Consider the following 57,671-nt stretch of genomic DNA (forward strand, 5'->3'; position numbering starts at 1 on the left):
AAGCCGTAGGGTCGGTTCAGACTTTTGTAGTCTCGCTTACTTCACTTCTAAGGTCTCCCTTAACAAGCTAGCAGCTTACTAAGGGTTCAAGGCGTTACCCCTGCCCATAAAGGACTTGCACCCTCTAAATCAATTAGCGACCTTTCGGTAGCTAAAAAGACACCCATACTGGGCACACACCGTATATAATGTATGGCTAGCTTCTTGCCTACTTGCGAAAGTCCTCGCGGACTTTCTTGGTTAGTAATTAGTTACTTGAAACACGCAACAAACCATATACAAAAAGGTTGTAGGCAATTATCCAAGAAAATTCCGTTATACAATAAAAACATTTATCAATTAAAATTTAATCAACCAATGAAAAACTATTTATTGATTCTAATTATTGGATTTATTTGTTTAATCTCTTGTAAAAAAAATACAGAAATCGCAAAATCTGAACCTGTAATTAATGAAAAAACTTTAAAACTTGACACGCTGTATTCCGAATTATTTGATAACGGTTCATTTAATGGAAGTGTATTAATTGCCGAAAATGGACAAATAATCTTTGAGAAAAGCTATGGATTTGCTGACGAGCAAACTAATAGAAAATTAAATGACAGTACAGTATTTGAATTGGCATCAGTTTCAAAACAATTTACTGCGATGGGAATTGTTCAACTTGAAAAGGAAGGGAAAATATCTTATCAAGATGATATTTCCAAATATGTTCCCGAATTAATAGACTATAAAGGAATTACAATAAAAAATCTATTAAATCATACAGGCGGACTTCCAGATTATATGGGTATTGCAGATAAAAATTGGGATAAATCAAAAATTGCAACGAATGATGATATACTTAAAATGTTCAAACAAGTCCAACCAAAAAAACTTTTTGAACCAAACGAGAGATGGGATTACAGTAATACTGGTTATTTAATTTTAGCAACGATTATTGAAAGAGTTAGCGGACAAGAATTTGGAAATTATCTGAACGACAAAATATTCAAACCTTTAGATATGCACAAAACTTTCGTTTATAGAAGAAGATTTGCACCAAAAGAAATTCAGAACTATGCTAAAGGATATATTTATTCGGATAGTCTACAAAAAAAGATTTTACCTGACGAAGTTGGCAAAGATTTTTATGTAGTATATCTCGATGGTATAGTTGGAGATGGAATGGTAAACTCAAATCCACAAGATTTACTAAAATGGGATAGAGCGCTCTACAAAAATAAGTTAATCAACGACAAAGACCGTGAGCTGATATTTTCGTCAGTTATAACAAAAGACAGTTCTCAAACAGACTATGGATTTGGTTGGATGATTGATAGCACAAAAACATATGGAAGAGTCGCTTCTCATTCCGGAGGTTGGGCTGGTTACATTTCATACATTGAAAGAGATATTGACAATGATAAAACAATAATTATTTTACAAAACAATTCATTATCTAAAACAGAAATACCTATAAAAAACACTCGTAGAATTTTATACAACCAAGATATAGAAAAACCAATTAAATTGGACAGCAAGATTTTAAAAGTATATGCAGGAAAATATTTAACACATAATCAAAAAGAAAAAGAAATAGTTTTTGAAAATGACAAACTTTATGCAGTGATGAGTTCCGACTATAAAATGGAACTCGTGCCAGTTTCAAAAACGAAGTTTATCGTTGATGGTTGGTCACCTGAAGTATCATACACTTTTATATCAAATGAAAAAGGCGAAATAGAAAAATATAGAGTAATACAAGAAAGTCAAGGAGTTGATAAAGAGGCAAATCGAATAAAATAACTGCCTACAATCGAGTGGATGGCTCCGCCATCAGATGACGGAGTACACCCCTCACACCACCGTACATAGGCATCCTCCCGATAAAAATCGGGACAGGCTGTATACAACAGTTCGCAATCCATCTTTCCAGTCGCTCATATTCTGTTCCTACTTGGCCTGTCCTGAGCGTAGCCGTAGGGTCAGTACCAGAATTTGTAGTCTCGCTTAACAAGCTTGCGACTTACTAAGGGTTCAAGAGCTTTACCTCCGCGCATTGAGGACTTTCACCCTCTAAATCAATTAGCGACCTTTCGGTAGCTAAAAAGACGCCCATACTGGGCACACACAAAAGTTAAAAAGCATTGAAACGCTTTTTAACAAGACCGTTAACTTTAATCAAAAAAAAACATATGCGAAAATTTAAAAAGGCTCCTATTTCACTTCTTTTTTTTATTTTCTCAATCGCATTTTCAAATGCTCAAATCAATGATTGCAGTTGTAAAATGGATTTAGAATTTTTAAAAGAAAAGATTCAAAAAACACCTTCCTACAAAGTAAGCAAAGTGGCTTATGAGATGGAATATGCAAAAATAAAAAAAAGAGATTAGAAATCTAAACCCTGATTATGAGTGTTTTCTTGAATTGAATAAGTTGATGCTTTCCTTAAATGATAGACATTGTAATCTTTATGGCATTAACACAGGATTAGATGAAGAATTAAAAAATGATACTGCTAAGTTTAAAATATTTAAAAAATCAGAGCTCTTTACTGTTTATCCAAGACCAGTTATAAGTTTAGATAGTCTGAGAACAGCACTCAAAAAGCAACCTATTAGTTCTATTGAAGGCGTTTACTTCAGAAAAGGATATATGACTCTTGGAGTTTATAAAATGGTAGAAAGTGATTCCTACAGAGCTATTATTTTAGATTCAGAAAATGAAGTTTGGGAAGCTGGTGAAGTGATTTACACTTTAGTTCCTTATGGCCATAATTATTTATTAGCTGTTGGTGGAAATATGACTAGTAAAAGAATGATATCCTATGGCGAACGGATTGAAAATGGGGTTTTTCTGACTATGCGATTTCAAAAAGAGCCATCAATACCTAATTATTCCGTTTCAAAATATCCTCAAACCACCTATTTAAGAGAGGAAATATCACCAGAAACAACCTACTTAAAAGTGGGGAGTTTTAACTCTTGGAATCCCACACTTTCTGATGCCAATGAATTTTACAAATCTCTAGAAGGAACTTTGACCAAGAAGAATGTAATCTTAGACTTACGAGATAATGGTGGTGGTGGCGACAGAAATTCTAACGGACTATTTAAAGTTTTAAAGAAATATATTAAACAAAATAATGTCTACGTTTTAGTTAATCACAGAACCGCAAGTAATGCAGAACAATTTGCATATAAACTAAGTGATTTTGAAAATTGTACCATCCTGGGAAATAGAACGAGTGGAACAGCAGCATACGAAATAGTAGATTCTAATTACAATCTACCTTGTGAAGATTACGTAGTAGTTCTAACGTCTAAAAAGCACTCAAAATATCTAAAATTAGAATCTATTGGAATTGAACCTGATATAAAATTAGCTATCGAAAAAGACTGGATGATGCAGGTACAAAAGCATATCCGGAGAAATAACTAGGGCTAATAAATTGGCATATGGAGTATGAATATGTGAATACTTCGACAGACCTACCTGATAAGGCACGACAAAAGGCTCAGTGGAGTCCGCTATATAATTTGTTGACTGACTCGGGATTACTGGTAAGGAGAATTCTAGGAGTTGGTAAGAACCTTACAAAAGGAGAGGTTTTTTTTTAGAGTGCTTTACATGCCCTTTTATTCGGTTAGTTATCTAAAGGAGGTGTTTTTTAGGGTGATTTCTTTTTGTTGTGTTTTACTTCTACCTATCTAGGCAAAACAGAAACCTTCAACTTTATAACTAAGGGTGAACCAACAGGTTTTTGCATACCCGTTGGTCTTCCAATCCAAGGTGATTGATAAGCCATTGGAGGCCATTAATCAGCTATTGATTTGCTATTAAGTACTTGTAAAACAAAATTTTAAGAAGTGTTTGGAGGTTTTTCTTTAAATATTTATAATAGAGTGTATTCAAATATTGAGATTTAGATTAATTAGCTTCGAGATTTTACCGTTTATTAAAGCATGTTTTGAATGTTAAGACTTTTAAATCAATCACATTCAAAACCAATCTTTGTAAAGAAACAACCCCCTAAAATCCCTAATAAATAATGACCAAAAAATTATTATCTTTAGGCACCGCTATTTTTAAGGTTAATATTGGCAACAAGCAAAAACAAACATAGATGAAAAGAATAATATTCGGAATAATAATATTATTATCAATTTCGTGCAATGAAAAACCTGAGATGGAATTTTTTTTAAATGGAACAACGAACGGAATTGAAAATGGAACAACTCTATATTTAGAAGTTGAAAATAATACTATCGACTCAACTAAAATTAAGAATAATACATTTGTTTTTAAATCAAAATTATCGAGCTCGCCTTTACAAGTAATCATAAGAACTGAAGACTTTTCTCAATATAGATTTTTGTGGGCAGAAAATAAACCAATGACATTTGACGCAACTAAAACTGATTTTAGAAATGCAAAAATAACAGGTTCTGAACCAGAAAATTTGAGTTTCATTTTACATCAAAAAATAGATACCTTACCAAGAGAAGAGGCACAAAAATTAGAAATTGAATTTATAAAAGATAATCCAAATAGTATTGTAAGTGCTTCAATGCTCTCATTTTATTCAACAACTTGGGGAAAAGAAAAAACCAAAGGACTTTATGAACAACTTTCAAAAGAAAATAAAAATTCAAAATTCGGGGGTGAAATCACAAAATATATTGAGTTAAATAAAGAACCAAAAATCGGAGATCAATTTGCGGACTTTGAATCGAAAAACCAAAATGGAGAATTGAAAAAATTGTCCAATTTGAAAGGAAAAGCTGTACTTCTCGAATTTTGGGCTTCTTGGTGTGGTCCTTGTCGTCTAGAAAATCCGATCCTCGTGAAAACTTATGAAAAATTCAATCCAAAAGGATTTGAAATATTTGCAGTTTCGTTAGACGAAGACAAAGAAAGTTGGCTAAAAGCAATAAATAAAGATAGTTTAAACTGGGAACACGTCAGTGATTTAAAAGGTCAAAAAAATGAAGCTTCTCTCATTTATGGAATTAATGGAATACCTGACAACTTTTTAATTGCCGAGAATGGAGAAATAATTGGACGCAACTTAAGAGGAGAAAAATTGAATGAAAAACTAAAAGAAATACTGGAATAATATCAGTTGCCAATAACTAAGTATATGGCATGCTGATAGGGAGAAGCTATATACTATGTTGACTGATTTGGAATTGATGGTAAGGGAGAAGTCAACGATTAGGTATAGACCTTAAAAAAGGAAAAAAGGTTTTACATCAAATTAGGTACCTTTTTTTGATGGCCACTTGAAGCAAGTCTTTTTTGGGTTGGTTTCTTTTTATGTCAGTTTCACTTGATATTGCCCTTTTTTCTTCAGTTTGGGCACAAGAAAGTCAAGGCTTTTTTTAGAGCCGTTTTTTAAATGTTTGTATTCCATTAGTTTATCTTTTATAGTTTGTTTGTAATCCTTTGGTAGTCTGTGACTGTCAAAATTAAAAAGTGTGATCAAGGTTTCATTTATAACTTTAACAATAGCGATATAAAAATTTCTCATGAACGATAAAGTCTTATCTTTTAAATTAAATTTAAAATGTCGCAATAAATTGCTTCTTTTTATGCAAAAACATTATGTTACATTAAAATGAATCAACTAAAATTGATAGCCTTCATCACCTAAGCAACTGATTAACAACTGAACTACTTACTGAATGTTTATAGAATATTATTTACCTTTTCACTGTGTAAAACCATAGTAGTTTGAGTGCTGTGTATATAATCTAGAGTAGATAATCTATCGAGAATAAAGCTCCTTAATTCGTCAGTGTCTTTAACTGCGATGTGCAAAATAAAATCATTGTCACCTGCCATATGAAACAATTGAATAACACCAGGTAATTGAGATGCCTTTTCCAAAAAATCTGTAATGATTGAACGGTGTTGCTTATTTAGCTTAATGGCTAACATTACCTCAATATTAAGTCCCAGCTTTTTTTGATCAATTTGGGCATTTGCCCCCTTCAAATATCCTTTCTGAGTTAATTTTTTAATTCTATCGTGTGCACTAGACTGTGCAATTTCAATCTTTGCAGCAATCTCTTTGTTTGATAGCCGTGCATTATTCAGCAAAAGACTTAAAATCTGAATATCTTTCGAGTCAAGTTCATTCTTCATATCTAAAACGAATATTTTTTGGTTTATATAAAATAATGACAAATATAATTTGGTTCAAATGCAATTCAACATAATTTTGCACAAATATACTTTAAGCCACAGAATTTAATACATTATAATAATATGACAACTCCTTTAAATTTCAATAAGCAGTTTAAATCCTATTTTATTATTGCGTTTGGACTTTTCATAAATGCCCTAGCGTGGACCGGTTTTCTTATTCCATCAGAAATTGTTGGAGGAGGAGTAAGTGGAATTGGAACTATTATTTATTTTATGATGGGTTTTAAAGTTGGGTATTCTGTCTTTATCATAAATGGTTTATTAATTATCGCTGCTTTGAAGATTCTAGGCTTTGGCTTTGGAATAAAAACAATATTTGCCACATTTGTGTTATCCTTCTTTTTATGGCTATTGCAAATTATTATTACTGAACCTTTTGTGAGTGATAGATTTATGAGTGCTATAATTGGAGGTGTAATGGCAGGCGCTAGTGCGGGTATTATTCTATCTCAAGGAGGCAGTACTGGAGGTACGGATATCGTTGCTATGATGATTAATAAATACCGAAACTATAGTCCTGGTCAGCTTATTTTGACTTTGGATTTAATCATTATATCGTCTTCCTATTTTGTTATGGGTTCTATAGAGCAAGTTGTTTATGGTTTTGTAGCAATGAGTGTGAGTGCCTATTGTGTTGATCTGGTGATTGAGGGCAGAAAGCAATCTGTTCACGTTTTTATTTTTACAGAGATGTTTGATAAAATAAAAAACGAGCTTATTTCGAACCACGACCAAGGTATCACCGAACTTCAAGCGAAAGATGGTTTCTCACAAAAGGATATAAAGATCTTAATGCTTTTAGCAAAGAAAAAAGATTCTCAATCTATTCTTAAAACAGTGAAAATTATAGATCCAGAGGCCTTTATTTCGATGGGTTCAGTAATGGGGGTTTATGGTTTTGGATTTGAAAAAAAATAAAAGGGCTAATTTAGAAGTTATAAGGAAGGACAGGACTAAGAATTATGGCGGTTTTTTAGATCTGTAATTGAGAAAGAAAAAGCGGCAACTACTATTTATACTTGGAAGGATTTTAAAGAGCATTTTTTGGACTAGTCTCGCTTAAATTTATGTAGAATTAAAATAACGAAAGCATTGCAATGATCTGAGGTATAAAACAATATTTTAATATGTGTTTGGAGGTTAATCTTTAACTAGTTTTAAGAGAGTGCATTCTAATGCTGTTATTAAATACCTAAGTCAATAAAACTAGCAAGGTTAAACCGTAAATTTTTGAAGATAAAAGCTTCAGTCGTTTTCCTCATTTCAAAATTTATCCTAAAATTTATAGTCTATACGCACATCGGACGGAGAGTATGGTAAACTAAAAGCTTTTAAGCTGGGTATCGAATAAAAGTTAAGAAAACGGAAGTAAAATCAGAATAAGAAATAATCTTTAAACAGATACCCTTCTATTTTTAAAAACAAAAAAGCCTTAATCCATAGATTAAGGCTTTATACTAAAAGTAGCTAAATTTTTAGTTTTCAAAATCTTTAAGTGTGGTTGTAATGATATCTAAACAATCCATCAATTGTTCTTCAGTGATCACTAATGGTGGTGCAAAACGAATGATGTTACCATGTGTAGGTTTTGCTAATAAACCATTTTCTTTTAAAGCGACACATATGTTCCAGGCTGTAGAGCTGTCTTCAGAATCGTTGATAACGATAGCATTGAGTAAACCTCTACCTCTTACGAGATTTACAATGTTGTGATTTTCTATGAATTTATTCAGTTCAGATCTAAAAAGATCACCAAGACGTCTTGCATTTTGGGCAAGCTTCTCGTCTTTAACGACTTCTAGAGCTTCCATAGCTACAGCGGCAGCAACAGGATTACCCCCAAAGGTTGACCCGTGTTGTCCTGGTTGAATCACGTTCATAATCCAATCATCTGCTAGAACTGCAGACACTGGATAGGCTCCTCCAGATAAGGCTTTTCCTAAAATCAAAACATCTGGTCTAGAATAAGTGGCTTCTTGACGTTCACAATGTCCTTGACAATCACATTTACCGCAAACAGCAAGCAAAGCTCCTGTTCTTGCAATTCCTGTTTGTATTTCATCTGCCATAAATAAAACATTATGCTTATTACACAGCGTCTTTACCTTTGACATAAAATCATCTGATGGAGTAAAAACACCTGCTTCACCTTGGATAGGCTCTATTAAAGCACCAGCTATATTTTTGTTTTCTTTAAGTACTTTTTCTAAGGCTTCGGGATCGTTGTAAGGCACCTTAATAAAGCCAGGTGTATAAGGACCAAAGTTTTTTCTCGCCTCTTCATCATTGCTAAAAGAGATAATAGTTGTGGTTCTACCGTGAAAATTATTTTCAAAAACTATAATCTGAGCTTTTGTTTCTGCGATGCCTTTACATTCATAAGCCCATTTTCTGCAAATTTTGATAGCAGTTTCCACAGCTTCGGCTCCACTATTCATCGGTAAAAGCTTATCAAACTTAAAGTATTCTGTAGCATATTTTTCATATACCCCTAACACGTCATTATGAAATGCTCTAGAGGTTAAAGAGATAGTTTGAGATTGCTTGTGCATGGCTTCTACAATCCTAGGATGGCAGTGACCTTGGTTAACAGCAGAATAGGCAGAAAGAAAATCGTAATATCTTTTATCTTCAACATCCCATACAAATACTCCTTCTCCTTTTTTTAGAACTGCAGGTAATGGATGATAATTATGAGCTCCATACTTATTTTCAAGGTTTATTGCTTGTTGTGAAGATTTGATGTCTTCAACCCTTAATTTATCTATTGTATCAGTTGACATAACTTAAGTTTTATCGATTTTTACAAAAATAGCTAATTCACAGACTATTAAAAATTATTAACTAAGAGATAGGTCAATTTAGTTTCAGTTTAAATAAAAATATGAAACAAAGCCTAATTAATATTAAATTTTAATAAAACTTAAAGTATGCATCCAAATTCTAGACCACACTATAAAAAAAGTAACGACACAATTTATAAACAACTGGACTGGTAAAGTCGTTCACTTCAGTTTATACTCAATTTTTTGGCTGTCTTTAGCCTGAGTTATTTAATCAAAGGTTTGAATTTTTCAATGTCCAAAGCTTAAACTTACCTATGTTGGCTAATAGTTTTACATCGATTAGCGTTTTTTTTAAAACTTTATGAGCAGTGTAAGGTCAACAATTATAAGGAATCCTGTAGACATATCATTTGTTTTATTGCCTCCTAAATTACGCGTAACTAGTCCTTTAATCTTCGCTCTAAGTGCTTTTCGCACCTTGCTTTTGCCTATTTCGAGGCCTCCAAATGCTATTGCTTGTAGCGCAACTAAACCGATCTGATTTTAGATTTAATGAGATTTTAATAGGAATTTCAGGTCCCATTTTGGTTTGTATTTGAGTGATTTTACTGGAATTATTATAAGACTTACTTCATTTTAAAAGAAATGTAATCGAATAAAGCGGTAATTCAAACAATACTTTATTTTTGCGCTATGGCAAGACGAAAAAATACTAAAAAAACCTTCGAAAACGTAGAAGTTCTAGATGCTGGAAGTAAAGGGAAAGGCATTGGTAGAGCAGATGATGGCAGGGTCTTAATTATAGACCAAGTCGTCCCTGGAGATATTGTAGATGTTACCACTTACAAGAAGAGAAAATCATATTACCAGGCCAAGCCTAATCGATTCATAAAATTATCGTCCAAAAGAACTGAGCCTGTCTGTCAACATTTTGGAGTTTGTGGTGGATGTAAGTGGCAAAATATGGCTTATAAACACCAGTTGTTTTACAAAGAAAAAGAAGTTTTAGAAAATTTAAAACGAATTGGTAAAATTGAAATCGCTAAAACTCACCCAATTTTGGGAAGTGAAAAGATTTATTTCTATAGAAATAAAATGGAATTTTCCTTTAGCAATAGTCGATGGCTAACTGAAAAAGAAATTTCAAGTGAAGTCGACATTACAGATAAAAATGCGCTTGGATTTCATATTCCAGGGATGTGGGATAAGATCTTGAATATTGAAAAATGTCACCTTCAAGCAGACCCCAGTAACGCCATCAGAGACAAAATAAGAGATTTTGCAACAGAACATGATCTAGAGTTTTTTAACCCAAGAGATAAAACTGGATTGCTTAGAACCCTCATGATAAGGACGAGTTCTACGGGTGAATTCATGATTTTGGTTCAATTTTTCAAAGAACAAAAGGAAAAGCGAAAACTTCTTCTAGACTATATTGTTAAAGAATTTCCTGAAGTTAACTCTCTTCTTTACGTTATTAACGAAAAAGGAAACGACACTATTTATGATCAAGAAATTTGTACCTATTACGGAGAAGATCATATTTTTGAAGAGATGGAAGGTTTAAAATTTAAAATTAATGCCAAATCCTTTTATCAAACCAATTCTGAGCAAGCTTACGAGCTTTACAAAATCACCAGAAATTTTGCGAACTTAACGGGTGAAGAACTGGTTTACGATTTATATACGGGAACGGGAACAATAGCTCAATTTGTTGCTAAAAAAGCCAAACATGTTGTGGGTATAGAATCTGTACCTGAGGCTATTGAAGATGCTAAATCAAACGCAAAACTCAACGGTATTGAAAATACATCGTTTTTTGCTGGAGATATGAAGAAGCTATTCAATTCAGAATTTATTAAAAAGCATGGACAACCCGATGTCATTATTACCGATCCACCACGTGATGGAATGCATAAAGATGTGATCCAACAGATACTAAATGTAAAACCCATACGTATTGTCTATGTAAGTTGTAATTCTGCCACTCAAGCTAGAGATTTAGAACTGATGGATGAATTTTATAAAGTGGATGAGAGCCAAGCAGTAGATATGTTTCCTCAAACCCATCATGTTGAAAATGTGGTTTGCTTAAGCTTAAGAGCATGAAAAAAGGTTTAGTGTATGGTATTATTTTTGCATTTGTGGTCCTGAGCATATATTCGTGTGAACGGGATGATATTTGCGCTGAAGCTATTGTAACTACTCCAAAATTGGTCATTGAATTTTTTGATGCCAATAATCCTGGAAAATCCAAAAATGTGAATAGCTTGCTGGTGAGGGAAATTGATAAAGACAGTGCCATAGGATTTAACTCAACTTCAACCATAGCTATTCCATTAAAAACAGATGACATTGAAACTAAATATATTTTCAATGTCAACTCTCAGTCAGAATCTGGAGGTTTAATTGATACTTTAAATTTTTCTTATGCAACTGTTGAAACCTATTTAAACCGAGCTTGCGGTTTCAAGGTAGACTTTATTGATTTTAGGGCACGGAAAGAGAGTATAGAATTTGATGACATCAATTGGATAAGAGATATCCAAATAAGAGAAACTACAATAGATAATGAATCTGAAACTCACCTATACTTATTTTATTAGCAGTATTCTACTGTGTTTTGGCATGCACTCTTTTGCACAAGAAAACTCAACCGACGAATACGAACAAGTTAGCGATTCTATATTTTTTAAAGATAAATATGGACTCAACATCGGTTTGGATTTGAGCAGGATTGGTCAAAGCTCTTGGGACTCAGACTATCAAGGTCTAGAAATTTCTGCTGATTATAGGTACAGTGAGGATCTTTATATAGCAGCAGAGTTAGGCAATGAGACCTCAACCTTTAATGAGCAAAACATCATAAACGAAACCGATGGTAGCTATATTAAATTAGGGGTTAATTATAATGTATATGACAACTGGATTGGAATGCAAAACCTCATATACGTTGGTGTTCGCTACGGCTTTGCTAGTTATTCTCAAAATTTACAGAGCTATAGAATTTATACAACAGATGATTATTTCCCTTCAGATATAAGGGATGTAGATGTCTCTTTCAGCAATCTCACGGCAAGTTGGATTGAACTTCAAGCAGGGTTAAGGGTTAATATTTTTGATAATTTTTACTTAGGCGCTCACGTTCAATTGAAAAATATGGTATCGGTTTCAGAGATCAATAATTTTGATAATCTATATGTTCCTGGATTTCGAAGGACCTTCGATAATTCTAGTATTGGTGCTGGCTGGGGATACTCCATCAGCTACCTCATCCCCATTTATTCCAAGACAAAAACTCAAGCTGTAGATAATTAAATCTATTGCTTAGCTGCTTTTTTGGATCCTTCATAGATTTGATAATTCAAAAGTCTAGACTCCAATTTGGCGTTGTAGAGTTTAATCTTTCGAGAAGGTCTCAAGCCAACATGCTTGATGGCTTCTAAGTCTGCCACTATAAACCAAGCAGAGGTTCCTGGGTAACTCCGTTTTAAGGTATCCCCTACTTTGGCATAAAACGCCGGTATATCCACATCCAATCTTACTCCATAAGGAGGGTTAAAAGCCATATGCAAATGACGTTCTGAAGTTTTAATAGATTCAAAGAAGTCTTGACGTTTTACCGTAATAAATTCAGATAGATTAGCATTTTCAATATTTTGAGTTGCTTTTTCAACTGCTGAAGGGGCTTTATCGTAGCCTTTAATTTCAAAGTTAAACGATCTTACTTTCTTCAAGGCTGAATCTCTTATGGTTTCAAAAAGGGATTGATCAAAGTCCTCCCAGTTCTGAAAAGCAAAATGCTCCCGGTTGATGTTAGGGGGAATATGACAGGCTATCATTGCCGCTTCTATGAGAATAGTTCCACTACCACACATGGGATCCAAAAAATCGCATTGTCCAGTCCAACCAGATTTTAAAAGGAGACCTGCAGCCAACACTTCGTTTATAGGTGCTATGTTGGTAGCGGTTTTGTATCCTCTCTTAAAAAGGGGGTCTCCAGAAGAATTCAAGCTAATTTCACAATTTCCTCTATCGATATGAACACTTACTTGGCAGTCTGGCCTATCAGTGTCTACATTAGGTCTGGACTTAAATTTATCTCGAAATCTATCCACAATAGCATCTTTAGTCCTAAAGACGACGTATCTAGAATGTGTAAAAATTTCTGAATTTACTGTAGATTCTACCGCAAAAGTTCCATCTTTATCAATTAGGTTTTCCCAAGGATAGGCATTGAGTTCATTATAAAAATCCTCTTCATTTGAAATTTTAAAACTAAAAACAGGCTTCAAAATACTTATGGCAGTTCTTAGAGACAAATTGGCCTTATACATAAAGCCCATATCTCCGACAAAAGAAACGTGCCTTACTCCTTTTTTAATATCCAGAGCACCAAGTTCCCGCAACTCTTTTGCAAGTTCATCTTCAAACTCAAAGAGACACTTGGCAATCATTTTGAAATTAATTTCCATAAAGAAGGTATTTTTAAGTGCAAAAATACATTAATTTTGCTCCCTTGTTTTGAAAAACCGATAGCAAGCTTATAAATAATTGAACGTCTCATATTTTAGTAGTTTTTATGAATTTACTGTTACCCATTCTTGCTGTCCTTATTGGCTTTGGAATTTCGTACTTCCTTTACGAGAAATTCGTCATCATAAACTTCCTATTAGCCTTTAGTGGTTCCTTTTTGCTATCGGTTACAGTCTTAGAATTTCTACCTGGAATTTATAATTCTGGGGTTGAGTCTATTGGCGTTTTTATTTTGGGAGGAATTTTACTTCAGATTATGTTAGAATACATGTCGGGAGGGGCAGAACATGGTCATCTCCATATTTCTAAAGAAAATACAAATTTCCCTTGGGTGCTATTCATAAGCTTATGTATACATGCATTTTTGGAGGGAGTGCCAATCCATGGAAATAACCATTTACTTTATGCGGTGATTATCCATAAAGTCCCCATTGCCATTATTATTTCGTCCTTCTTATTCAATACAAATTTATCTAAGGCCAAAGTGGTTTTCTTTCTATTGATCTTTGGAATCATGACACCCTTTGGCAGCTTTGTTCAAGCAAATACGACTCTTCTCGACAATATCGGTATTTATTTGAATGCCATCGTTATCGGTATTTTCCTCCATGTCTCGACAACAATTTTATTTGAGTCTTCCAAAGATCACAAATTCAACATTTATAAATTCGGAATCATAGTATTAGGAATTTTTTTAGCCCTGATCCTTTAAATAAGACTACCAATTTGAGTGTGAAATTTGTTGATTATTCTTAATTTAGCCGTTTTAAAAATCTTAGCAAACAAAATGTTATGAGTAAATACGATATTATAGTTTTAGGGAGTGGACCAGGTGGCTATGTAGCCGCTATTCGTGCCTCGCAACTCGGTTTAAAAACAGCTGTCATAGAGAAAGAAAGTTTAGGAGGTGTTTGTTTAAACTGGGGATGTATTCCTACAAAAGCTTTATTAAAAAGCGCACAGGTTTTTCAATATTTAAATCATGCTGAAGACTACGGTCTAAAGGTTGATAATCCAGATAAAGATTTTACAGCTGTTGTAAAACGCAGCAGAAACATTGCTGAAGGAATGAGTAAAGGGGTCGCATTCTTGATGAAGAAGAACAAAATTGACGTCATCATGGGACATGGAACCTTAAAAAAGGGGAAGAAGATTTCTGTAGAAGACGATAAAGGTAAAACAACTGAATACGAAGCAGAGCACATTATAATTGCAACTGGTTCTCACTCTAGAGAGCTTCCTAATTTACCACAAGATGGTAAAAAAGTAATAGGATATAGAAAAGCAATGACCCTAGAAAAGCAACCAGAAACTATGATTGTCGTGGGATCTGGCGCTATTGGATCTGAATTTGCAAGTTTTTATAACGACATGGGAACTAAAGTTACTTTAGTGGAGTTCCAACCCAATATTGTCCCTGCTGAAGATGAAGAAGTGTCTAAACAATTTGAACGTATTTTCAAGAAAAAAGGCATTAAAGTCATGACCAATTCTTCTGTGGAAAGCGTAGATACTTCAGGTGAAAAAGTAAAAGCCACCGTTAAAACCAAAAAAGGAGAAGAAATTATTGAGGCAGATGTTGTTCTTTCTGCTGTAGGTATCAAAACCCATATCGAAAATATCGGTTTGGAAGATGTGGGAATCAAAACCGATAAGGATAAAATCACTGTGAACGATTTTTACCAAACTAATGTTCCTGGCTATTATGCTATTGGAGATGTGACGCCAGGATCTGCTTTGGCTCACGTTGCTTCTGCTGAAGGTATTCTTTGTGTAGAAAAAATTGCAGGAGAAAAAGTTGAAGCTCTAGATTATGGTAATATTCCTGGATGCACCTATTCAAATCCAGAAATTGCCAGTGTTGGTATGACTGAAAAGCAAGCTAAAGAAGCTGGGTATGAAATTAAAGTTGGAAAATTCCCGTTTTCTGCTTCTGGTAAAGCAAGTGCTTCTGGAGCAAAAGATGGTTTCGTAAAAGTTATTTTTGATGCTAAATATGGTGAATGGCTTGGTTGCCACATGATAGGTGCTGGCGTTACCGATATGATTGCTGAAGCTGTTTTAGGGAGAAAACTTGAAACCACAGGCCACGAAGTTTTAAAAACAGTACACCCACACCCTACAATGAGTGAAGCTGTAATGGAAGCTACTGCAGATGCGTATGGTGAAGTTATCCACCTCTAATCGTAAAGATTTAATTACATTTAAGGCTTCTGAAACTATGGCTTCAGAAGCCTTTTTTTTATAAAACCCATGAGGAAAAAAATCTCAAGTTTCAATAACCCGTTTATTAAAAACCTTCTACTTCTTCAGAAGAAATCAAAGCTGAGAAAAAGTCAGGAGGAATTTGTGATAGAGGGCCTTCAGGAAATAAGTTATGCGCAAAAAGCGGCTTATGAGTTTTCTCAAGTTTTAGTATGTCTAGATCTATTTGACAGTGCTTTAGACCTTGAAAAATTTGACTGTGGAATTACCGAAATCTCACTAGACGTTTTTGAAAAGCTAGCTTATAGATCCTCGACAGGTGGACTAATAGCCATTGCAAAACCGAAAGACTTAAGGATAGAAAATTTAAGGCTATCTAGCAAAACGCCGCTTATCATGATTGCAGAAGCTCCAGAAAAGCCTGGGAATATTGGCGCTTTACTTAGAACCGCTGATGCAGCAAAACTAGATGCTGTTATCATTGCCAATCCCAAAACAGATCTTTACAATCCTAATATCATCCGTTCTAGTGTTGGGACGGTCTTTACCAATTCAATTGGAACAGGAACAACTTCAGAAATTATTGATTTTTTAAAAAACAATAACATTAAGATTTATGCTGCAGCCTTGCAAGATTCTTCATCCTATCTTGCAGAAGGTTTTAAAGAAGCCACGGCAATAGTTGTAGGAACAGAACATCAAGGTTTATCTGAAGAGTGGAGAATAAATGCCGATAAAATTATAAAGATTCCTATGGAAGGCCAGGTAGATTCTTTAAACGTATCGGTTTCTGCCGCTATTTTGATTTTTGAAGCCAAAAGACAACGCCAACTTTCTTGATTTTTTAAATGAGCTCAAAACTTAACCTACTATGTATTTGAAAATATTTTTATATCTATTTATACTAAGTCTTAGCTTGTCTTCTTACTGTCAAGATTTACCTAAGGAGTATTTTGAGTCGCCTTTAGATATCCCTTTATTACTTTCAGGGACATTTGGAGAGTTGCGCTCCAATCATTTCCATGCGGGAATGGATATTAAAACAAAAGGATCGACTGGTCTTTCTGTTCAGGCTTCGGCGGAGGGCTATGTTGGAAGAATAAAAATTCAACATGGTGGGTATGGAAAAGCCTTGTATATATATCACCCCAACGGCTATCAAACCGTATATGCACATTTGGACAACTTTTCACCAGAAATTCAAAAACTGGTCAAAGAAAAACAGTATCAAAAAGAGACGTTCGAAATTGAACTTTTTCCAGAAGAATCTGACCTAATGGTTTCACAAGGTGAAACTATTGCTTACAGCGGTAATTCTGGCTCTAGCGGAGGCCCTCATTTACATTTTGAGATTCGAGATTATCAATCTAAACCGATGAATCCTTTTTTATTTGGCTTCGATGAGATCCAGGATTCTCAGAAACCCACTGTTTTTGCCTTGCACAGCTATGCCATAGGAGAAGACTCTCATGTGAACGGAAATTCTGGCAGGAAACAACTCAAATTAATACCAAGAAATAATGGTGATCTCATGACAGAATCCATCAAGGTCTATGGAGATATTGGATTTGGTATTGAGGTTACAGACAGACTTGACTTAAGCTATAATAAAAATGGAGTGTATTCCATTAAAACCAAACTGAATGGAAAACCTATTTTTGAAAATACATTTGATAAGTTTTCATTTTATGAGACACGATATATTAATCGCCTGTTAGATTTTGAATTTTATAAAACAGAAAAACGCAGAATTCATAAACTTTTTGTTGAGCCCAATAATCCATTAAGTGTATACACCGATACTTATAACCATGGAGTTGTAAGTGTTTTTAAAGATAGCCTTAACCAGCAATTTGAAATTGAAGTTTCAGATTTTAAAGGCAATACCCAATCCATCACTATCCCATTAGAAAGTGACTTTAGAGTAGGCATTGAGCCCAACACACAAAAAGAAACTGAATATTTAGCCAAAGCTAATGCTGCTAGTGTTTTTGAAGAAGGTAAAATTGATATCTATATTCCTAAAAATGCTCTTTATGAAGATACTTATTTAGAAATTAATATAGAAGGCTTAAGTGTAGACTTACATAACTATACAACTCCACTTCACAAGTCAGTCACTATTGGATTTGATGTAAGTCAATATTCTCAAAAAGATCAAAGCAAGCTATATATCGCTCAAGTTAATCCCTGGGGTGGTCAATATTATGTGAGCACTTACAAAAAGAAAGATAGGCTGACTACTAGGACCAATCAATTTGGAAGCTATGCTTTGTTTGAAGATTCTACACCTCCTAGTATTAAGCCGAAGAATTTTAGAAATAAGCAATGGGTATCAAATTTCAGGTATTTAGAACTGGAAATAAACGATGAAGAAACTGGAATAGAGAGCTATAGAGCGACCGTAAATGGTAAATTTATTTTGATGGAATACGATTATAAGACCAATACTTTGATTCACGATTTTAACGATGATAAAATTTCAGATACTAAAAATGAATTAAAAGTCGTTGTTATTGATAAAGTTGGGAATACTGCTATATTTGAAACAGAATTCTCCAGAAAAAACTAATACTCTATATCTTGAACTATTTTTACACATTCCTTTTTGTTTTAATAACTTCTTCTGTCTTTTCCCAAACAGCCACCGTGCAAGGAATTATTTTCGATGAAAGTAGAAATCCTATTGCCTTTGCCAACGTGAGTACTTCTCAAGGGGGGACAGTAAGCAATTCCAACGGATTTTACCAACTAAAAATCACTGCTGGACAAACTTTAAAATTGAAAATATCCTACATAGGATTTAAGCCCATTACTGCAAAGCTTAACTTGAAAGAAAATCAAGTTGAAGAACTAAATTTTATCCTCAAAACCAGTATCGAACAAATTGGAGAGGTTATTCTTGAAAATGATGGAAGAACTAGGATTGAAGGAATTACCACATTAGATCCAGAAACCATCAGAAAAATTCCAGGGGCCAATGCAGGTGTTGAAAATTTGCTTAAAACCTTACCAGGAGTCAATTCCAACAATGAATTAAGTACACAGTATTCTGTGAGAGGGGGTAATTTTGATGAAAATCTAGTGTATGTTAATGATATTGAGATCTATAGACCTTTTTTAATAAGAAGTGGTCAACAAGAAGGATTGAGTTTTGTAAATACCGATTTGGTTCGAAATGTTGAGTTTTCAGCTGGTGGATTTAAAGCGAGGTACGGAGATAAAATGTCTTCGGTTTTGGATATCGAGTATAGAAGACCTGTCAGTTTTGGTGGTAGTTTTGAAGCGAGTTTTCTTGGAGGAAGTGCTTCTGTAGAGGGTGTTTCTAAAGACAAGAAACTTTCTGCCATAGTTGGGATGCGCTATCGAGACAATTCTTTATTCGTAAATGCAAATGAAACTGAAGCCAATTTTAAGCCCAGATTTGCAGACGTCCAAACCTTCTTAACTTATCAATTCAATCCCAAATTTGAGATCAGTTTTTTAGGAAATATAGCTGTAAACTCGTACAGCTATGAGCCATTCACCAGACAGACTAATTTTGGAACTATAGATGACCCCAAAGCCTTATTGATTTTTTATGAAGGTGAAGAGGAAAGCCTTTACGAAACCTATTTTGGAGCTTTTAAAGCGACCTATAAACCAAATGACAACTATACAGGAAAGTTTATCGCTTCCGCTTACCATACGAAAGAACAAGAGTATTTTGATATTTTAGCAAATTACAGATTAGGAAGTGTGAGTACAGATTTTGGGGATGGTAATTTAGGTGAAGTTGAATTTACTGAAGGTGCAGGTTCTCAATTTACACATGCAAGAAATAATCTGGATGCTTTAATCTTTAATCTTCAACATTTAGCTAGTCATCAAATTGATGAACACCTTATTGAATATGGAACTAGGTATTCCCATGAAGACATTAGAGACCGTTTACAAGAGTATGAAGTCATTGACTCTGCCGGATTTAGTGTTCGCCCTCCTCTACCCGATTTTGGAAACGATCAACCCTACAATCCCTTTGAGGCTCCTATTGAAGCATTCCAGAGTATAAGAGCTCTTAACTCTACAAAAATCGATAGAATTACTGCTTTTTTACAATGGAGCTATAGAACTCGCCTAGGCAATTCTAAGATATGGATGAATGCTGGAGTGAGAAGCCAAGCTTGGAGAGTCTCAGGAGAAGGAATTAAATCCAACACCCAGCAAGTGGTAAGCCCGAGGGGTCAAGTTTCCATAAAACCAGATTGGGATAAAGACATGGTCTTTCGCTTATCGGGAGGATTTTATCATCAACCGCCATTCTATAGAGAATTAAGAGATTCTACTGGAACTGTTGTCCCAGATGTAAAAGCCCAAGAATCTATACATATCGTAGCCGGAAACGATTATAGTTTTAAACTTTGGGATAGACCGTTCAAGCTGGTGACTGAAGGCTATTATAAAAAACTCAATAATGTAAATCCGTATACCATAGAAAACGTAAGAATACGCTATCGAGCACGGAATGATGCAGAAGCTTATGCTTATGGATTGGACATGCGCCTCAACGGAGAATTTGTCCCTGGCACAGAAAGCTGGTTTAGTTTTGGTTATTTAAAAACCGAAGAACGCCAAGGTGATCGAGAATATATCGCTCGCCCTACAGACCAACGTCTCAAATTTGCAGCCTTGTTTCAAGATTATGTGCCCAATATGCCAAAATTGAAACTATACCTCAACTTGGTTTATAATACTGGACTTCCAGGAGGATCGCCACAGTTTGAAGACCCTTACGACTACCAGAGTAGATTATCTGATTATCAACGTGTAGATATCGGATTCTTTTATGCCTTAAAAGAGGCTAACGACACTTTTAAAGAAAACCATTGGCTGAATATATTTGAAAGCTTGGATGTTGGTTTTGAAGTTTTTAATATGTTCGACAGATTGAATTCCATCACCAATACTTTTGTAAGAGATTCTTCCTCTCGAAATCAATTTGCAATTCCAAACTTTTTGAGTCCTCGGGTCTTTAACTTAAAACTATCCGCTAGCTTTTGAAGTTGATAAGCTTTTTAAAGTTGAGACCACGTAGTCCAATTCTTCTTTGGTCGTGTATTTAGAAAAAGAAAATCTTAATCCAGGGTAGTCTAAATTTTCACCGTATACCTCATTTAAAACGAAAGAGCCAAGTTGAGCTCCACTTTGACATGCACTTCCTTTGGAACAGGCAATACCTTTAAGGTCTAATTGAAACAGCATCATATCAGATTCCGCCTGTGAGAGCGGAATACTCACATTTACTAAGGTGTAGGTGCTTTTATCCAAATCGCCAGAATGTCCATTAAACCGTATACCAGAAATTGCTTCCTTCAAGCTTGATATAAAATAACTTTTTAAAGATTTGATATAAGTTGCTTCTTTCTCAAGGTTGTTATAGGCAAGTTCCATAGCTTTCTGTAAACCAACGATGTTATGAATACTTTCAGTTCCTGCTCTTAATTCTCGCTCTTGAGAACCTCCGTGTATCAATGGCTTAAGTTGAGCTCTGTTTCTTACATACATAAATCCAGCTCCTTTAGGGCCATGAAATTTATGTGCACTTACCGCAATAAAATCAACAGGAAGTTGCGATAAATTCATTTCATAGTGACCCACAGATTGTACTGTATCGCTATGGAAATAAGCCGCATAGGTTTGGCATAATTCCCCAACGGCTTTAAGATCTAATATATTTCCAATCTCATTGTTGATATGCATTAAGGACACTAAGGTTTTTGAGTCTGTATCTGATTTTAATAAAGTTTCCAAGTGGGAAAGGTCTACGGAACCATGTTTATCAAGATTTACAAAATCCAATTTTATTCTGTTCTCAGTATCTAAAAACTCCAAACAATTCAAGACCGCATGGTGTTCAATTTTGGAAGAAATAATACGGGTGACGCCTAAATCTCTAACGGCACAATTGATAGCTGTATTATCGGCTTCGGTTCCTCCAGATGTAAACACAATGCTAGAGGAAGGGACATGAAGTAAGGCAGAAATTGATTTTCTAGCGTTTTCTAAAGCTGCTTTTGCCTTTCTTCCATAAGCATGCGTCGACGAAGGATTTCCAAAGTTGGTTTGCATGCTTTCAATCATGGCAGAAATCACATCTATATCTAGTTGAGTCGTTGCCGCGTTATCCAAATAAACTGTATCCATTCTATTCCCTTTATTATATCACAAAAGTAAATCAAATATATATGGAATCGCTCAAGTGTTTTATATTTGAATTCATTTTAAGACTATGCAACGACTATTTTTAGTATCTATTATTTGTTTATTCCTTTTCTCTTGTGATGATGGAGATATCATCGTCAGCGATTTCAATTTTGATCAAAACTCAGCACTCAATTTATGTGAATTTGAAGGCGATAGGAAAGTCTTGCATATCGTTACTGAATCCAATGAAGCTATTTCCCTAATTTTTGATCAAAACATTTTAGAAAATGTTGAAAATGTTATAAATCCTGAAACTTTCTCAGTCACTATCGATAATTCTAATCGCGTTAACTATAGACGATTAAATGGCAGTGTTGATAGTAACATTTATTTCTGTCAAGAGATTCCTCCTAGTGAACCTACGGTTATAGAAGAATTCACAAGTACCACGGGGGGAAATGTGGAATTTACCATTACAAGAACATCAGATTCAGGAGTAGATACCGATGGTGACGGGATAGATGATATAGATGAACAAGGTCCAGATAACGATATCTTCAATTACGATACAGACGGTGATGGACTTCCCAACTTCTTGGATATAGATGACGATAATGATAATGTGCTCACTAACGTGGAAATTGAAATAGATATAGATTTTGGGATCGAACTAGATACTGATGGCGATGGCATTCCAGACTACCTAGACCCCGATGATGACGGCGATGGAGTGGTGACTAGATATGAAGATTTGAATGCTTTTGAAGAAGGCACTACATCAAGACCTGTTTTGAATCCACTTAACGATGACACCAATGATAACGGTATTCCAAATTATTTAGACGAAACAGTATTTGAAAGTTTGGTTATAGATATTTTTAGAGAAAATAGAGTTTCAAGGCAATTCAATATCACTGTCGTCTTTAATAATATTACATTAGAAAATATAACTACTCAAAGAACCATACGTTTAAATTCTCAAGGCTTTGGGGTTTTCACTTTTGGAACAAATGATGAAGTTTTAGAATTTAGATAAGTCTTAGGTTTTGCAAATTTGAGTCAACATACCGTTAAAGATAAAGAAGTGGAAGGGTAGCATAGAATACCAATACAGTCTTCCGATGAGTCCTTTAGGTCTAAACGTAGCATTTTGATGGACTACATTTTCATCGTCTATATAAAATTCTAACCAAGCTTCCCCAGGAACTCTCATTTCTGCAAAAAGCAAAAGTCGGCGTTCTTCTTTATCAGCCATCAATACTCTCCAAAAATCCAAAGAATCTCCAGAATTAATTTTATCTGGATTTGTTCTTCCACGACGTAGTCCTACTCCACCTGATAGTTTGTCAAAATAACCGCGAATTTTCCAAAGTGTGTTCGCATAATACCATCCATTTTTTCCGCCGATGGCCCAAATTTTTTCTAGGGCTTCTTTAGGATTATTTGCTTTCATTTGTTGATGATCGTGTAAACAACCAAATTTGGGAACTTTTATGTATTTGTTTAAATCCTTTTGAGAATATCTACTACTTACTTTAGAATCTTTCCAGCTAGATATGACTTGATTCTGTTCAATTTTTATAAAAGCCATTTCTATGGCTTCTTCATAAGTGTGGGGTTTTATGCCTAAAATATCTTGCAACCTGTTGTCTTTTGCAATCACATTTACCCGCATACTATCTACAAGGTTAGACGCAAGTTTATAGGATGTTGACGTGACAAAATATAACCAATAAGAAGAGAGCTTTGGGGTCATAACAGGAACATTAACGATGGTGAGACTCAATCTTCTCACCTTAGCGTAATTTTTCATCATATCCTTATACGTTAGTACATCTGGTCCACCGATGTCAAAAGAGTCGCCATATGTCTCTTCCTTTCCTAACACACCCGTCAGAAACTTTAAAACATCCCTTATCCCAATTGGTTGGCATCTTGTATTCACCCATTTTGGGGTAATCATCAAAGGCAACTTCTCACATAAGTCTCTTATAATTTCAAAAGAAGCACTCCCTGATCCCACTATAATTCCAGCTCTTATTACTGTAAGATTATAATTTCCCTCATAAAGAATACTTTCTACATTTTTACGGGATTCTAAATGTTTTGAAAGGTTATCTTCATTCACAATTCCACTTAAAAAGATCACCTGCTTGACTTGGGTCTCTTTCATGTAGGTGTTAAAATGATTCGCGGTGATTTGTTCTTTATCAGAAAAGTCTGATGTTGAACTGGACATAGAATGCACGAGATAATAGGCCACATCAATATCTTTTGGAATAAGATTAGGTTTCACCTCATCTAGTAAATCCATCTCTATGATGTCAATCCTTTCCTTGGTTTCTTTATCGACGGAGAGCCGGTCGGCACTTCTTACAGCACAAACCACGTCGTGGCCTTGCTCAAGCAATAAAGGCAAAACCCTCATCCCTATATAGCCATTAGCCCCTGTGAGAAGTATTTTCATATGTTAATAGTTTTCAAAATCACTCGAAAAGTTATCAGCCTTGTATTTAAGGATCTTCTTTAAAAATTCGTGATTACGCTTTTCTTTAACTTCTACCTTAACAAAATAATTGTCCTTATAAATAGAATACACTTTGGATTGCCCTTTATATAGTTTCAATTTATAATATGGAATCACTAGAGCATAAGTTTCGAGCAATGATCTGAAGGTGACAATAATTCCTTTAGGTCTCATTTCCACTCCACAAATATTCATATTATTGTCTAGCACAAGCAAGTTATGGATCTGTATACTAGTGGAGTGAATGTGAAGTTTACCAGATCCTATCCCATTCATTTTTAATCTATCTAAAAGGGTGAAAGGCTGGCCTACTTCTGTATCGATTTGTTGTTTTATTTTAGGTCTATTGTAGGAAACATTTAAAAGCATTTTTATTTTTAAATATAATGAATTCGATGCTCACATGTTGAAATGACCTCTAATTTTTAGATTATATTTGCAACTGAAACATCTTATTCATGACTCTAGAAGCGCAACTTTCTAAATACGTTACCAAATATATCCAAAATAACCACGACATCGATGTCCAATCTTTTGAATTTCAACTCACTAGAAAGGAATTCAAAGGTGATTTAACCTTAGTTGTCTTTCCTTTATTAAGGCATATTAAAACCAATCCTGTTCAACTCGGTGAACAAATTGGAGAGTATCTATCAAAGCACTCTAGTTTGGTATCCGAATTTAATGTTGTTAAAGGGTTTTTGAATTTATCATTAACTGAATCTTACTTTGAAGATCTTGTGGTTTCAATGAGTCAGGATGAAAATTTTGGATTTAGAAAAGCCACCCCTACTAGTCAGAAGGTAATGGTCGAATATTCTTCACCGAACACTAATAAACCATTACATCTTGGACATATCCGAAATAACTTACTTGGGTTTTCAGTCGCTGAAATTCAAAAAGCTGCTGGTAAACACGTCTATAAAACACAAATTATCAATGATCGCGGTATCCACATCTGTAAAAGTATGCTGGCATGGCAAAAATTCGGTGAGGATGAAACTCCCGAATCTTCTGGCCTCAAAGGTGATCACTTGGTAGGAAAATATTATGTTAAATTTGATAAGGCCTATAAATCGGAAATCGGAAATTTACTAAAAGAAGGAAAAACAGAAGAAGAAGCTAAAAAACAAGCTCCTATTTTACTCGAAGCCCAAAATATGCTTCAAAAATGGGAAGCGGGAGATCCTCAAGTTGTAAAACTTTGGAAAACCATGAACCAATGGGTGTATGAGGGGTTCGAAACTACCTATACTAACCTAGGGGTCAATTTTGATAAAAATTATTATGAAAGCGATACTTATCTTTTAGGTAAAGACCATATAAAAACTGGCTTAGAAACTGGTGTTTTCTTTACCAAAGACGATGGCAGTGTATGGATTGATCTATCGAATGAAGGCTTAGATGAAAAAATAGTTCTTCGATCTGATGGTACCGCCGTTTATATGACTCAGGATATTGGTACGGCAATACAACGTGTGACCGATTACGATATCGATGAAATGATATATACGGTAGGAAATGAACAAGATTATCATTTCAAAGTACTCTTTCTGATTTTGAAGAAGCTTGGTTTCGAATGGTCAGAACACCTTTATCACTTAAGTTATGGGATGGTCGATTTACCTAGTGGAAAAATGAAAAGCCGCGAAGGTAAGGTGGTGGATGCAGATGACTTGATTGAAGAAATGACTTCAACTGCCAAATCTATTTCTCAAGAGTTAGGAAAACTTGAAGGCTACGATGATGATGAAAAAAACAGGCTGTATAAAATGATTGGTTTAGGGGCTTTAAAATATTATATTCTTAAAGTAGATCCTAAAAAGAGAATCTTATTTGACCCTAAGGAGTCTGTAGACTTTCAAGGGAATACAGGGCCTTTTATACAGTACACTTACGCCAGAATTCAATCGATCTTAAGAAAGGGAAAAAAAGAATCGAAAGACTTGAATCTTTCCACTTACGAATTCAATAGCAAAGAGAAATCCTTAATTAAAATTTTAAACCAGTTTCCTGAGCTCATTCAACAAGCTGCAGAACAGTATAGTCCTGCGCTTATCGCTAATTACGTGTATGATCTCGTTAAAGAATTTAATTCTTTTTATCAGAATGTATCTATTCTTGGAGCGGACGAGGAACACCAAATTGAATTTAGAGTAGAGCTATCCCGATTGGTAGGAGAGGTCATCAAGAAAAGTTTTAAGGTTCTTGGAATCGAGGTACCAAATCAGATGTAATACTAAATTAAATTTATAATGCCGTATGAATAAATTGAATTATTTTTTGATTGATTGAAGTTAAAAATAATTAGTATAGCTTTAGTTACGGTAATTATTTTTGATAAAAAACAGGCGAAAAAAAACGATTTATTAGGACATTATAGGTTTAAATTGGTAGGGAGTAAGTTTGTTTTAAAAACTGATGCGATAATCCACCTCCTAGAAGCTTAAGTTGTCATTCAGAACTTGACTGAATTTGGTTAGCAGACATGTGTATTTCAGACTATTAAAACATCGATGTCCATTACATAAAAAAACCCCAGCTCGAAATTTTGAGAGACAGGGGTTTATTTCTGATAACACTAGGTTTTAAAAATGCTTCCTATCTTTACAAAGGAATATTCCCATGTTTTCGTTTGGGTCTTTGCACGCTTTTATTTTCTAGCATTGCAAAAGCTTTCAATAACTTCCTACGGGTATCTTTTGGCATAATCACCTCATCTATAAATCCGCGCTGAGCAGCTTTAAACGGATTTGCAAAGGTTTCTGCATATTCAGCTTCCTTTTCAGATAATTTCAATTCTGGATCTTCAGCATCTTGTATTTCTTTTCTGAAAATAATTTCACTAGCCCCCTTTGCCCCCATCACGGCAATTTCTGCAGTTGGCCAAGCAAAATTAAGGTCGGCTCCAATATGCTTAGAGTTCATCACATCATAAGCACCGCCATAAGCTTTCCTAGTAATAACGGTGACTCTTGGAACTGTAGCTTCACTTAAGGCATAAAGCAACTTGGCCCCATGAAGTATAATACCATTCCATTCCTGGTCGGTTCCTGGTAAAAAGCCTGGTACATCGACGAGAACTAATAGAGGGATGTTGAAGGCATCACAAAACCTAACAAACCTCGCTGCTTTTTTAGAGGCATCTACATCTAAAACCCCCGCTAAACTCATGGGCTGATTAGCCACAATACCTACACTTCTTCCACCCAGTCTCGAAAACCCAACTAAAATATTTTCTGCGTAATTTTTATGTACTTCAAAAAATGAGTCTGTATCGATAATCCCTTTAATGACATCACGCATATCATAAGGTTTATTGGGACTGTCAGGAATTAAACTATCCAATTCTCTACGAGTCTCATCATCAAGAGAAACTTTTAATTTTTCAGCAGTTTCCGTATTATTTTGTGGGATATAACTCAACAATTTTTTGATGTGTTCCAAACATTCAACATCATTAACAGATGTAAAATGAGTCACTCCAGATTTAGTAGAATGCGTGCTAGCCCCACCTAGTTCTTCGGAAGTAACTTCTTCATTGGTCACTGTTTTTACAACATTTGGCCCTGTTACAAACATATAGCTTGTGTTTTCTACCATAAACGTAAAATCGGTAATGGCAGGAGAATAGACAGCTCCGCCAGCACAAGGTCCCATTATGGCAGAAATCTGAGGGATGACTCCGGAGGCCTGAACATTTCTATAAAAAATATCGGCATATCCACCAAGAGATCTCACCCCTTCTTGAATTCTAGCGCCTCCTGAATCATTTAAACCTATAATGGGCGCTCCAACTTTAAGGGCATGGTCCATTAACTTACAAATTTTCTCAGCATGAGTTTCTGATAATGCTCCACCAAAGACCGTAAAATCTTGTGCATAAACATACACGAGCTTGCCATTTACAGTTCCATAACCCGTGACTACTCCATCTCCATAATAGATTTGCTTTTGCATATCAAAATCGGTCGTCCTGTGGGTAACTAGAGCGCCGATTTCTTCAAAAGAACCTTCGTCCAAAAGATAATCGACCCGCTCTCGAGCAGTTAATTTCTTTTTGGCATGTTGTTTTTCTATTCGCTTTAAACCTCCACCAAGCTTGGCTTTTTCAAGTTTATCTTGAAGTATTTTTATGTTTTTACTCATTGATTTTTAATTTCTGATGGAACTTCTGGTAATCTTAGTTTTTTTTGATCAGCTTGGTACTGTTTCATAGCCATTAAAGCAGCTAAATAGGCTTCTTCTTTCACCTCTTCTTCAAGCACTTTTGGAGTATAATAATTTTTAACGAAATGAGTATCAAAATCACCAGAACGGAAAGCATCATGGTTAAAAACAAATTTTCCAAATGGTAAAGTCGTTGCTACTCCTCTTACTTCATAAAGATTTATAGCCTCAAGCATAAGCTGCAAAGCTTCTTCTCTATCTTTCCCATAAGTGACTAATTTTGACAACATAGGATCGTAATAAATAGGGATTTCCATTCCTTCTTCAAAACCATCATCCACTCGTATTCCAGGTCCCGATGGTTTTCTATAACGTTCTAGTGTACCCACACTTGGTAAGAAATCGTCTGTTGGATCCTCCGCATAAACACGGAGTTCTAAAGCATGGCCTGTAATTTTCAACTCTTTTTGAGAAACGCTTAAGACTTCGCCCCTAGCAATTCTTATTTGTTGCTCTACAAGATCCATTCCAGAAATTAATTCTGTCACGGGATGTTCCACTTGCAAACGCGTGTTCATTTCTAAAAAGTAGAAGTTTTTCTTCTCATCCATAAGAAACTCTACAGTTCCAGCACCCACATAATCACAAGACTTCGCAACGTCAATAGCCGCTTGTCCCATTTTCTCCCTCAATTGAGGAGTCAGAATAGTAGAAGGTGCTTCTTCAACCACTTTTTGATGTCTTCGTTGGACAGAACATTCTCTTTCAAATAAATGCAGAACATTGCCGTGGGTATCTGCCAGGATTTGAATTTCTATGTGTCTAGGGGAACTGACGTATTTTTCAATAAAAACAGCACCATTTCCAAAAGCAGACTCAGCTTCACTGATAGCTCTTTTCATCTGTTCTTCGAGTTTTGCCTCTTCTTCTACCACGCGCATCCCTTTCCCTCCCCCACCTGCAGAAGCTTTTATGAGAATGGGATACCCTATTTCATTAGCGATTTCTATAGCTTTATCGAGATTCGTAACGGCTTCATCTATTCCAGGAACCATAGGAATATCATAATTTTTAACCGTTTCTTTCGCTGAAAGCTTATCCCCCATAATTCTAATAGCATGAGATTTTGGTCCTATAAAAGTGATTCCATTTTGTTCTACTTTTTCTGCGAAATCTGCATTTTCACTTAAGAATCCGTAGCCTGGATGTATCCCGTCCACAGAGAGTGACTTGGCAATTTCTATAATTTTATCTCCCAATAAATAGGATTGATTGGAAGGAGCTGGCCCCACACAAATCGCCTCATCTGCAAATCTCACATGAGGTGCATTTCTATCGGCTTCAGAAAAGATAGCAACACTTTTGATTCCCATTTGTTTAATGGTTTTCATTACACGTAAAGCGATCTCTCCTCTATTAGCGACTAATATTTTTTTCATTACTGCGTATTTTTATTCCATTTCGATTAAAACTTCGTTTTTAGTAACGGTCTTTCCCTTGGCTATACTTATGGATTTTATCACTGCATCACGTGGAGCTAAGATGGTATTTTCCATTTTCATAGCTTCCAAAACTAAAAGATTATCACCTTCTTTAACCTCTTGCCCTTCTGACACCATAATGTCTAGAATCATTCCTGGCATAGGTGCTTTTACATCGTTTATGACTTTTAAAGCGGATAGAGAAAGTCCCATATCCTTAATAAGAATATCCAATTCATTGGATATTTCAACTTTATAAAGATTGGAGTTAATCTTAACCGTGTAGGTTCTATTTAGAAAATCAGATTCTACGATTTTAGAAGTTACCGATTTATGATTCACCAATAAATGATATGCCCCTCCCGAAGTTTTTTGAGCATCTAGATCTTGAATCTGATCTTGTGTAAATTCAAATTCGTGAGTATCATCTACTCTAGCGTTAAGCAAATGTTTCATAGTTTTAAAGAATTTGAGGTAAATATAATAGATTTTGGATAGGATTTCCGTTTCAAAGAAGATTAGACAACTTAGAAGAATTAAATTTTAAGCTATTTTCACAGCTTTGTTTACCTTAAAAAAATCCTCAGCAAAAGTTTTAATAATCACAAATCAGGATGTTTTTCCCAAAAAGTATTCGGCACGTAGAAATTCTCTTAGATTTTGCAATGAAAACCATCGAATTCATTCTAATGCTTATATTTGTCGACATATTTATAGTCATGCAACATCAAGATCTTCCAGTAAAACCTTATGCCACTAATTTTGGAGTTATCTTCGGTGGTTACTCCATATTAATTATGGTTTTGCTTTATGCGTTCAATTTAGAATCCAACACAGCCATCTCTATTTTTAACTTTATAATTACAGTAGCTATCGTTTGGTATGCCATTCATCTCTACAAAATTGATAATGAAGGGCGAATCGACTTAACAACTTCAATAAAGTTAGGTCTTGCTATTGGAGTTATTGGAGGTTTAATTTACGGAGGCTATAATTACATTCATTATGAATTAATCGAGCCTGAGCTTATTACAGAAATGAAAATGACTAATGAAGCAGAGATGGAAGCCTTAATTGAACGGCAGCAAATGAGTGAAGAAGAAGCACAAATGACGAGAGATATGTCGGGTGCCTTTGCTTCTCCTTTTACGCTAGCCACCCTAAGTTTACTCTCTATTATTTTTAAGACTTTTCTTGTAGGTCTTATCGTAGGTATGGTCAAACGAAATAATTGATAGAATATGGATATATCAATTATTATTCCTCTACTAAATGAGTCTGAGTCTCTCTTAGAATTACAGTCTTGGATTAATTCTGTGATGGAAAAACATAGTTTTACGCATGAAATAATCTTTATTAACGACGGGAGTACAGATGATTCTTGGGAAATCATAAAACAACTTCACTCTGAATTTAATAGCGTTAAAGGTATAAATTTTAATAAAAACTACGGAAAATCTCAAGCATTACATGCTGGATTTATTGAGGCTAAAGGGAGGGTCGTGATCACTATGGATGCGGATTTACAAGATAATCCTGAAGAAATTCCAGAGCTATATAGACTTATTACTGAAGAGAATTACGATCTCATCTCTGGTTGGAAAAAGAAAAGATACGATTCCATCATTTTTAAAAACTTACCTTCAAAAATTTTTAATAGAGCTGCAAGGTGGACTTCTGGGTTGAAACTTCACGACTTCAATTGTGGACTTAAAGCCTTTAAGCTTCAAGTTGTAAAACATATTAATGTAAACGGTGAAATGCATCGCTATATTCCCGTTTTAGCTAAACAGGCAGGATTCTCAAGAATTAGTGAAAAAGTAGTTAAACACCAAGCTAGAAAATACGGAAAAACCAAATTTGGTGCAGAACGATTTATCAACGGGTTTTTAGATCTAGTAACTCTTTGGTTTTTTGCTAAATTTGGTAAGCGACCTATGCATTTTTTTGGAGCTATAGGTGTGTTGATGTTTATAGTAGGACTTTTTTCTGCTATTTGGATAGGATCCTCTAAATTATATAAGCTTTGGAATGGGCTACCAAATATCATGGTTGTGAATAATCCTTGGTTTTATATAGCTTTGTCAGCTATGATTATAGGTGTCCAAATGTTTTTAGCTGGTTTTTTAGGAGAGTTATTATTAAGAACAAAAAGTGATCAAAAACGATATTTAATTTCAGAAAAAATTTAAAAAGAATATAATGAGTGATTTTTTAGATAAAGCAAAAGAGTGGCTTACAGAGACCTTCGATAAAACTACCAATAAAAAAGTACAAGACTTAATGGACTCTAAATCAGAGTTACTAGAGGAGAGTTTCTTTCAAGATTTGGGTTTTGGCACTGGTGGAATGCGCGGTATAATGGGAGTGGGTACCAACAGAATAAATAAATACACCTTAGGTAAAAACACCCAGGGGATTTCAAATTACATGAAATCTGTCTTTCCAGATGAAAAACTAAAAGTTGTCATCGCTTTTGATTGCAGGCATAATAGTAAGGAATTTGCTTATCAAGTAGCAGGCGTCTTTTCTGCCAATGGGATACAAGCCTATATCTTTCCTGAATTGAGACCGACCCCTCTTCTCTCCTATTCGGTAAGACACCTTGGATGCCAATGTGGAATCATGCTTACAGCAAGTCACAATCCACCAGAGTATAATGGATACAAGGTCTATTGGGAGGATGGAGGACAGCTCGTGCCACCTCAGGATTTGGATATTATTTCTGAAATAAATGCATTAAATTTCTCTGATATTAATTTTGAAAGCCAATCAGATTTGGTTGAAATTTTAGATGATTCTGTAGAAAAAGCATATCTAAAAAAAGCGGTAGAAAATGTAAATTTCAATCTTCCTGTTGAGTCCAAAAAAAATCTCAACATCACTTTTACCTCTTTGCACGGGACCTCTATTACAACAGTTCCTCAACTACTAGAAAATGCAGGTTACTCCAATTTAAACTTGGTCTCTTCTCAATCTGAACCAGATCCTGAATTTCCAACGGTTAAATCTCCAAATCCTGAAGAGCCTGAAGCTTTAAAACTCGCACTAAAACTAGCCAACGAAAAACAAAGCGATCTAGCTATAGGAACAGACCCTGACGGAGACCGATTGGGTATTGCAGTAAGGAATAGAAAAGGGGAACTCACCTTGCTCAATGGCAACCAAACTATGGTGCTCATGACTTGGTTCTTACTAAAAAAAGTAAAAGAAAGCAATAGTTTAAAAGAGTCTCACTTTATTGCCTCTACAATAGTATCAACACCTCTAATGAGAGTATTGACCGAAGCGTATGGTGTAAAGTATATGGAAAGCCTCACCGGCTTTAAATGGATTGCAAAATTAATAAAAGATAATCCTACCCTAGATTATATTGGTGGTGGTGAAGAGAGTTTTGGTTATATGGTAGGGGATTTTGTTAGAGACAAGGATGCGAATACGGCGATATTACTTGTTTGTGAAATGGCTGCAGAGTTAAAATCAAAAGGATCTTCTATTTATGAACAGCTGATTGATATTTACATAGAGCATGGTTTTTTTAAAGAACATTTAGTGTCCCTCGTCAAAAGTGGAATTGAAGGAGCTAAAGAAATAAAAGCTAAAATGATAGAGTTACGCAATAACCCACCTAAAGAAATTGACGGAGAAGAAGTGGTGCTTATTGAAGACTATCAAACTTCAATAGCTAAGAACATGCAATCTCATGAAACGCATAATATCAACCTACCAAAATCTAATGTTTTAATTTACTATACAGAAAACGGGACCAAAGTCGCTGCTAGACCCAGTGGAACAGAACCGAAAATTAAATTCTATATCAGTGTAAATTCAACTCTCAAAACAAAAAATGATTTTGAAGAGATCGATTCAGAATTGTCTTCAAAAATTGAACATATAAAAGCCGACTTAGGTATTTAAAAAATCAGAATAACACTAAATGGATTATTTTAAAAAAATACTTCGCTTTGCAAAACCTTATAAGAAATATGCAGTGCTTAATATCATTGCCAATATTTTTTATGCTCTCTTTAGCGCCTTATCATTTATAGCTCTTATTCCTATGTTGGATGTGCTTTTTAAAGGAAAAGATGCTCCAAAAATTACTGAGCTACCCGTTTATAATGGCATCGGTAAAGCCAAAGATTACTTTAAAGACTATTTGTCATTTCAAGTCAACGAGTACGCCCAAGATGATGCCTCTATTGCTTTGATTTTAGTCATCAGTTTGGTGATTGTCTTATTTTTTCTCAAAAATATTTCAAACTACATCGCCATGTATTTTATAACCTTTCTTAGAAATGGTGTATTGAAGGACTTGCGAAATTCCCTTTACAAGAAAACCATAGAATTGCCTCTTTCTCATTATTCTGAAAAGCGAAAAGGAGATACCATTGCTAGAATTACCAGCGATGTTTTAGAAATACAACACTCGTTTTTATCTATTTTAGAATTGATTGTAAGAGAACCCCTCACTATTTTATTCACCATTGGAGCGATGTTATTCATTAGCCCAGAGTTAACTGTTTTTGTCTTTATTTTTATTCCTATCTCTGGATTTATTATTTCATTAATAGGAAAATCTTTAAAGAAAAAGTCGGACAAAGTACAGCAAGAACAGGGCTTGTTTTTATCGATTTTGGAAGAGACCTTAGGGGGGCTCAAAATCATCAAGGGCTTTAATGCAGAATCCATTTTCTACACCAAGTTTAAGTCCTCCACTCAAAATTTTTACGATTTCTCCAACAAATTACTTAACCGACAAAATCTAGCTTCGCCTGCTAGCGAATTTTTAGGAATAAGCGTTATTGCTGTTTTATTATGGTATGGAGGTAGAATGGTATTAATCGACGGAACTCTCGACGGAAGTATGTTTATAGCTTATATGGGCCTTGCCTATAATGTTTTAACGCCAGCTAAGGGCATTTCAAAAGCCTTTTATAATGTAAAGAAAGGAAATGCAGCGGCAGAGCGTGTTTTAGAAATTTTAGAAACAGAAAACAGCATTACAGATGCTGATAAGGCTGTTGATAAAACTGAATTTAACTCTGAATTGACTTTAGAAAATATTTCTTTCAAATATGAAAATGAATACGTACTGAAGAATTTTCAAGCCACGGTCAAAAAAGGAAAAACAGTAGCTCTGGTTGGACAATCTGGAAGTGGGAAATCTACTATTGCTAATTTGGTTACCCGATTTTATGACATCGCCGAAGGTGAAATAAAAATTGACGGTATCAATATTAAAGACATGTCGCAAAATTCTTTGAGAGGGCTGATGGGCTTAGTCACTCAAGATTCAATTTTGTTCAACGATACCATCAAAGAAAATTTAAAAATCGGAAAACCCAATGCTACCGATGAAGAATTAATAGACTCTCTAAAAATAGCAAATGCTTATGAGTTTGTAAAAGAACTCCCTAAAGGTTTGGATACCAATATTGGAGATAGTGGAGGGAAATTAAGTGGTGGACAGAAGCAACGTCTATCAATCGCTCGAGCGGTTCTCAAAAACCCACCTATCATGATTTTGGATGAAGCGACTTCCGCTCTAGATACTGAAAGCGAACAACTTGTCCAAAAAGCTTTAGAAAACATGATGAAAAATAGAACGTCTATAGTCATAGCCCATCGCTTATCTACGATTAAAAATGCTGACACCATTATTGTTATGCATCAAGGTGAAATTGTGGAGCAAGGAAGACATGATGAATTGATTGCCAATGAAGGAGTCTATAAAAAATTGGTTAATATGCAGTCTTTTGAATAAGCAATACTATTGAAAGAGGACGAAATCATAAACCATTTACAAAAAGGCACCAAAACTAATGAGGCCTTTCAAGCCCTTATCTCTAAGCACAAGGTTAGGCTATATTGGCACATAAGAACTATTGTAAAGTTACATGAAGATGCCGATGACGTATTGCAAGATACCTTTATAAAAGTTTTTAAAAATATCAAGTCGTTTAAGGGTGACAGTAAACTCTTTAGCTGGATGTACAGAATCGCTACCAACGAGTCCATTACGTTTCTGAATAAGAAAGCAAAAAAGATGAAACTTTCAGACCAAGAGCTTAATGATTTTTTAATTGATTCTTTGGAAAGTGATGTTTATTTTGAAGGAAGTGAGATACAATTTCAACTTCAAAAAGCTATTGATACACTACCTCAACAGCAAAAAACTGTTTTTAATATGCGTTACTTTGAAGATATCCCTTATGAGGAAATGTCAGAAATCCTAGGTTCAAGTGTTGGAGCATTAAAGTCTAACTACCACCATGCCAGAAAGAAAGTAGAAAAATTTTTAAAGAAAGATTAAACTTTCAAATCGAATTATAGTCTAAAATATAGATGAAACATAAATCACATATAAACTCAAGCAAATCAGGATTTGAAGTACCAGAAGGATACTTCGATTCCATTGACCAAACTATGGCTTGTAAAGTGAAATCAAAATCAGAAAATAGCAATTTCGGGTATAAAGTACCTGAGAGTTACTTTAAAGATTTTAGCCTTGCAGTCCCCTTAAAGGAAAGCTCAAGCAAAGTCATAAAGCTTAAAGAGTTAAGCAAGTGGGTAGCAGCAGCCTCAATACTAGCATTTGCAGTACTTGGTGCTCTATATATAAATGATATAAGTCCAGATGAAAATCTTCAATTTTCAGATTTAGATAGAGATATGATTGAAGATTATCTAGACTATAACATGGAGAATCCTGAAGAATTTATTGATTACGAAAATACATCATCGATTAATAGCATCGTAAATGATAATATCGTTAACTTGAAAGATAATGATATCTTGGAGTATTTAAATGACGAAATCGAAGATCAAGATTATGGCAATGAATAGAAAAAAGATAATTATTACACTGTGTCTATTAACTTTAAGCTTTTTTGCAGAAGCTCAAGACAGAGACACTGAGCAAATAGAACAGTTGAAAATTGCATTTTTTACTGAAAAATTAAACTTATCTGCTAAAGAAGCTGTGCGGTTTTGGCCCGTCTACAATCTTCACAACAAACGTTATGAAGAATTAAGGGATAAGGAGTGGTCTACTATTAAATCTAAATTAGAGATAATTGAAACCTTAAGCCAGAAAGAGGCTGAAGTTTTGCTAGACAACTACATGTCATATAAGCAAGCTGGAGTTGATTACAGAGAGGATTTTGTAAAAAACCTAAAAGAAGTCATTACTTCCAAGCAAATCATGATGCTTAAAAAAGCGGAATATGATTTCAATAAAAAACTTTTGAAACAATACCAATCTGATAAGTCATCTAACGAGTAAATATCTATTTTTGCAGATTAAACCATAATCATGCGCTTACATAGAAATTTAGTCTTTGCCGTTGTTGATACACTTCACCTTATCTTCAATGAAGATAAATATGCGGATAAGGAAATCTCAAATACTTTAAAGCGAGATAAGCGCTGGGGGGCAAGAGATCGAGGGTTCATAGCAGAAACCACTTATGATATCGTAAGGTGGAAAAGACTATATACTGAAATTGCAGACGTAAACCCTCCCTTTTCTAGACCTAACCTATTTAGACTTTTTACGGTCTGGGCCACCTTAAAGGGTATAGAAATTCCAGATTGGAAACAGTTTGAGGATACTCCTACACGAAGAATAAAAGGCAGATTTGACGAACTTTCAAAAATCACAAAATATGCTGAATCCATTCCAGATTGGATAGATGAACTTGGCAGAAAAGAATTAGGAAAACTGTGGGAAAGTGAAATCCATGCATTAAACGAACAAGCGAAAGTGATTTTAAGGACCAATACGCTTAAAATCACTCCCACAAAACTCCAACTGATACTAGATGAAGAATTTATACCTACTAAATTAATAAAAGGATATCCTGAGGCCTTAGAACTTTATGAAAGAGCGGATGTTTTCAAAACAGAAGCTTTCAAAAAAGGATTTTTTGAGGTGCAAGATGCATCGTCACAGAAAGTAGCACATGCTTTAAAACTTGAGCCTGGCTTAAGAGTTATCGATGCTTGTGCAGGTGCTGGAGGGAAAACGTTACACATCGCTGCTTTAATGGAAAACAAAGGCCAAGTTATCGCTATGGATATCTATGGCAATAAACTTAAAGAGCTAAAACGCAGAGCAAAACGTGCAGGAGCTCATAACTTGGAAACTAGAGAAATAGACTCCACGAAGGTCATCAAGAAATTACATGACTCTGCAGACCGCGTATTAATTGACGCTCCCTGTACAGGCTTAGGTGTTCTCCGACGAAATCCTGATGCTAAGTGGAAGTTAACGCCTGAATTTCTAAAGGAAATTAAAGAAAAACAACAAAATTTACTCTTAGACTATAGTAAAATGGTAAAGCCAGGGGGTTTATTGGTATATGCCACATGCTCCATTTTACCGACAGAGAATCAAGTTCAAATACAGGATTTCTTAAACTCCCCTGAAGGTGAATTCTTTCAACTAGATACAGATGAAAAAATCCTTGCCCATAAATCAGGATACGATGGGTTTTATTATGCCGTCCTCAAGAATAATAAATCATAAAGTGAAACTTTTTACATCCTCCTTATTTTTGGTGCTAACAACATTAACCCATGCACAAGCACCTTCCGGTTATTATGAAAGTACCAACGACTTACTGAGTTACGAACTTAAAACTGCCCTTAAAATTATCATAGATGATATTGGTGATGATAATGATTTCCCTTTTCATCAGGACCAAGGCTATGGAGCATTATACGATGCCTATGCTACTGAAAATAGTGGAGATAGTGACGATTATTTCGAAAATGATGGGACTGTTTTGGATATGTATTCTGAACGTGTTCCAGGGGTTGATAATTATAACTATGAGCATTTGGAGAATAACTGTGGTAACTATTCCAGTGAAGGAGATTGTTATAACAGAGAACATTTAGTACCTCAATCTACATTTAACAGTGCATCCCCCATGAAGAACGACTATTTCCATGTGGTCCCTTCCGATGGAGCTGTTAACGGAGCACGAGGAAGTTTTCCTTTTGGAGAAGTCACAAGTCCAAATTACACCTCTACAAATGGGTCTAAACGAGGTCCAAATACTTTCCCTGGTTACACAGGAACGGTATTTGAACCTATTGACGAATTCAAGGGGGATATCGCTAGGGCTGTACTTTACTTTGCTATTCGATACGAAGATGAATTCAATTCTAGTTGGAGAACAAACGAAGTGTTAGCAGATAATCCTCAAGAGTTTTTTGTGGATTGGTACCTAGAACTTTTACTGTCTTGGCACCTCAATGATCCTGTTGGCGAAAGAGAAATAGATAGGAATAACAATGGATATCAATTTCAAAGCAACCGAAACCCGTTGATAGATCGTCCTGAATTTGCATTGATGATCTGGGGAGATTTCACGGACAATGAGCCACCTTCTGCTCCATCAGATTTACTAGCCAACACTATTACTAATTTTAGTTTACAACTAAGTTGGACTTCATCTGAAGATAATGTTGCTGTTGCCCAATATATTATTGAACAAGATAATGTCGATATCGGTACTGTAGGGTCCAACCAATCCACCTATCTCGTCACAGGATTAAACGCTGAGACCCTTTATAATTTCAGGGTCTATGCACTAGACCAAGGTGGAAATGTGTCTGAACCAAGTGAAAATCTAGATGTTTTAACTCTGGCAGACCCTAACTATCTTATTTTTGAAGATTTTGAGAACTGCACTACTGTTTTAGATAACTTCACGGCAGTAAGTGAACTAAGTCCATTAGATTGGAGATGTGTTTCTGATGGTGGTGAAAATAATTCTCAGGCTTACCAAATGAACGCTTATCAAAATGGACAAGTCCCTAGTTTGGACTGGTTAATTACAAGTAGCAAAATTAATTTTGACGAATTTGAATCTGAAAAAATAAGCTTTTTTGCTTCTGCAAGTTATGGAAACACAAAACTAGAACTTCTTTTTTCATCCTCCTATACTGGAAATGGGAACCCCTCTAGTTTTGATTGGCAAGAAGTACCCAATGTAGAAATTCCTCTTCATCCAAATGAGAGTTCTTCTTTGTTTACCTATAAAGCCGAATCTATTGATATTTCTGAAATACCTGAGAATGTTTATATCGCTTTTCGATATAATACAGATAATGATCGAGAGGCAACGCGTTGGACTGTTGATAATTTTAGAATTATGGGAGAACAGGTTTTAACTTCTTCCAGCTTCTATGATACGTTAGGCATTAAGTTGTATCCAAATCCGTTGAAAAATTCGCATATTCATATAAGTTTTAATTCTAATGATCAAAAAAGAATAGAGCTTTATGATTTAACTGGTAAAGTATTATTAACAAAACACAGTCAGCTAAATTATTTTAAGGAAGATTTGAGTTGGTTAACACCTGGAATCTATTTTTTCAAAATCTATCAACATGGTAATTCAGTGATTAAGAAGTTAGTGAAAAAATAAAAAAGGTCAGTAGAATATCCTGACCTTTTTAGGTGGGCTGATATAACCAAGTTTAGTTTTATTTTTTCATCGGATTCTCACCTGTCTTGTTTTTCATCAATATACCTTGCAATTTCTTTTGTAATTCTGGGCTACTCTGAAGTTGAGCTCCAATTTTCTCATATTGCTCTAAGGTTAAACCTTTCTCCTTAATCTTATTTTGCATATCTTCTTGAACGCCGCCTTGCATAGCCTCAATCTTTTTAAGAGCTGCCTTTTGCTTCACCATTTCATCTTCAGTGGCATCTGCCTCAACCTCAGGATCCATTTCTGCTTGATAAATTTCATTGAAACGCTTCGCTGTTATTCCCTCAGCTTCAATAGCTGTAACCATTTCCTGCTGAATTTGTTGATTTACCTGTTGAACAGTTTGGTAAGCCTCTGCAAATTTTTGAAGTTGAGCATCGCTTACTTTTTCTTCTGTTTGAGCAGATGTAGATAGTAACCCAAACATAAATATACCGATGGTTAAAATTACTTTTTTCATGAGTTTTGTTTTTAATAGTTTATAATAACAATGATATGAATTAAGGTTTAGCCAAAAAAAAATAGTGGCCTAATTATGTATATCTTTAACTTTTAGAAATTAATTTTTCTCAAAGTTTTAGATGTTTTGCCTCCTCCCAAAACTTATCCATTTCCTCCAATGACATAGTTGATAAATCTAAATTATGCTCTACAGCTCTTTTCTCTAGATGTTGAAATCTAAAAATAAACTTTTTATTAGTTCGCTCTAAAGCTGTTTCGGGATCGATCTTTAAGAATCTTGCGTAATTGATCATAGAAAATAAAACATCTCCAAATTCATCTTCTATTTTATTTAAATCATTTGCTTTCACCTCTTCTTGTAGCTCACTTAATTCTTCCTGGACTTTTTCAAAAACTTGTGAGGGTTCTTCCCAATCGAAGCCAACACCAGCAACTTTATCTTGAATCCTACTGGCTTTTATTAAAGCTGGCAAAGATTTAGGGACACCTTGTAAAACACTTTTATTTCCCTCTTTTAACTTTATTTTTTCCCAATTTTCTTTGACCTGCTTTTCGTTTTCAACTTTTACATCTCCATAGATGTGAGGATGCCGGTTAACCAGCTTTTTACAAAGGCTATCTATCACATCAGTAATATCAAAATCTTCAGTTTCACTTGCTATTTTTGAATAAAATACGATGTGAAGCAATACATCTCCCAGCTCTTTTTTTATCTCCACCTTATCATTTTCCAAAATAGCATCTCCAAGTTCATAAACCTCTTCCACTGTCAAATTCCGAAGAGATTCCATAGTTTGTTTTCTATCCCACGGACACTTTTCTCTGAGTTCGTCCATCATGTCTAGCAAATTCTCAAATGCTTTTAATTGCTTTTGTTTTGTATACATTTTTTGTGCCAATTTAATGTTTGTAAAGTATGATTTCAGCAATTACCAGCCTATCAAAAGTTTGTTCGCCAAAATATCTATGATTTATTTTGCATATTTACTCATTGTGTTAGAGTTGATGCTACTTTCTTTAGATTTTATGATCGGTTACTGTGAAATTTCTTTTTGCATTACTTATCGCAAGACCCATTTTAAAGTTTCTTTAGGGGTTCGTTCGTTTGATTTTTCACTGACATATATCTCAATATAATCTGCAATGTTTATTTATGATTTATTTTAATGTGTAAATACTACCGTTTACTCATCGGCTATTGACTCTTGCATTGAACGGCCTATTCTCTCTGGCTTATCAACCTTTAAAGCTCAGTTGTAGTTGTTTCTATTTAGATGAAAAACCTTTTATAGTCGTACTCAAAAGGAAAATGGTCATGAATATAACTTTGAACTTAACATTGACGTTTCATTTAGCAATTACTACTTCGATCAACCAGTTTTACAGTGATAACCTCATTTGCTCTTAAACTTGGAAATGTCGAATGCTTAACAGCGATTCTAAATTAATTCTATTTTATCCCGCTCCCCTTTAAATGAAAACGACATCCATTTTTGTTTAGAACATAAAGTGAAAAATAATAATTATCTATGTAACTATTTTAAAATCAAATAAATATATGAAATAATCTCAGAATTAGGGCTATTAACGGATATACAAAATTAATTTAATAAAATTGATACACTCAAAACCAGTGAGAATAAATCTTATGTATTAAGAAATAGAAATAGATACAATCTATAAGAAAGACGAGGTTAGTGAAATAGATTTACTTCGAAAAAAAATATTTATTCCAACGGGCTAAAAAAGTATGCTGAGAACTCCCTTCTTTCTGAAAAGTAAGGCCTTTCGGTATAATATTGAGATTAAAAATGATACGCTGAAATATGGTCTGTAACCCCATTCAAATATACGCCTACAAGAAAGATCTGTTTCTGACACTAATTAAGAATTATGGTTTTATTTCAGAATAGATAGTTTGAGAAAAAGTATTGGATTTGATAAAAAAACACATAAATTTATAAATGGCTTTTACGAAATTAAACCAGAAATTTGATGTGATTAGGCAATAAAAACTGAACCCTTAAGAGATAAACCTAGTCATTGGAATTCTTTTTTGCTCGTCTTTATGTACCTAAAGAACGAATAATCATGGCCGTTTTATTTTCTTACTTCGCAACCAAATTTACAAGTAAACAAGTTAAAAAAATTACATCCAAAATTCAAACGGACAATCAGAATACAATGAAATCAGTACCGAATTTGAAAAAAATAGATTTAAGGTTTCAGCAAAAAAAGAAATGGAAATATGAACACAAGAAAATACGCCCTAGGAATTGTGAATCAAATTGATATCTTAATAAAAAAAGGCACTGAGTATAACGATATCACAATCGTAAAAGACTGCAAATGAATTGATGAATAAATCCAAGCAAGTTCAGAATAAATGAAAAACTCTTATCGTGAAGACTAAATTTCAAAAACTCAATCCATAAAAAATGTTTATACATATTATTATATAATCAGTATATTGGATTTTTAATTGCATATTTTTCATAATAATTACCCAATTAATAAATAATAAGCATTTATTACTCTTTTAATTATTATTTTTAATAAAAAAAATTATGAAAACAAAAACTATTTTAAGTGTAGCCTTAGCCGTTATTTTTTTAAGCAGTTGTGCCGTTATTAGGCCTGGTGAAGCTGGAGTAAAGCAGACACTTGGCAAATTTTCAAACAAAGTGATAACCCAAGGAACTGTGGTTTACAATCCTTTTATAAGCAAAGTTATAAAAGAATCTACACAGACTAATAATATAAAACTTTTTCTAAGTTTACCCAGTAAAGAAGGTCTGAGTGTAAATTCTGAGATTTCAATTTTATATCGCTTGGAAAAAAATAAAATACCATCTGTATTAGAGAATTTAGGGCGAGGATATGAATCTATAATTACTAGCGTATTTAGATCAGCTTCTTCTGATATATGTGCTCAGTTTTTTGCCAAGGATATGCATTCTGGGATGCGTGCAAAAATAGAGGAAGAAATCAAAATCAGTATGGGAGAGAATCTTAAGAAACAAGCTGATGGTATTGAACTTATTGCTGTTTTAATGAAAAGCATACAATTACCTCTTGGCTTAGCTAATTCTATAGAACGAAAATTGCAGGCTGAACAAGATGCGATGCGATTGGTATTTGTACTAGAGCAAGAAAAATTAGAGGCCGAAAGAAAAATCATAGGTGCAAAGGGAGAAAGAGATGCGCAACTAATTTTGGCAGAAGGACTTACTGATCAAATTATAAAAACTAGAAGTATAGAGGCCTTTAGTAAATTATCTCTATCTCCAAACTCCAAGATAATCATCACCGATGGGAAGGCTCCTCTATTGATTAATATTGATGAATAAATTTTTAAACATAATTTGTGGTTCAACGGATACTCAGTAGATCCCCAAATGCAAAAATCAGTCGTATTGACACTTAATTACCTATAATGCTAAATACTGATTAGAATACTCACTTTTTTTTCGTTTTGTTTATGTTTTAAGTAAAGGCCATCTCAAATTTGAGATGGCCTTTAGCTTTATAGAAAACGGTAGTGTATCCGGTGACACAATTACCTGAATTTTGAAAAGAAAAAAATAATTATATTCACATGATAATCAAACTTAAAACCTCAAGAGTTGTTTGAACTAAAACCGGCGCTTCACATTTATAAGCTAGGAGCATCGATAAAAATAGGCCTATTCCTTGGAATTATTTTTTGCTCATCTCTATGGGCTTGTGGAACAAATAATGACGACCGCTATATTTTCTTCCTTCACAATCGATTTTTAGAAGAACACGAATTAAATGAAATACATCCCAAATTCGGACGGACAGAATACAATGAGATCATTACCAAATTTAAAAAAAACGGATTTAAAGTTTTCAGTGAAAAAAGAAACGGAAATGTAAATGCGAGAGAATATGCCCAAGGAATTGTAATTCAAATTAATAGCTTAATAGAGAGCGGTACTGAGTCCAACAACATAACAATCGTTGGAACTTCAAAAGGTGGATATATTGCTCAATACGTTTCAACATTAGCAAGAAATCCAGACTTGAATTTTGTTTTTATCGGAAGTTTTAGAACTAGCGACTTGGTAAACAATCCAGAAATCAACTATTGTGGAAACATTCTAACCATTTACGAAAAGTCCGATCCCTTTGGAGTTTCTGCATTAGACCGTAAAAAATCTTCAACCTGCAAAATCAAACATTTTGAAGAAATTGAGCTAAATACAGGAATGGGACATGGCTTTTTATTTAAAGCTTTAAAAGAATGGATTGAGCCAACAATAGATTGGGCTAACAGAAATTACAAAAGCAAGTAATAAGAGTCTGAGAACCTATTTAGATCAAGTAAAAATGAATCCTAATTAACATAACTAATGAAAGATAAAATTATAAATTGGAATGTAGAACCAGTGATTTTTTGGATAACTGACACATTTCCTTTAAAATATTATGGCTTGTTTTTTATGACGGGGCTTCTCTTAGCTCATTTCATTTTAAAACGCTTTTACATCAAAGAAAGTATACCAATTGAAAATTTAGAAAAGCTATTTATCTACATCGTTGTTGGAACACTTTTGGGAGCAAGACTTGGACATTGTTTATTTTATGACCCTTCCTACTATTTTCAAAATCCAGTCGAAATTTTTCTCCCTATCAAAAAGATAGGAGACTCCTATCAATTTATTGGATTTCAAGGACTAGCTAGTCATGGAGGAGCCATGGGGGTTTTAATTGCAATCGCTCTCTATTGTAAAAAATATAAAACTAACTTTTTATGGGTGTTAGACAGAGTGACAATTGTTGCACCAATTGCAGCTGCTTTTATAAGATTTGGGAATTTTATGAACTCAGAAATTTATGGGAAACCAACCGATGGAAGCTGGGGCGTTGTTTTTCAAAGAGATGATTTAATACCAAGACATCCAACTCAACTCTATGAGGCTTTTTCATACCTTCTCATATTTGGTATCTTATTTTTTACATATAAGAATAAAGCTAAAGAAAAAGGTAACGGACTTATATTTGGAGTGTTTTTAGTTTTACTATTTTAAACACGATTTTTAATTGAGTTTTTTAAAGAAAATCAGGTTGGATTCGAAAGTGAAATGTTGATTAATATGGGACAAGTTTTAAGTATTCCTTTCATTATAATCGGGCTGATTTTAATAATTACAAGGAAAAGACAAGCAGGCAAAACCTTATAGGAATGGTACTATTTTGAGGAAACAGATCCGAGTAGATGAATGGGACTCAGCTTTTTATTTAAAGCTTTAAAAGAATGGATTGAGCCCACAATAGATTGGGTTAACGGAAAGGACAGGAGCAAGTAAAAAGCGTATGACAACATCTTAACAAATTAATTGCTTCAATGATTACTGCCTTATACTCTAGGAATCAGATTCTTTCACTTTATGAAATAGGAAATTAAATTTTTATTCCTTAAATTAGTTTTAATGTAAGACATATATTTAACCTATTTATAGTGTCGCCAATCCATTAAAAAACTATGAAAAAAATAACTCTAGTCTTGATAAGTATCTTATGTAGCCATTTTTTATTTTCTGGATCTATTGAAGCTCAAACAACCAATGGGATGGTTGTAAAGTTTAAAACCGATAAGAAACCCAATAAAGCAAGCGTTGAGGCCTATCAAAAATTTGATAGGCCTCATATTGATTTGTTAAATAAGAACAACAATATAAGATCCATAAAGTTAACAGGTAATAAGAGCCAAGAAGACACTTATGCTCTTGAATTTGATGTAAGCAGACCTATAGAAGAACTCATAGAATTATATTTAAAAACAGGACTATTCATCTATGTTGAACCTGATTTTATTGGTAAAGGTCATGGTTTTCAAACTACACCCAATGACTTCTATTTTAACAACCAATGGTCACACTACAACGATGGCTCCTTTTTGTTATCAAATTCAACTATCGACGCTGATATTGATACAGACTTAGCCTGGGACATCACCCAAGGAGACCCAAATTTAATAGTCGCTATTTTAGATTCTGGCTCAAAATTAGACCATCCTGAATTTTCAGGAAGAATATGGAATAACACTAATGAAACTCAAAATGGCTCTGACTCTGATTCTAATGGTTATTCAGATGACTTATTTGGTGGCTGGGATTTTGCCAATAATGATAATGATCCTACAGATGACCATGGACATGGCACCAACGTTACTGGAATTACATTAGCATCTGGAAATAATAATATAGGATATGCTGGTGTTAATTGGAATTCTAAAATTATGATATGCAAAATATTAGACGAAAACAATAGTGGCTTTTATAGTTGGTGGGCAGAAGCCATTTTCTATGCTGTGGATAATGAAGCTTCTCTAATTAACATGTCTGTTGGAGGAAATGCATCATCAACACTTTTGGAAGAAGCAATTAATTATGCATATGACAATAATGTTCCCGTCGTGGTGTCAACTGGAAATCAAAACTCGGTGATACAGTACCCCGCCAAATATATAAATGCTTTTGCTATTGGCTCAACAAATTCTGACGATACTAGAAGTGATCCATTTTCTTGGAGTGACACTAGCGGAAGTAATTATGGAGCGGAATTAGATTTTGTGGCACCTGGAAATTACATCTATGGGTTAGATCACTTGTCAAACACCAATTATAATTATTATTGGGGAGGGACTTCACAAGCTGCACCTCACGTTGCTGGATTAATTTCTTTATTATTATCTGTAAATACAGATTTGACTGTAGACGAAATTAGATTGGTATTAGAGGAATCTTCTGAAGACCAAGTAGGAGATTCAGAGGATACGTTTGGATGGGATCAATATTATGGGCACGGGAGAATTAATGCTTTTCAAGCTTTAATGAATCCCCTCTTAAACATTAATAGTTTTGAAAACGCTAATGAAAATGTAACGATTTATCCTAATCCATCAACAGCGGGAAGTCCCTTAGAAATATTAAATTTAATTGATGGAGATTATAATTTAAGTTTTTATACTATTTTAGGGCAAAATTTATATGAAAAACAAGTAGCAGCAAGTCACTCTAAAATAAGAGTATTACTTCCTGAATTCAATTTTGGCACCTATTTTCTCAAAATAAAAAACAACTCTCAAAATATTACAATTTTTAAAAAACTGATAATAAAATAGTTGTATTGAATGTAGTGACAAAATGCATATCATGTTTTTTTTAAAGCCGACTAAATTATAGTCTTACTTTATTGCTTTCAAAAATAAAAATGAGTGAATACCTTATCTAATATTTTAAAAAACCTATGAAAAACGTATACTTCGTCCTCTTACTTATCTTTATCTCCCCCCTATTTACCTATAGCGCTATTGCCCAATGTGATGAAGTGAATTTAGAGAATCTTACAAACCCAGGGCCATTTGATGTAGAAACTCTTACCGAGGCAGATGGAATTCGAAATGGTCCAGATTATTTAGAAGCGACCATTTACTACCCAACCAATGCTACGCCGCCCTTCGCAAGTATTGCAATAGTCCCTGGATTTGTGTCGCTTCCTTCGAGTGTTGAAGAATGGGGACCGTTTTATGCGTCTCACGGAATTGTGACCATCATTATAGGGACAAATTCTATTTTTGATTTCCCAGAAGAGCGTGCTAATGCACTTTTAGATGCCTTGGAAACCATTAAACAAGAAAATAGTAGAGCCTCTTCTCCGCTTGAAGGAGCACTCAACTTAGACCAATTGGCCGTAAGTGGATGGTCTATGGGTGGTGGTGGTGCTCAAAGGGCAGCTGTTCTTGATAATAGCATCGCTGGTGTTGTCGCCTTATGCCCATGGCTCAACAATCTTCAACTCGATCATCAAAGTCCAGTCCTAATTTTTAGCGGTGAAGATGATACTGTAGCTCCTCCTTCACAGCACGCAGATCTCCACTATAATGCAACACCGAATGTGACTGACAAAGTACTCTTTGAAATTGCAAATGGCGATCACTCCGTTGCTAACACGCCTAATGGCGGAAGCGGTTCTGTAGGTAGAATAGCCCTTTCTTGGCTTAAACTCTATGTGGAAGATAACGATTGTTATTGTCCTTTGTTAACAGACAATCTCTTAGTAAATCCTCCAGTTGCCTCTAAGGTGGAGCAGAGTTTCGAATGCGAATTTTTAGGGATCGATAGTCAGCAATTGGCTATTGGATTTTATCCTAATCCAACCAGAAACATAGTCTATTTAGAAATTCCTAAAGACGTTCATTATGAACTTATTTCGCCCCTAGGTCAACCTTTATTGGAAGGAAATCTAACTGGAAATAACAAGCAAATTGATTTGTCTCAATTTGCAGAAAACTTGTATTACTTGCACATAGAAGGTCAATTTATAAAACTTATTAAATACAATTAATATCCTTTAAGAGTATGATAGGAAATTCTAACATAAACTAAAGCATAAGGTGCATGTATCTAAATCCTTTATTAAGTAATAACAAGAACACAAGTAGTGAATTAATTTGTATATGATTGAAATAAAACAGATTAGAAATCAAATTTTAGAAATCTGAAGTTAGTTGCTTGTTGGTTATTTTTGATTTAACTGATTGCTCTAAGCTATTTTAACACAAAAATTATTAAATATGGTTTTTTGTTTTGTGACCTATTTACACTAAAATAAAATTCATTAAAATATCTATTTAAACTGTCACTGCAAACCAAGAATATGCCATTCTTAGCCAATATTTAACCTGAAGCATCCTTATGTTTAACACCTTAAAATCAATCCTTTATTGCTGTCAATCTCTGTTCTATCATAAACCTTAGCAATTGCCATATACACTATCCATTTATCGGTGGTTACATTTGCTTCTCTACTAAGATGGTTTACAAAATTGGCTTAAAGGAGGTTAAAATAAATTAGACCAAATTAGATTTATAATATCGTATGAATAAATTGAATTATACTATGACGTAGCTCAGCACAGGTTTTTGTTTGATAGAAATCAAAAATAATCAGCATAGCCTTAGATGCGGTAATTATTTTTGACAAAAAGCAGTCAAAAAAAGTCTGTGACGAATTCGTATCGGTAAAAGAATCTATTGCAACATTATAGGTCTAAATTGGCATGAGTCTGCAACGAAAGTCATAAAGCAATCCCATTTGCTCTGTATCGCTAAGGCTTTAATTATAATGGAGATTAAAGTTTTTTCAAAATTTACAACATAAACTGGTTAGCTCTCTTTCTGAGATGTTTGAGAGCTTTCGACATCTGGTTTTCCACTGTCTTTACGGAAATATCCATGTCTTCAGCAATATCTTTATAGATGGTTTTTTCTAGTTTATTTTTGACAAAAATCTCTTTGCACCTAGGCGGCAACTCATCTATATACTGGTGTAATTTTTTGAGTTTGGTTTGCTTATGATTTTCCTGAATATTAATTGTACTTGCAATCACCTCCCATTTAATAGTATCTAAATCATCAAACTTTATTTTCTTTTTTCTTAAATGTTGTAAAAATTGATTGTGACAAGATGTAAATAAGTAATTCTTAAGTGAACCTGTGATTGTAATTTTAAGGCGATTTTCGTAAAATTTCATTAACATATCTTGAACAATATCTTCAGATAATTTTTTGTTTTCACAAAGCTTAAAGACATAATTACAAAGCCATTGGTAGTATTTATCGTACAGTATTTGGTAGGCGATTTCATCGCCTTGTTTGAGTTTTTGTATGAAAATAAGATCTATCACTTTTAGCAATTTAAGAAATATTTTTAATTTATCTAAAGTTAGATAGGGGTTTTTAAATAAAACAGCATCTTATAAGTAAGAGATTTACATAAATTATAAATGAATTCAGACCAACTTATTGACAATTATTTAAAGGGCAGTCTTTCTAAAAAAGAGAGTGTTCAAATAAATAAATGGGTTAAGAAAGACTTAAAAAATCTTAATTATTTTAAGAAATGTATTCGTTCACAATCATACGTCATACCCTTAAATTTCGATTCGGATAAAGCCTTTGATCGTTTTTATCAAAAAATTCAAAAGAAAAAACAATTACGCAATCAAAAATTAAAAATATTTTATTGGGCTGCAAGCTTTACAGCCTTAATAGGTTTAGGTCTTCTCTATCAAAATTCAGAATTATTATTTACAGGGCAAGACGATATAGCGGATAAAAGAGAGGCTAATGAAAGTCTTAGGAAAATCCAAATTACTCTATCAGATGGAAGTCAACACCGTATCGATAAAAAATCTACTATAAGTCTTAAAGACAAGTCAGGTAGACTTGTTGCAAGACAATTAGATAATATATTATCTTTTGAAGATTACTCTTCTAGTGCAGAAGATACCTCAACAACCCAAATTGACATACCATATGGTGAGAAATTGAGACTTAGACTATCTGACGGTAGCTTAGTCTGGTTAAATTCCGGAAGCAGCTTAAGCTTTCCACAACAATTTAGTTCTAAGTCCAAAACCAGAGAAATAAATGTGATCGGTGAGGCCTATTTTGAGATTTCCAAAAACAAGCAAAAACCTTTTATAGTCCATACGCCCAGCGTAAGTGTGAAAGTCTTGGGGACTCACTTTAATATTTCTTCCTATGCCAACGATTCTAAATCAGAAACAACCCTCATGGAAGGCAAAGTTCAAGTTTACAATAGCCTTCAAAAAAATACCCCTGTTGATTTAGTACCAAATCAACAGGCTGTGTTTGAAAAGACAAGTCAGAAATTTGAAAAAAAGACAGTAGACGCTGATGCATATAACAGTTGGATGGATAACATTTTGATTGTCGACGGTCTTTCCTTTCTTGAGCTTAAAAAGAAACTAGAACGCAAATACAATATTACAATTACAAACGAATTGGATTATTTATGGAAGAAAACCTATAGAGGGGAATTTAAAGATGAATCTCTTGCCGAAACCTTAAAAACCATTGCCCTTAGTTCAAAATTTAGCTTTTCTATAGATGGAAAACACATTCGAATTTTTAATAAAAACCCAAAGGATTAAGCAGATCAACAACCAGTAGTTCAACACAAGTATTAATTTAAAACACTTTATGATGAAAATTTACACAAAAAGATTTGAACATCGGAGATGTTCAATTTTACGTATGACAACTCTAAAAGCGATGCTCATAGTATTCTTATCGTTCTTTGTTGTTAACCCAAGTTTTGCAAACCCAAAACTGCAACAGAACATATCTATTGCTTACGAAGATGCAACGCTTCTTGATGTTTTAAACGACATCAAATCAAAGTCAAAATTCAATTTCTTTTATGATATAAATGAAATTGATGAGAATAAAAAAGTAAGTATAAAAGCCAAGAACGAGGCTTTTGAGAACATTTTAGGTCAAATTAGCAAGCAAGTCAACTTCGATTATACCTTCAATGGAAATCAAGTAGTCCTAACAGCTGGCATTACAAATGCTAAAATTGTTACTGATGCTATCCAAGACCGAGAAGTAACTGGAATGGTTGTAGGACCAGAAGGAAATCCGCTACCAGGAGCTAACATCATTGTGAAAGGAACCAGCGTAGGCGCACAAACTGACTTTGACGGAAACTTTACAGTACAGGTTCCTGAAGGTTCAAAATTCCTTGTGATCTCCTATGTAGGTTTTAAAAATGAGGAAGTGAATGTAGAGGGAAAATCCAACGTAACAGTTCAATTGAAGCCCGATGCTGGACAACTTGATGCCGTGGTTGTTATAGGTACTCGAGGTAAGCCGAGAACCTCTTTTGACTCTCCTGTAGCTGTAGATAATTTTAAAATAAAAGAGCTACAAAAAACAGGTAAAACGACAGTAGATCAACAATTGATGCTACGTGTCCCTTCCTACAATGCAACAGAACAGCCCGTATCTGATGCAGCTGCTCACTTTAGCCCTGCAGGTTTGAGAGGTCTTTTTCCTAGTAGAACTTTGGTATTGGTAAATGGAAAACGGAAAAATGCCAGTGCACTTGTTTACAGTTATGTCACTCCAGGCCGAGGAGAGGTTGGGGTAGATATGAAAGCTATTCCCTCCGCAGCTTTAGAAAGTGTAGAAGTTTTGAGAGATGGTGCAGCAGCACAGTATGGATCTGATGCTATTGCTGGTGTCATTAATCTAGTGATGAAGGAAGATGTAGACCCTTTTATAAATACGGGGTATAGTTCTACGACTCGAGGCGACGGAGAACAGTACCAAGTGGAATCTGGCTTCGGTATAGATCTTGGGCCTGAAGGCTACGCCAATTTCACATTGAGTCACATGGACTCTAAGGCTACGCAACGCGCAGGAGAAATTACAAGTGTTGAAGATGAAGCTGGTTATTGGGGTGTAACAGACGATTCAGCTTTTAACACAAATGATTTGACGTCTTTCTTAGGTAGAAATCCAAGCGCTGGTTTCCAAGTGGGCTTACCCAATATGACTATTAATAATTTTGCTTATAACCTAGGTTTTACTTTAGATGAAGAAACCAATACAGAAGTTTATTCTTTTGGTACACTCACAGACAGGGAAGGTTCTGCGCCCCAGTTTGCAAGAGTACCCTATTGGGTACCTGGATTTGAGGCCATCTATCCAGATCAAGATTTCTTTTTAGCTAAAATGGCCCCTCAAATTCGAGATCATACCTTTGCACTCGGTTTAAAAACAACCTTTAATGAGTGGAATTTCGACGTAAGTTCTATTTTAGGTAAAAATAGAATTGATTATTATATAGAAGATTCATTTAACCAGTCTTTTGCTGGAAGTAGTCCTTCTGATTTTTATAATGGTGCTCATGAATTTAGCCATGTGGTTAATAATTTGGACATTAATAGAACCTTTTACGATGCGGGACTTGAAGCTTTATCAGTTGCTTTTGGTTTAGAACACAGAACAGAAAACTTCGTAACCGAAGAAGGTGAATTTGCTTCTTACGGAGACGGAGGGTCTCCCGATGCACAAGGAGGCAGAACAGGTTCAGAATCTTTTGGAGGTTTTAGCCCAGAAAATGCATCAGACGATTACAGATCTAATATTGGATTTTACACAGACATCACAGCAGATTTTACAGAATCATTTTTAGTGAGTGGTGCTTTACGTTATGAAGATTATAGTGATTTTGGTTCTAATGTAAGTTGGAAATTAAGCTCCAGATATAAACTTGCTGATGATAAATTGGTGATAAGAGGTTCTGTAAGTAGTGGTTTTAGAGCGCCATCTTTACACCAAGTCTACTATACTGCTACAACAACAACCTTAACAACCAATGGAGTACAGCAAAATGGAATTTTAAACAATGCCAACCCTGCATTAAGAGCCCTTGGTATTCCTGAGCTAGACGCTGAAACGTCTTTTAACTTAAGTGGTGGTTTAACCTATAGATTCAATAAAAATTCTGGGATCACTATAGATGCTTACCAAATTGATGTGGATGATAGGATTGCACTCTCTGGGCAAGTTACAGCCACAGGAGATCCAAACAGTCCTATAGACCAGACCCTAGAGAATGTTGGAGTAGGTTCTGCTGGCTTTTTCTTGAATGCGATAGATACAAGAACCAAAGGAATTGATATTGTATATAGTTACAGTAATATAGAGTTGGGTAGAGGTTTCTTAAGTGGTAGTATAGCTGCTAACTTCAATGAAACAGAAGTACAAGGCACAAATTTTCCTGCATTCATTGAAAACAATGATTTAGGAGATGCTATATTTTCAAGAGAAGATATATCCAGAGTTGAAAGCTGGAGACCTCAAGAAAAAGTGGTTGCTACGGCTAGTTATGAAATCGATAAGATTACCGCAAATGTATCTTTGATGTATTATGGTTCTGTGACTTACAGACACCCAGTTGCTCCTATAAATGGTGTTAACAATGATGCAACCTATGGAGGTAAAACCTTGACAGATTTGAGCGTTAACTATGCGTTTACAGATAAAGTCAATTTTACTCTAGGCGTGAATAATTTATTTGATGTTTTCCCTGATACCTTTGCGGAAGCTTATGCATCAACTGGAGGAACACCTCAAGATAGAAATTTAGATTTCGTAGGAAGATTTAAGTACCCATGGCAAACCACACAGTTTGGTATTGACGGAACTCGAGTCTTTTCTCAATTGAATATTAGTTTCTAAGGTAGAATTTATATTAATTTTTCAACCCCCTGTTTTTAAAAAACAGGGGGTTGTTTTTTATGTAATTTCATCAACACAATGGAGCTAAACTATGATACAAGATCGATATTTCCAATTATTAAAGATTATCAAAAACTACTTAACATAGATAATGAAGGATATATTGATATGCTATCTTATAACAATATAGTATTCCAGTGTCGGATAAAATAAGTTTCTTTTTCACTTATTAATCGTCATTAAATAGAACCGTAACTAGTGCTATGCTTATATTTTTTTCCTCAACTAAGTAGAAAACCTGTGCTGAGCTATGTCGTAGTATAATTCAAATTTTTAATATGATATTTAAAAACTAAATTGGTATTACATCACGAGTTGGAGTAAATCCTATGAGTTGCATAGAAGACAACTAAATTCCAATATAAAAGAGTAGACCAAATCGAATTCCAGCCTTATACATACTCCTCTATGAGTTTGAACTTATGCGATTACTTCCCCAATTGGTTAACGATAGAATTCGCAGGAAATAAATTTTTCGGGATTAGTCAATAAAAAAGCCTCAAGCCTACTTGGATAATTCTCACTGCTCTATGCCTATTATCTCAGCGAAATAATTTTCAAAGATTATTCAATACTATCGTGAACAAAAAACGACTAATTTAATAGATGCTACCGACTTCTTCTAGAAATTGAGAGTCATACACGCTTTTTTTATTTTAATTTTTAAAACGTACTCACCACTTAAACATCTGTATTAAAAGTCTCAATATAAGCGATATCGATTGCGAAAAAAGAAACGATTTAGATGAAATAATAGCTTGACCACCCATATATAAGATCCATAACACCTTTACAAGAGCATTAATTACCTATACATTACCTATACATTTTTAGTTTTATTAACAAATATTTATATTGAACGTCTTTAGCTTATTAGATATAGCAAGACTTTAGTAACTAATTTTAAGAATAACTCAATAAAACTACTTATTTTTTAACATGTATGTTTTTTGTAGTGTATTTTTTTAAATAATTATCAACTCAAACCTTTAAGTTTGATGTACATGGATTAACAAATATCTAACACATGAAAAAAATTCTATTTATAAGTGTTGTCTTGCTCTCTACTGTAATGGGGTTTTCTCAGTCTCAAAAAGTTTCAGTCTCCACAGATGACCAAGGGATGAAACTACAAGTTGATGGTAATGACTTTATGATTAACGGTATGAACTGGGACTACTTTCCTAGAGGAACAAATTTCAATTACAGTTTATGGAATCAATCAGACGATGTCATAAAAGCAGCCCTAGATGCTGAAATGGGCTTGCTTAAAAATATGGGAGTAAATACCATTAGGTTGTATACAGGCATACAGCCAAAATGGATAGAATACATCTATAAAAATTATGGTATTTACACCATGTTAAACCATTCTTTTGGTAGATATGGTTTAACTATTGATGGGAACTGGACTCCTGTCACTAAATATGATGATCCAGCAACTCAGAAATTACTTCTTTCAGAAATAACTGAACTAGCTAATGATTACAAAGGAACACCCGGTCTTTTACTTTTTCTTTTAGGAAATGAAAACAACTACGGCTTATTTTGGGCAGGTGCTGAAACAGAAGATTTTCCAGATGAGGAAGATGAAAAGAGAGCTGTTGGAGAAAACAGAGGACGACCAATGTATCGCTTAATGAACGAAGCCGCTCTTAAAATGAAAGACATAAATGATTCTTTACCGGTGGCTATTTGTAATGGTGATGTTCTATTTATAGATATTATCGCCGAAGAATGTCCCGATGTAGATATTTATGGAACCAACATGTATCGCGGTAAGTCTTTTGGTGATTCTTTTGAGACGATTAAAGAGGTTTATGGCAAACCTGTTCTATTTACAGAGTTCGGTGCAGATGCTTTCAATGCTTTAGAGAATCAGGAAGATCAAAAATCTCAGGCTTACTACATGGTTAATAACTGGAAAGATATCTATGAAAATGCTGCTGGATTAGGAAAAGCAGGGAACTCCATTGGGGGGTTTACCTTTCAATTTAGCGACGGCTGGTGGAAATACGGACAGACTAAAAATCTTGATGTTCACGATAGTAACGCCTCTTGGTCTAACGGTGGTTATGATAGAGACTATGAAGAAGGTAAAAATAACATGAATGAAGAATGGTTTGGGATTTGTGCAAAAGGAGCAACAAATTCAAGAGGTTTATACGAGTTATATCCACGTGCTGCTTACTATGCCTTAAAGGAGGCACATCAATTAAATCCTTATGCAGAAGGGGTTGATGCTCAATTTGTTGATAACTATTTTAGCAATATTTCGTTAACCGATGCTGTGTTACGAGCTAGAGGTGATAAAGCAGCATTGGGTGGTGGAGATTCTCAAAAAGTAGGTATTAGTAGAATAGCAGCATATTTATCTACATTTTATACAGGAGGTAGTTTAATCACTACTCCAGATAACCCAAATCCAAATGACAATTCGTACCCCAACCAACTTGGGTTCGATCAAA

General features: G+C 34.5%; 43 protein-coding genes and 2 pseudogenes (1 of these 45 running past the window's edge). 32 read left to right on the forward strand and 13 right to left on the reverse strand.

Annotated elements, in window-relative coordinates; all coding sequences use genetic code 11:
- Positions 1 to 357 precede the first annotated feature (357 nt).
- The 4 genes from CXF67_RS10695 (at position 358) to CXF67_RS10710 (ending at position 5,101) form a co-directional block, all read left to right on the forward strand.
- A complete protein-coding gene (locus CXF67_RS10695) occupies positions 358 to 1,788 on the forward strand; it encodes a serine hydrolase domain-containing protein (RefSeq protein WP_102088736.1) in 1,431 nt (476 codons plus the stop codon).
- A 341-nt stretch (positions 1,789 to 2,129) separates the two neighbouring features.
- Positions 2,130 to 2,375: a hypothetical protein gene (locus CXF67_RS10700; protein ID WP_145990460.1), complete on the forward strand. Its 246-nt coding sequence runs from the start codon at positions 2,130 to 2,132 to the stop codon at positions 2,373 to 2,375.
- 46 nt (positions 2,376 to 2,421) lie between these two features.
- Positions 2,422 to 3,423 (forward strand): S41 family peptidase, encoded by a 1,002-nt coding sequence (locus CXF67_RS10705; RefSeq protein ID WP_102088738.1) that lies wholly within the window; start codon positions 2,422 to 2,424, stop codon positions 3,421 to 3,423.
- Between the two features lie 685 nt (positions 3,424 to 4,108).
- Complete coding sequence (locus tag CXF67_RS10710) at positions 4,109 to 5,101, forward strand: TlpA disulfide reductase family protein (RefSeq protein ID WP_102088739.1); 993 nt, start codon at positions 4,109 to 4,111, stop codon at positions 5,099 to 5,101.
- Between the two features lie 572 nt (positions 5,102 to 5,673).
- On the opposite strand, the gene CXF67_RS10720 is transcribed toward CXF67_RS10710, so the two are convergent.
- Entirely contained in the window at positions 5,674 to 6,132 is a 459-nt protein-coding gene (locus tag CXF67_RS10720; protein ID WP_015025472.1) for an Lrp/AsnC family transcriptional regulator, read from the reverse strand.
- Positions 6,133 to 6,255: 123 nt separating this feature from the next.
- Here CXF67_RS10720 and CXF67_RS10725 point away from each other — a divergent pair, with 123 nt between their 5' ends.
- A complete protein-coding gene (locus tag CXF67_RS10725; RefSeq protein WP_102088741.1) occupies positions 6,256 to 7,113 on the forward strand; it encodes a YitT family protein in 858 nt (285 codons plus the stop codon).
- Between the two features lie 557 nt (positions 7,114 to 7,670).
- Here CXF67_RS10725 and rocD read toward each other — a convergent pair.
- The gene (gene rocD, locus CXF67_RS10730; RefSeq protein ID WP_102088742.1) at positions 7,671 to 8,978 is read right to left on the reverse strand and encodes an ornithine--oxo-acid transaminase; all 1,308 of its coding nucleotides are present in this window, start codon (positions 8,976 to 8,978) and stop codon (positions 7,671 to 7,673) included.
- Between the two features lie 696 nt (positions 8,979 to 9,674).
- On the opposite strand from rocD, the gene rlmD reads away from it, so the two are divergent.
- From rlmD to CXF67_RS10745, 3 genes are read left to right on the forward strand one after another with little or no spacing between them, the layout of a single operon-like run.
- Entirely contained in the window at positions 9,675 to 11,090 is a 1,416-nt protein-coding gene (gene rlmD, locus CXF67_RS10735) for a 23S rRNA (uracil(1939)-C(5))-methyltransferase RlmD (RefSeq protein ID WP_102088743.1), read from the forward strand.
- Positions 11,087 to 11,587 (forward strand): DUF6452 family protein, encoded by a 501-nt coding sequence (locus tag CXF67_RS10740; protein WP_102088744.1) that lies wholly within the window; start codon positions 11,087 to 11,089, stop codon positions 11,585 to 11,587. Before rlmD ends, CXF67_RS10740 begins: the two co-directional genes overlap by 4 nt.
- Complete coding sequence (locus CXF67_RS10745) at positions 11,553 to 12,299, forward strand: DUF6048 family protein (protein WP_102088745.1); 747 nt, start codon at positions 11,553 to 11,555, stop codon at positions 12,297 to 12,299. Before CXF67_RS10740 ends, CXF67_RS10745 begins: the two co-directional genes overlap by 35 nt.
- 2 nt (positions 12,300 to 12,301) lie before the next feature.
- On the opposite strand, the gene CXF67_RS10750 is transcribed toward CXF67_RS10745, so the two are convergent.
- Complete coding sequence (locus CXF67_RS10750; protein WP_102088746.1) at positions 12,302 to 13,456, reverse strand: THUMP domain-containing class I SAM-dependent RNA methyltransferase; 1,155 nt, start codon at positions 13,454 to 13,456, stop codon at positions 12,302 to 12,304.
- A gap of 107 nt (positions 13,457 to 13,563) precedes the next feature.
- Between CXF67_RS10750 and CXF67_RS10755 the strand changes: the two genes are divergently transcribed.
- From CXF67_RS10755 to CXF67_RS10775, 5 genes are all read left to right on the forward strand, one after another.
- Complete coding sequence (locus tag CXF67_RS10755; protein ID WP_102088747.1) at positions 13,564 to 14,229, forward strand: ZIP family metal transporter; 666 nt, start codon at positions 13,564 to 13,566, stop codon at positions 14,227 to 14,229.
- Positions 14,230 to 14,309: 80 nt separating this feature from the next.
- Entirely contained in the window at positions 14,310 to 15,701 is a 1,392-nt protein-coding gene (gene lpdA / locus CXF67_RS10760) for a dihydrolipoyl dehydrogenase (RefSeq protein WP_102088748.1), read from the forward strand.
- A 69-nt stretch (positions 15,702 to 15,770) separates the two neighbouring features.
- On the forward strand, positions 15,771 to 16,562 hold the full coding sequence (locus tag CXF67_RS10765; protein WP_102088749.1) for an RNA methyltransferase: 792 nt from the start codon (positions 15,771 to 15,773) through the stop codon (positions 16,560 to 16,562).
- A gap of 31 nt (positions 16,563 to 16,593) precedes the next feature.
- Positions 16,594 to 18,294: a M23 family metallopeptidase gene (locus CXF67_RS10770; RefSeq protein WP_102088750.1), complete on the forward strand. Its 1,701-nt coding sequence runs from the start codon at positions 16,594 to 16,596 to the stop codon at positions 18,292 to 18,294.
- A gap of 11 nt (positions 18,295 to 18,305) precedes the next feature.
- On the forward strand, positions 18,306 to 20,762 hold the full coding sequence (locus tag CXF67_RS10775) for a TonB-dependent receptor (protein WP_102088751.1): 2,457 nt from the start codon (positions 18,306 to 18,308) through the stop codon (positions 20,760 to 20,762).
- Here CXF67_RS10775 and CXF67_RS10780 read toward each other — a convergent pair.
- Entirely contained in the window at positions 20,745 to 21,905 is a 1,161-nt protein-coding gene (locus tag CXF67_RS10780) for a cysteine desulfurase family protein (RefSeq protein ID WP_102088752.1), read from the reverse strand. The genes CXF67_RS10775 and CXF67_RS10780 overlap by 18 nt on opposite strands.
- Positions 21,906 to 21,990: 85 nt before the next feature.
- On the opposite strand from CXF67_RS10780, the gene CXF67_RS10785 reads away from it, so the two are divergent.
- Positions 21,991 to 22,941, forward strand: coding sequence for a hypothetical protein (locus tag CXF67_RS10785; protein WP_102088753.1), 951 nt, complete (start codon positions 21,991 to 21,993; stop codon positions 22,939 to 22,941).
- A 3-nt stretch (positions 22,942 to 22,944) separates the two neighbouring features.
- Here the strand turns inward: CXF67_RS10785 and CXF67_RS10790 are convergent, their stop codons facing one another.
- Together CXF67_RS10790 and CXF67_RS10795 are read right to left on the reverse strand one after the other, a co-directional pair.
- Complete coding sequence (locus tag CXF67_RS10790) at positions 22,945 to 24,372, reverse strand: SDR family oxidoreductase (protein ID WP_102088754.1); 1,428 nt, start codon at positions 24,370 to 24,372, stop codon at positions 22,945 to 22,947.
- 3 nt (positions 24,373 to 24,375) lie between these two features.
- Entirely contained in the window at positions 24,376 to 24,801 is a 426-nt protein-coding gene (locus CXF67_RS10795) for a hypothetical protein (RefSeq protein ID WP_102088755.1), read from the reverse strand.
- Positions 24,802 to 24,890: 89 nt separating this feature from the next.
- Here CXF67_RS10795 and argS point away from each other — a divergent pair, with 89 nt between their 5' ends.
- A complete protein-coding gene (gene argS, locus CXF67_RS10800) occupies positions 24,891 to 26,669 on the forward strand; it encodes an arginine--tRNA ligase (protein ID WP_102088756.1) in 1,779 nt (592 codons plus the stop codon).
- Positions 26,670 to 27,039: 370 nt separating this feature from the next.
- On the opposite strand, the gene CXF67_RS10805 is transcribed toward argS, so the two are convergent.
- From CXF67_RS10805 to CXF67_RS10815, 3 genes are read right to left on the reverse strand one after another with little or no spacing between them, the layout of a single operon-like run.
- The gene (locus CXF67_RS10805) at positions 27,040 to 28,581 is read right to left on the reverse strand and encodes an acyl-CoA carboxylase subunit beta (RefSeq protein WP_102088757.1); all 1,542 of its coding nucleotides are present in this window, start codon (positions 28,579 to 28,581) and stop codon (positions 27,040 to 27,042) included.
- On the reverse strand, positions 28,578 to 30,041 hold the full coding sequence (gene accC / locus CXF67_RS10810; protein ID WP_102088758.1) for an acetyl-CoA carboxylase biotin carboxylase subunit: 1,464 nt from the start codon (positions 30,039 to 30,041) through the stop codon (positions 28,578 to 28,580). Before accC ends, CXF67_RS10805 begins: the two co-directional genes overlap by 4 nt.
- A gap of 12 nt (positions 30,042 to 30,053) precedes the next feature.
- The gene (locus CXF67_RS10815; protein ID WP_102088759.1) at positions 30,054 to 30,539 is read right to left on the reverse strand and encodes a biotin/lipoyl-containing protein; all 486 of its coding nucleotides are present in this window, start codon (positions 30,537 to 30,539) and stop codon (positions 30,054 to 30,056) included.
- A gap of 233 nt (positions 30,540 to 30,772) precedes the next feature.
- Between CXF67_RS10815 and CXF67_RS10820 the strand changes: the two genes are divergently transcribed.
- From CXF67_RS10820 to CXF67_RS10860, 9 genes are read left to right on the forward strand one after another with little or no spacing between them, the layout of a single operon-like run.
- Complete coding sequence (locus CXF67_RS10820) at positions 30,773 to 31,318, forward strand: DUF4199 domain-containing protein (protein ID WP_257984667.1); 546 nt, start codon at positions 30,773 to 30,775, stop codon at positions 31,316 to 31,318.
- A 6-nt stretch (positions 31,319 to 31,324) separates the two neighbouring features.
- Positions 31,325 to 32,275 (forward strand): glycosyltransferase family 2 protein, encoded by a 951-nt coding sequence (locus CXF67_RS10825; RefSeq protein WP_102088760.1) that lies wholly within the window; start codon positions 31,325 to 31,327, stop codon positions 32,273 to 32,275.
- Positions 32,276 to 32,285: 10 nt separating this feature from the next.
- Complete coding sequence (locus CXF67_RS10830) at positions 32,286 to 34,001, forward strand: phospho-sugar mutase (RefSeq protein ID WP_102088761.1); 1,716 nt, start codon at positions 32,286 to 32,288, stop codon at positions 33,999 to 34,001.
- A 19-nt stretch (positions 34,002 to 34,020) separates the two neighbouring features.
- Positions 34,021 to 35,850: an ABC transporter ATP-binding protein gene (locus tag CXF67_RS10835; RefSeq protein WP_102088762.1), complete on the forward strand. Its 1,830-nt coding sequence runs from the start codon at positions 34,021 to 34,023 to the stop codon at positions 35,848 to 35,850.
- Positions 35,851 to 35,859: 9 nt separating this feature from the next.
- Complete coding sequence (locus CXF67_RS10840; RefSeq protein WP_102088763.1) at positions 35,860 to 36,399, forward strand: RNA polymerase sigma factor; 540 nt, start codon at positions 35,860 to 35,862, stop codon at positions 36,397 to 36,399.
- A gap of 32 nt (positions 36,400 to 36,431) precedes the next feature.
- Complete coding sequence (locus tag CXF67_RS10845; protein WP_102088764.1) at positions 36,432 to 36,932, forward strand: hypothetical protein; 501 nt, start codon at positions 36,432 to 36,434, stop codon at positions 36,930 to 36,932.
- Positions 36,925 to 37,371, forward strand: a complete 447-nt coding sequence (locus tag CXF67_RS10850) for a hypothetical protein (RefSeq protein WP_102088765.1) — start codon at positions 36,925 to 36,927, stop codon at positions 37,369 to 37,371. The genes CXF67_RS10845 and CXF67_RS10850 overlap by 8 nt, the downstream gene beginning before the upstream one ends.
- A 30-nt stretch (positions 37,372 to 37,401) precedes the next feature.
- On the forward strand, positions 37,402 to 38,616 hold the full coding sequence (locus CXF67_RS10855; protein ID WP_102088766.1) for an RsmB/NOP family class I SAM-dependent RNA methyltransferase: 1,215 nt from the start codon (positions 37,402 to 37,404) through the stop codon (positions 38,614 to 38,616).
- Entirely contained in the window at positions 38,543 to 40,528 is a 1,986-nt protein-coding gene (locus CXF67_RS10860) for an endonuclease (RefSeq protein ID WP_257984668.1), read from the forward strand. Before CXF67_RS10855 ends, CXF67_RS10860 begins: the two co-directional genes overlap by 74 nt.
- 58 nt (positions 40,529 to 40,586) lie before the next feature.
- On the opposite strand, the gene CXF67_RS10865 is transcribed toward CXF67_RS10860, so the two are convergent.
- The 3 genes and pseudogenes from CXF67_RS10865 to CXF67_RS19210 all read right to left on the reverse strand — a co-directional run.
- Positions 40,587 to 41,054 (reverse strand): DUF4168 domain-containing protein, encoded by a 468-nt coding sequence (locus CXF67_RS10865; protein ID WP_102088768.1) that lies wholly within the window; start codon positions 41,052 to 41,054, stop codon positions 40,587 to 40,589.
- A 109-nt stretch (positions 41,055 to 41,163) separates the two neighbouring features.
- The gene (gene mazG / locus CXF67_RS10870) at positions 41,164 to 41,943 is read right to left on the reverse strand and encodes a nucleoside triphosphate pyrophosphohydrolase (RefSeq protein WP_102088769.1); all 780 of its coding nucleotides are present in this window, start codon (positions 41,941 to 41,943) and stop codon (positions 41,164 to 41,166) included.
- Between the two features lie 13 nt (positions 41,944 to 41,956).
- Positions 41,957 to 42,207: pseudogene (locus CXF67_RS19210) on the reverse strand (IS1595 family transposase); the annotation flags it as partial.
- 1,416 nt (positions 42,208 to 43,623) lie between these two features.
- Here CXF67_RS19210 and CXF67_RS10880 point away from each other — a divergent pair.
- The 5 genes and pseudogenes from CXF67_RS10880 to CXF67_RS10900 all read left to right on the forward strand — a co-directional run bounded on the left by CXF67_RS10880 (position 43,624) and on the right by CXF67_RS10900 (position 49,429).
- Positions 43,624 to 44,406 (forward strand): prohibitin family protein, encoded by a 783-nt coding sequence (locus CXF67_RS10880; RefSeq protein WP_180957961.1) that lies wholly within the window; start codon positions 43,624 to 43,626, stop codon positions 44,404 to 44,406.
- A 276-nt stretch (positions 44,407 to 44,682) separates the two neighbouring features.
- Positions 44,683 to 45,375, forward strand: a complete 693-nt coding sequence (locus CXF67_RS10885) for an alpha/beta hydrolase (RefSeq protein WP_102088772.1) — start codon at positions 44,683 to 44,685, stop codon at positions 45,373 to 45,375.
- 57 nt (positions 45,376 to 45,432) lie between these two features.
- Positions 45,433 to 46,263 (forward strand): annotated as a pseudogene (gene lgt, locus CXF67_RS10890) (prolipoprotein diacylglyceryl transferase).
- Positions 46,264 to 46,565: 302 nt separating this feature from the next.
- Positions 46,566 to 48,206, forward strand: coding sequence for a S8 family peptidase (locus CXF67_RS10895; protein WP_102088773.1), 1,641 nt, complete (start codon positions 46,566 to 46,568; stop codon positions 48,204 to 48,206).
- A gap of 125 nt (positions 48,207 to 48,331) precedes the next feature.
- Positions 48,332 to 49,429 carry a poly(ethylene terephthalate) hydrolase family protein gene (locus CXF67_RS10900; protein WP_102088774.1) on the forward strand — a complete coding sequence of 366 codons (1,098 nt, stop codon included), beginning with the start codon at positions 48,332 to 48,334 and terminating at the stop codon, positions 49,427 to 49,429.
- Positions 49,430 to 50,234: 805 nt separating this feature from the next.
- Here CXF67_RS10900 and CXF67_RS10905 read toward each other — a convergent pair.
- The gene (locus CXF67_RS10905) at positions 50,235 to 50,771 is read right to left on the reverse strand and encodes an RNA polymerase sigma factor (protein ID WP_102088788.1); all 537 of its coding nucleotides are present in this window, start codon (positions 50,769 to 50,771) and stop codon (positions 50,235 to 50,237) included.
- A gap of 99 nt (positions 50,772 to 50,870) precedes the next feature.
- Between CXF67_RS10905 and CXF67_RS10910 the strand changes: the two genes are divergently transcribed.
- From CXF67_RS10910 to CXF67_RS10920, 3 genes are all read left to right on the forward strand, one after another.
- On the forward strand, positions 50,871 to 52,043 hold the full coding sequence (locus CXF67_RS10910; protein WP_102088775.1) for a FecR family protein: 1,173 nt from the start codon (positions 50,871 to 50,873) through the stop codon (positions 52,041 to 52,043).
- Between the two features lie 121 nt (positions 52,044 to 52,164).
- Positions 52,165 to 55,143: a TonB-dependent receptor gene (locus CXF67_RS10915; protein ID WP_257984669.1), complete on the forward strand. Its 2,979-nt coding sequence runs from the start codon at positions 52,165 to 52,167 to the stop codon at positions 55,141 to 55,143.
- A gap of 1,087 nt (positions 55,144 to 56,230) precedes the next feature.
- A protein-coding gene (locus tag CXF67_RS10920; protein ID WP_102088777.1) for a glycoside hydrolase family protein crosses the window boundary here: on the forward strand, positions 56,231 to 57,671 show its start. Its footprint extends 1,730 nt past the window's final position; 1,441 of the gene's 3,171 nt are visible here — the first part of the coding sequence; the start codon lies at positions 56,231 to 56,233; its stop codon lies beyond the right edge, outside the window.

Source organism: Psychroflexus sp. MES1-P1E (genome assembly GCF_002836055.1).
In the GTDB taxonomy this organism is placed as follows: Bacteria; Bacteroidota; Bacteroidia; order Flavobacteriales; family Flavobacteriaceae; genus Psychroflexus.

What these genes read in the sequence shown, in the direction of transcription:
- rlmD (WP_102088743.1), top strand. Translation starts at nt 9,675, where the DNA reads ATGGCAAGACGAAAAAATACTAAAAAAACCTTCGAAAACGTAGAAGTT.
- CXF67_RS10830 (WP_102088761.1), top strand. Translation starts at nt 32,286, where the DNA reads ATGAGTGATTTTTTAGATAAAGCAAAAGAGTGGCTTACAGAGACCTTC.
- CXF67_RS10910 (WP_102088775.1), top strand. Translation starts at nt 50,871, where the DNA reads ATGAATTCAGACCAACTTATTGACAATTATTTAAAGGGCAGTCTTTCT.
- CXF67_RS10720 (WP_015025472.1), bottom strand. Translation starts at nt 6,132, where the DNA reads ATGAAGAATGAACTTGACTCGAAAGATATTCAGATTTTAAGTCTTTTG.
- CXF67_RS10780 (WP_102088752.1), bottom strand. Translation starts at nt 21,905, where the DNA reads ATGGATACAGTTTATTTGGATAACGCGGCAACGACTCAACTAGATATA.
- CXF67_RS10820 (WP_257984667.1), top strand. Translation starts at nt 30,773, where the DNA reads ATGCTTATATTTGTCGACATATTTATAGTCATGCAACATCAAGATCTT.
- CXF67_RS10815 (WP_102088759.1), bottom strand. Translation starts at nt 30,539, where the DNA reads ATGAAACATTTGCTTAACGCTAGAGTAGATGATACTCACGAATTTGAA.
- CXF67_RS10785 (WP_102088753.1), top strand. Translation starts at nt 21,991, where the DNA reads ATGCAACGACTATTTTTAGTATCTATTATTTGTTTATTCCTTTTCTCT.
- CXF67_RS10825 (WP_102088760.1), top strand. Translation starts at nt 31,325, where the DNA reads ATGGATATATCAATTATTATTCCTCTACTAAATGAGTCTGAGTCTCTC.
- CXF67_RS10855 (WP_102088766.1), top strand. Translation starts at nt 37,402, where the DNA reads ATGCGCTTACATAGAAATTTAGTCTTTGCCGTTGTTGATACACTTCAC.
- argS (WP_102088756.1), top strand. Translation starts at nt 24,891, where the DNA reads ATGACTCTAGAAGCGCAACTTTCTAAATACGTTACCAAATATATCCAA.
- CXF67_RS10850 (WP_102088765.1), top strand. Translation starts at nt 36,925, where the DNA reads ATGAATAGAAAAAAGATAATTATTACACTGTGTCTATTAACTTTAAGC.
- CXF67_RS10900 (WP_102088774.1), top strand. Translation starts at nt 48,332, where the DNA reads ATGAAAAACGTATACTTCGTCCTCTTACTTATCTTTATCTCCCCCCTA.
- mazG (WP_102088769.1), bottom strand. Translation starts at nt 41,943, where the DNA reads ATGTATACAAAACAAAAGCAATTAAAAGCATTTGAGAATTTGCTAGAC.
- CXF67_RS10695 (WP_102088736.1), top strand. Translation starts at nt 358, where the DNA reads ATGAAAAACTATTTATTGATTCTAATTATTGGATTTATTTGTTTAATC.
- CXF67_RS10745 (WP_102088745.1), top strand. Translation starts at nt 11,553, where the DNA reads ATGAATCTGAAACTCACCTATACTTATTTTATTAGCAGTATTCTACTG.
- CXF67_RS10755 (WP_102088747.1), top strand. Translation starts at nt 13,564, where the DNA reads ATGAATTTACTGTTACCCATTCTTGCTGTCCTTATTGGCTTTGGAATT.
- CXF67_RS10915 (WP_257984669.1), top strand. Translation starts at nt 52,165, where the DNA reads ATGCTCATAGTATTCTTATCGTTCTTTGTTGTTAACCCAAGTTTTGCA.
- CXF67_RS10740 (WP_102088744.1), top strand. Translation starts at nt 11,087, where the DNA reads ATGAAAAAAGGTTTAGTGTATGGTATTATTTTTGCATTTGTGGTCCTG.
- rocD (WP_102088742.1), bottom strand. Translation starts at nt 8,978, where the DNA reads ATGTCAACTGATACAATAGATAAATTAAGGGTTGAAGACATCAAATCT.
- CXF67_RS10880 (WP_180957961.1), top strand. Translation starts at nt 43,624, where the DNA reads ATGAAAACAAAAACTATTTTAAGTGTAGCCTTAGCCGTTATTTTTTTA.
- CXF67_RS10895 (WP_102088773.1), top strand. Translation starts at nt 46,566, where the DNA reads ATGAAAAAAATAACTCTAGTCTTGATAAGTATCTTATGTAGCCATTTT.
- CXF67_RS10705 (WP_102088738.1), top strand. Translation starts at nt 2,422, where the DNA reads ATGCTTTCCTTAAATGATAGACATTGTAATCTTTATGGCATTAACACA.
- CXF67_RS10750 (WP_102088746.1), bottom strand. Translation starts at nt 13,456, where the DNA reads ATGGAAATTAATTTCAAAATGATTGCCAAGTGTCTCTTTGAGTTTGAA.
- CXF67_RS10835 (WP_102088762.1), top strand. Translation starts at nt 34,021, where the DNA reads ATGGATTATTTTAAAAAAATACTTCGCTTTGCAAAACCTTATAAGAAA.
- CXF67_RS10845 (WP_102088764.1), top strand. Translation starts at nt 36,432, where the DNA reads ATGAAACATAAATCACATATAAACTCAAGCAAATCAGGATTTGAAGTA.
- CXF67_RS10710 (WP_102088739.1), top strand. Translation starts at nt 4,109, where the DNA reads ATGAAAAGAATAATATTCGGAATAATAATATTATTATCAATTTCGTGC.
- lpdA (WP_102088748.1), top strand. Translation starts at nt 14,310, where the DNA reads ATGAGTAAATACGATATTATAGTTTTAGGGAGTGGACCAGGTGGCTAT.
- CXF67_RS10795 (WP_102088755.1), bottom strand. Translation starts at nt 24,801, where the DNA reads ATGCTTTTAAATGTTTCCTACAATAGACCTAAAATAAAACAACAAATC.
- CXF67_RS10860 (WP_257984668.1), top strand. Translation starts at nt 38,543, where the DNA reads ATGAAAAAATCCTTGCCCATAAATCAGGATACGATGGGTTTTATTATG.
- CXF67_RS10725 (WP_102088741.1), top strand. Translation starts at nt 6,256, where the DNA reads ATGACAACTCCTTTAAATTTCAATAAGCAGTTTAAATCCTATTTTATT.
- CXF67_RS10765 (WP_102088749.1), top strand. Translation starts at nt 15,771, where the DNA reads ATGAGGAAAAAAATCTCAAGTTTCAATAACCCGTTTATTAAAAACCTT.
- CXF67_RS10770 (WP_102088750.1), top strand. Translation starts at nt 16,594, where the DNA reads ATGTATTTGAAAATATTTTTATATCTATTTATACTAAGTCTTAGCTTG.
- CXF67_RS10865 (WP_102088768.1), bottom strand. Translation starts at nt 41,054, where the DNA reads ATGAAAAAAGTAATTTTAACCATCGGTATATTTATGTTTGGGTTACTA.
- CXF67_RS10805 (WP_102088757.1), bottom strand. Translation starts at nt 28,581, where the DNA reads ATGAGTAAAAACATAAAAATACTTCAAGATAAACTTGAAAAAGCCAAG.
- accC (WP_102088758.1), bottom strand. Translation starts at nt 30,041, where the DNA reads ATGAAAAAAATATTAGTCGCTAATAGAGGAGAGATCGCTTTACGTGTA.
- CXF67_RS10790 (WP_102088754.1), bottom strand. Translation starts at nt 24,372, where the DNA reads ATGAAAATACTTCTCACAGGGGCTAATGGCTATATAGGGATGAGGGTT.